Raw genomic sequence first — 57,671 nt, 5'->3', positions numbered from 1 at the left:
AGTATCAATAGCAAAATAATTAGGATCATTTAAATCGACGTAAGTACTGCGATAAATTTGTTTTTGCTCCGCATAATTGATTAATTTCGTGCCATGGTAGCTATGACGAATAGCTCCATAGCGGCTGAGCTTTAAAATATTGCCATTCTTACTGTCAATAATGAGTCCACGAATAGCCTCATCAAAATTAAATTTAAATTTTTTGACTTCTTCCGGGTATTGTTTTTCTTCAATTAATTGGTCAACAACCAGCTTATAAACCAATGATTCAAAATTCTTTGAATCATAGCGAATAAGAGTATGGTCCATATCTAAACCAATAAGTTTGATTTTTTTCATATTTAGTATGCGATTAACAAAAACTTTTTGATTCATAGTGCTTCCTTATTCATTAGCTTGATGGCAGCGTTCTCTAAGCTATACTACAAACTAGATAAGAACTTAGGTAAGATTTTAACTTCCACACTTCGTTGAAACTAACGTTAAAACCTATTGTTGCAAAGGTATCCTCATGCTGCTCATTCAAGGCTTTCGAAACTCCTGCTATTTTTTACGATCTAGCTTAAAGTTTCTTAAAAAAAATCCTGATTTAATTATTTTACCAGTACTAAGCATCATTGCTCTAGTTATTCTCCTGTTCTCATTGATAAAAATGTTGATTTATCTGCAAGTCAATCAAAGTATGTTCATTATTGGCTTGGTGCTTATCTATTTTCTATTAGCTTTTGTTGCCGTTTTATTTAATGCAGCCTTTGTTGCTTGCGTTATTCAACGTCTTCAAGGAGGCAGACTCACACTTTTTCAAGCCATGCTTATTTCGCTTAAAAAAGCGGGAGCGTTGCTTAAATGGACAATGATATCTGCGACTTTGTCCGTATTATTTAGCAGTTTCGAACATTTAAGTGATGCGCTTGCCAAACTGATTGCCACACTATTTGGTTTTTCCTGGACTGTTAACACCCATTTTGTTTTGCCTATTATGGTAAATGAGAATCTTAATGCGATTAAAGCTTTTCAAAAATCCATCCGAAGAGTCGGAAAGGGATGGCGTAATATTGTTTCAATAAATTTGCTAGTCTTTTTAGTACTGGTTGCGTTGGGTGGATTAGCTTATTTGTTTGCTTCTTTCTTTTTACATTCCCAGTACACTCTTAACCTCACAATTAATCTTCCACTCTGCTTGCTTCTACTTATTTGTTGGTTAGTAAGTATTAAAACATTTAATGCGATCTATAATTCTGCACTTTATTTGCATTTAAACGAGAAAAAACAAGATTATTTTGATGATGAAATTTTAAATCGAGTCATCATCAAAAAATGAGGAGTAGTCAAAATGAGGGGGGCTTTAAGCGAATCCCCGTGGCCGTCAGGCTATGGGCCTAGGCCCTGAGGTATCGTCACTTTTTTTGAACAAAAATAGGTGTTGCTCCAATCACTAGCTCGATCCGTTCGGGCTGAGTCCTTCGAGAGCCTCAGGATGCTCGGGTGCGCGTAGCGCTGTCTCGAAGCCTTTAGTGCAAAGCCCCCCTTCGAGTGCCTCAGGACAGGCCATCGAGACGTCGCTGGCGCTCCTCCTCAGGCTGAACGGTTTCAGAATACAATGGATTTGGCTCGAAATATTATCCAAAAAAAGTGAAGATCTCCCAGGCCTAGGCCCAACCTAGATCATGCAATCTTACCCCGGATTTTATGTTGGATTGATATTGCTAAAGACAGCTAATTCTGTTTCCTCATCACTGTCATTAAGTGCTTGTAAAACACCATCCAAAGAATCAATTAAACCGACGGTCGTGGTCTTTGCCTCAAATAACCAAAAAAAGAAATCTTGTACCACCCACGTAAAAAAACCTTGTGCTTTATTAAGAAAATCATAAAGTGATTTGCTATCATTTTTTGTATTATAAAAAGTTTTCATAACATTATTAATTCCATCTAGCGTTTTTTGATTCTCGAAGGCTTCAATTAAAACTGCTAACCCTTGATGTTTCTTTTTGACTTTAAAATTCATACCAAAAAAATGATGATCGCGTTTATCCTTATCTAAGACCTTAGCTTTATAGTTTTTTAGAGCTAGAAATTCAGGACTATTTAAAAAGGCTATTGTTGCTGCTGTTGGTTGTTCATCATCCAAAGTTATATAAGCTAAGTCATTCAATTTATTTTTAAAATTAGTTTTTATCTCTTCGAGTTGTCGTTTTTTTTCCGACAGTTCAAGTTCATTGATTTCTGAAGGTAGTTCAAGGGAGGCTTGAGGTAGCAAAGTGACTGCTTGTTTATGTAATTCTTCTAGATGTTGGCTGAGAAATTTCAACCGTGATTTTGTATGATCACTGTTAGCCTTTAGAAAATTTGCCGCCAAAAGAATTGCGTGCGCATAATTTTGTAAGCTTTCTTTAGTTTGATCTACGGCAAATTCTTGGGCCTTTTCTCTTAAATAAGATTCATTTTCTTCCCATTGTCTTTTATGGTGGAGCTTTGGAATTGTTTGTCCGCATTGCAGTCTAACATCCCTACTGTGATTAATAATATCTTGTATAGCAAACAGCATAAAAATCTCTAGAAATTAAATGCTGCATAATAACGAATAGATTTATTTTTGTCGAAAGATTAGTAGAAATTTGAAGCAAAAAAATCCCGGCAAACTCACCGGGATTCAGCTTGAGGAGACATCTTAGTCACGACCTGAAAAAGCACTCAAGAGATTGAGTAGGCTGACAAAGAGGTTATAGATGGAAACGAATAATGAAACGGTCGCAGAAATGTAATTCGTTTCCCCTCCATGAATAATTTCACTGGTTTGGAACAGAATAAGTCCAGAAGAAATAAGCACAAACGCGGCAGAAATTGCAAGTTGTAAAGCTGGCATATGGAAGAAAATACCTCCAATCATAGCAAGCAGAGCTACCATCACCCCAACAAAGAGGAATCCACCTAAGTAGCTGAAATCTTTACGAGTTGTTAGTGCATAACCGGAAAGACCAAAGAAAATTACTCCAGTGCCACCTAGAGCCGCACCAATAAGTTGAGGGCCGTTGGAGAAATTGGAAACGTAAAGATTTAGAACTGGGCCAAGCGAGTAGCCTAAAAAGCCAGTAAAAGCGAAAACACTCAAAAGACCTAAGGGGCTGTTTCTTAGTGCTTGTGTTAGAAACATTAACCCGTAGATACCGCCAATCATAAGGAATGGATTCAGAGGTCTAACGGCGTAGGCATAAGAAAGATACGCCATGAACGTACTGAATAAAAAGGTCATGCTGAGAAGTAAATAAGTATTTCGCAACACTTTATTAGTGGCAAGTACGGATTCACTTCGTTGATTTAAAATGGTGACGTCATTTCTGTTCATGCAGTAACTCCAGATTATATATGTTTCATTGTAGCATAGTTGGGGTGATTTGTTGGTTTTTCAAGTTTATAACCATACTTTATTACCTAGCAAGGATATTTTTTCACCCAGGGTATATAATTGTTTCTATAAATGTTGAAAGATTGCAAGCGAATCACTGATAATTATGTGATTTTAACTGCTTAGATGGATTAGTGATGCCCAAAGTTGCTGTAGTACAAATGATTTCTTCTGCTTCCGTCAAAAATAATCTGCAGCAAGTCGAGGAATTTTTTATTAAAGCGAAAGAAAAACAAGCCGATTTATTGGTTTTACCAGAAAATTTCGCCTTTATGGGTATGAAGGAAAACGATAAATTAGATCTTGCAGAAAAATACGGAGAAGGGGAAATTCAAGATCGAGTGAGGCAGCTTGCTAAACGATATGATTTATGGGTAATTGCTGGTACTTTACCCATTAAAAGTCTAAATAAAAAAGTAAGGTCAAGTTGTTTGGTTTTTGATAATAATGGATTATGTGCTGCTCGCTATGACAAAATTCATCTCTTTGATGTGCGAGTTTCTGCGCAAGAGGCGCATCAAGAATCGTCGACTGTTGACCGAGGTGATGAGCTGGTTGTCGTTGATACACCGATTGGGCAAGTTGGATTAAGTGTTTGCTATGATCTGCGTTTTCCTGAATTGTATCGACAATTAGTACAAAGAGGAGCTGAATTACTTAGTATCCCCTCTGCTTTTACTGCAGTCACTGGCGTTGCGCATTGGGAGGTTTTATTAAGAGCGCGGGCTATTGAAAATCTGTCCTATGTCATCGCTCCCAATCAAGGTGGACAGCATGAAAATGGGCGACAAACTTACGGGCACAGTATGGTTATCGAGCCTTGGGGTAAAGTGGTTGCTCAACAAGAAACTGGGGAAGGGATTATAATCGCTGATATTGATTTACAGCGCCTACAACAACTTCGACAGCAGTTTCCTAGTAATGAGCATCATGTGCTCTTAAACCGATGACGTTTATTTAAGGTAATAGTTATGACCCAGGCACTAGCATTAGCAAAAGATTTATTATTAAAACCTGCCTCATTAGATGAATCAACTTTAGAAAAATTGCTTCATTCCATGATGAGTCATCATGTGGATGATGCGGATCTATATTTTCAAATCTCTAGCTATGAATCATGGTATTTAGAGGATTCTGAAGTCAAAAGTGGTAGTTTTTCAATTGATCGCGGGGTTGGAATTCGCGCAGTCAGTGGCGATAAGACTGGCTATGCTTATTGCGATGACATTTTATTACCCACAATGCAACGTGCTGCAGAAGCAGCGAAATCCATTGCTTTTGCTGGGGTGAAGCCGACACAATCCATTCAAATCGCGAGCGCACCCATTGTTCGTTATGCTGGTTTAAATCCTATAGAAGGGATGACTAAGCTTGAAAAAATTGCTCTGCTTGAAGCAATCGATCGCGAGGCTCGGCGTCTTGATCACCGTGTCATTCAAGTTAACGCCTCATTGAGTGGCAGTTATGAGGTAGTTATGGTGGCGGGTATGCATGGCAAGATGATCGCTGACATACGACCACTGGTCAGTATTAATGTAAGTGTCATGGTCGAGGATAAGGGGCGTCGTGAATCTGGGCGTTCAGGTGGCGGTGGTCGAGTGGCTTATTCTTATTTCACCGATGAAGAAAGGGCGCTTGACTATGCACGTGAAGCCGTGCGGGAAGCCTTAATTAATTTAGAGGCGCAAGACGCTCCTGCAGGAACGATGCCAGTCGTTTTAGGACCTGGTTGGCCTGGGGTATTGCTTCACGAAGCAGTCGGACATGGTTTGGAAGGCGATTTTAATCGTAAAGGCTTATCTGCTTTTTCTGGCCGCTTAGGCCAGCAAGTCGCTGCAAAAGGGGTAACCGTAGTCGATGACGGAACGCTTAAGGATAGACGAGGATCTCTGACTATCGATGATGAGGGTACACCGTCTCAGTACACCACACTAATTGATGATGGGGTATTGGTCAACTACATGCAAGACAAGCTCAATGCAAAGTTGATGAATATGAAGCCTACCGGCAATTGTCGACGCGAATCCTATGCTCATTTACCCATGCCACGTATGACCAATACTTATATGCTCGCCGGCAATCATTCTCCTGAGGAAATTATTCGTTCAGTGAAACGCGGATTATATGCCGCCAATTTTGGTGGCGGCCAAGTGGATATCACCTCCGGGCAATTTGTGTTTTCTGCCAGCGAAGCCTATCTCATTGAAGATGGTAAAATCACTAGACCGGTGAAAGGGGCTACTTTGATTGGCAATGGTCCTGAAGTGATGAAAAAGATCTCGATGATTGGTAATGATCTATCACTCGATAGAGGAATCGGGGTGTGTGGGAAGGATGGTCAGTCTGTTCCCGTTGGTGTTGGCCAGCCGACTTTAAAGATTGATGCGTTGACGATTGGTGGTACGCGTTAATAAATTTTGGTGCGTGCTCATTACCTAAGATAGTTGGGCCAAGGCCCAACGCTTTCCACCTAACCGCGCCAACTATACCTTCTCGTCATTGCTTTACTTCGATCCCAATGATGACATGAGAGGGTCAATCCTTCTTCGCAAGCTGAAGCAGCAAGTTTTTAATCTCATGAATACGCTCTTCATGCGTAGTACTATCTAAAGTAAAACGTAAACGCGTAGGGCCCTCCATTTGATAGCGTTTCGCATGCAACTGAATAAGATTAATCAATACGCCCGGATCAATTTCAGGTTTCTCGCCGAACTCAATTTTTCCAGCCTGTTGGGCAGCATTAATTTTATTAATGCCTAACCTTCCAGCGAGTAATTTAAGTTCAGTGACTAAAAGCAAATGTTTAGCGGATTGTGGTAGTAGGCCAAATCGGTCAATCATCTCAATCTGTAATTCACGTAACTGTTCATTGTCTTTTGCATTGGCGATGCGTTTATACATAATAAGCCGTGTATGAACATCAGCAATATAATCCTCAGGAAGAATAGCGCTTAAACGTAAATCGATTTCAGGACCTTGTTGCAGCGGCGTTGCTAACTCAGGCGTTTTCCCCGCTTTTAGATCATTGACTGCTTTATCGAGCATTTCCATGAAAAGATTAAAACCGATTGCTTGCATATTGCCACTTTGATCTTCACCTAATAATTCACCTGCACCACGTATTTCTAAATCGTGCGTTGCTAAGGTAAAGCCTGCACCTAAATCTTCTAAGGAAACAATAGCTTCCAAGCGTTTAACGGCATCAGCGGTAAGTAGTTTTTCATTGGGTGTAAGCAGATAGGCATAAGCTTGGTGGTGGGAGCGGCCCACTCGGCCTCGTAATTGATGGAGCTGTGCTAACCCAAATTTATCAGCTCGATCAATGATAATAGTATTGGCTGTCGGGATATCGATGCCGGTTTCAATGATGGTTGTGCAGACTAAGACATTAAATCGATGATGATAAAAATCGGACATAATCCGTTCTAATTCGCGTTCACGCATTTGCCCATGTGCGCTGCGGACTTTCGCTTCAGGAACTAAAGTTTGCAACTCTTGGCAGATTCGCTCGATAGTTTGAACATTATTATGAAGGAAAAAAACTTGCCCCCCGCGTAAAATTTCCCGCAAGATTGCTTCTCGCAAAATAGGGTCATTTTTTTCTTGCCAGAAGGTTTTCACCGCCAGTCGTTTTGCCGGTGGGGTAGCGATGAGGGAGATGTCCCGAATACCTGCCATTGCCATGTTCAGCGTACGTGGAATAGGGGTGGCTGTCATGGATAAAATATCAACATGAATTCGCAAAGCTTTGATGTGTTCTTTTTGTTTGACACCAAAACGATGCTCTTCATCGATAATCAGTAACCCAAGATTTTTAAAGCGAATGTCTTTGGAAAACAGTTTATGCGTACCTATGACGATATCAATACGTCCGTCTTTTAAAGATTCAATAACTTTTTCTGACTCTTTAGCACTACGAAATCGTGACAATAACTCGATATTAATTGGAAATTGCGCAAAGCGATCGCGAAAGGTTTCAAAATGTTGACCGGCTAAAAGAGTGGTTGGAACTAAAACACAGACTTGTTTGTCATTTTGCACGGCCAAAAAGGCAGCGCGCATAGCAACCTCAGTTTTACCGAAGCCCACATCACCGCAAATGAGTCGATCCATAGGTTTAGAGGACTGCAGATCCCTAATGATTTGTTCAACCGCTCGAATTTGGTCCGGAGTTTCGGTAAAAGGAAAGCCACCCGCGAAACGCTGATAATCACTGGGATGAAATTCATAAACAAACCCAGGCTCCGCTTCACGTTTTGCATATATTTCTAATAACTCAATGGCCACATCATGAATTTTTTCAGCGGCTTTTCTCTTTTCTTTTTGCCAGGTGTCAGTACCCAACTTGTGCAGCGGTGCATGCTCGCTATCCATGCCAGTGTAACGACTAATAAAATGCAGTGAAGTAACCGGAACATAAATTTTATCTTCGCCAGCGTAAGCTAAAATCAGAAATTCGTTGGCAGTATTGTTACTTTCAAGGGTTTTGAGTCCCTGATAACGGCCTACACCAAATTGTAAATGCACAACCGGAGCGCCGATTCTTAGTTCGGCGAGATCACGAATAATCAAATCAGGGTCGACAGTCTTTTGACTGCTTCTGCGTTGCGGCGTTGCTTGCTCACCAAACAATTGAGCTTCGACAATAATCGCAATATTTTGTGCGATAAGTTCTGCACCATAAATCAGGGGAGCCGTAATGATGCTGACTGGTGCATCATCGTTAAGAAAATCATACCAACTGTCTTGAATTTTAGGCGCTATTTTACTCTGCTTGAGTAAATCCAATAAAACTTCACGTCGACCTGCACTTTCAACGACTAGCAGAAAACGTTTTCCTTTTTCATCAAGATAATTACAAAGCTTTGTTAAGGGCTGATTATTTTGGCGCTCAAGAGGAAGGGCGGGCGCTTGATTAATATTAAAATTAAATAAACTCCCTTTCTTTTCCATCGGTTGATGATAGCAGCGTAATTGCTGGTATTGTTTAGCATAAGTTAGTAATTCTGTAGGCGTTAAAAAGCAAGAATTTGTTGGCAGTATAGGCCGTGAAATATCATAATTACGCTGCTCAAAACGCGTCGATAATTCTTGCCAAAATTGCTCTGCTTGTTCAGGAATTTCCTCAATCAAACAAACCGCAGCATCCTTAGGTAAATAATCAAAAAAGGTCGCTGTGGTTTCAAAAAAGAGGGGCAGATAATATTCAATCCCTGAGGGAATTTGGCCATCACTCACTGCCTCATAAATTGGACACTGACTTGGATTGCCAGAAAACTGTTCTCTGAAGGCGCGGCGAAATTGAGTTATACTTTGTTCGTTTAAAGGAAATTCACGCGCAGGTAATACTTGAATTTCAGAAATTTTGCTGACCGTTCGTTGGGTCTCTGTATCGAATTGGCGCAAGCTTTCAATCTCGTCATCAAATAATTCAATACGAAAAGGCATTGAACTTCCCATGGGATAAACATCCATAATCGCACCGCGAATCGCAAACTCTCCATGCTCCAGCACTTTATTGACACTGTAATAACCTGCTTGAGTCAATTGATGGCGGAAATGGTCCAAATTCAAGGTTTGGCCTTCTTTTAATACTAAGGCATGATGATGTAAAAATTGAGGAGGGCAAAGCCTGTGCATGAGCGTGCTGACCGAGCTAATTACAATCGCACTGGAGCTCTGTTGCAGCCTGCTTAGCGTTGAGAGGCGTTCGGAGATGATATCTTGATGAGGTGAAAATTGATCATAGGGGAGCGTTTCCCAATCAGGGAAAAAAAGCAATTCTTGAGCGTTTTCTTTACTAAGAAAGAAGCGCAGTTCCTCTAAAAGCTGCCCGGCTGCTAAATTATCCGGCGTAATTAATAACTTAATGCCGTTTCGTTGCTGACAAAATTCGGCAATGGCCAACGAAAGGCTACAACCATAAAGTTGCCCCCAAGTTTGTCTATGATCAATAGAAGGGGGGGTGAGTATCGATGTTGTCATAGAATAATTATCGCCGTACATTAAGGCGCAAAAGTATACTATAAAAGATGCCTGCTCTGAACAGGCGTTGTTAGATAGTTGAGTGATCTTTGTAAATTTTGATGGAATATTCCCCCTAATCCGCAAAAAACCTCATCCAATTATCCAGATTCCTTTCTCGGGCGAGGGGTAAGCGAATTCACCCTCGCCCGCCCGAGAAAGAAGTTTGACCATGGGTATGATTTTTTTTGCAGGGGAAGTTTGGGGAGATGGCGTTGCTCCCTGTCTAGGCTAAAGATTTCCAATAACTGGCATTAAATAAACTATAAGATAACTCGTTGCAAAACCCGCCAATAATCCAAATAAATGACCTTCCCAAGAAACACCTTTCTTCGAAGGAAAAATACCTAAGAAAATACCTGCGAAATAATACAAACTGATGATACCAAGAATAATTGCTGTGAGTGTTCTTTGTTGCAGAATATCACTAACCAATAGTGCCCAGTAACCCGTAATGAGGGCACTGGCGCCAATATGGATACCTGGTTTTGCCAACAGCCATATTAGAGTCCCGCTGAGGATAGTGATCATCACTGTCACCCATATAAAATAACTGAGACCATGGACTAAAATAAAATTACTTAAAACGACTAAAGGTATCGAATTAAAAAAAAGATGGTTAAAATTTGCATGGAGCAAGGGCGCAAAAATGATTCCTGGCAGGCCGAGAATATGTCGGGGGATGATACCTAAATAAAACAGTCGCTTGCCCAACAAAAGATTCAAAATATAAACACACCAAGGAATGAGCACAATAATGCCCAAGGTATGCAAGTTGGTGTCGGTTTGACTTATGATTTGATTAACACTAGTCGTTAATTCGTCGATCAACATTTTATAACAACCTTTCTAGTCATTTCTCGATGAGAAAAAGTATTTTCTGACTCAGGCAAAGTCTTCGCTTTCTCGATAACTTGGCAAATAAGTTGGCCTCTAGCCAAGCGCAAATGAATTGCCTCGCCTAAATCTACTTGTTGACTATCAAACAGTACTGCGTCTTTATAAGTTGCGAGGGCATAGCCTCTGCTCAGTGTAGCTAAGGGGCTCACCGCGTGCAAGGTGGCAAGTTGAGTGGTAAATTGTTGCTTTGATTGATTCAATTTGGCCCACATGATTTGGATTAACTGTTGCTCGAAACCTTGTGTTTTTGCTTTTGATTGTTGGAGTAAACTCATGGGGTTTCTTGCGTTAAGACGCCCTAATAACAAATCCAGCTTTCTTTGTTTTTGATAGACTAAACTGTGGATGCTGTGATTAAGCTGTCGCTCCAAATAATCAATTGTTTGCCAATGTTTAGCAATTAATTGGGTGGGCGATAAAAATTTAGCGATTCGGTGATCTAGCAAAAGTTGCTTGTGTTGAACCGTCTGCGAGATGGCTCTAACCATTCTCTTTTCAAGAGAAAGTATTGTAGCGAGCAAATCATTCAGGTTGGGTGTTACGGCCTCGGCTGCAGCGGTGGGTGTTGCCGCTCTTAAGTCAGCAACAAAATCAGCGATAGTAAAATCAGTTTCATGTCCCACTCCAGAGACGATGGGAATTGTACTGCTGCTAATGGTTAGTGCGAGTTGTTCGTCATTAAAAGCCCATAAATCCTCAATACTACCGCCTCCTCGGGCGAGAATAAGTACCTCTGCTAAGCCATCTTGATTTGCTTTTTGAATCGCTTTAATGAGCTGTTGAGGGGCATCTTTGCCCTGTACTTCGCTAGCATAAACTCGAATGGTGGCAAGGGGGAAACGTCGTTTCAAGGTCGTTAAGACATCTCTTAGCGCTGCTCCCGAAGGGGAGGTAACTACTGCGATTACTGCAGGGAAATGTGGAAGGCTTCTTTTTCTGGCGGAATCGAATAAACCTTGCGCTTGCAATTTTAATTTTAGCTGCTCAAATTGGCGGTAAAGTTCCCCTAAACCGGCTTCGCTCATGGAGTGAACAATCAATTGATAATCACCCCTGGCTTCGTACAAACTTAATTTACCAATAGCGATGACTTGTTGGCCATCTTTAAACCCATTGCTTGCCGAATTATGATGATTTCGAAAATAAACACACCGTACCTGGGCTGAAGGATCTTTTAATGTAAAATAAAAATGACCAGAATTTGGCTTGGATAAATTGGATAATTCACCGATGACAGCAATTTGACCGATTTCAATCTCTAACCACGAACGTATTTGGCGGTTGAGTTGAGTGACAGTGAGTGGGGTTGGGTCTTGCATAATCTAAGTCGCTAAGATGGGATAGGAAATAAGGATGTACTATAATTTAGATAGAACTTTTTTGGAATTGTTATGACTAAAGGATTGCAAGTGACTCAACAAAATGAATTACCAACGCCACCGATGGAAGATCCGCCACTTCCTGAGCCCGCTGAGCCAGGTCCAGATAACACCCCTGAACCTGGCCCAGATAATACGCCTGAGCCAGAGCCGGTAAAAACACCCGAACCTTCTAATGATTAAGGTATCGCAAAATGCCATTCCATGGCCTTGGATAATTCTTCCAACATAATTTCGCCGCGGATACTATTCCCTTTGGCATTGACTCGTGGACTTAATACAACAATTCCTGCTTTACGAGGAACGACTGCGATGGTGTATCCCGAAACTCCACTTTTAGCAGGCATGCCCGTTTTGACCATATGTGTACCGGTTTCATCATACAAACCACAGGTGGCCATGATGGCAAGGGTGATTTTGCAGGTTTCCAGTGAAATAATTTGCTCACTACTGACAGGATCTTTACCGGAATTAGCGAGAAGTGTCGGTAGATAAAGCATTTGTTCTAGCATGGCTTCATAAGAACATAGGGCAAAATAGAGATCGAGAGTCTCATTCACTGGAGCGCCTAAATTTTTCCGGCTCTTCAGGATATAAGCAAGAGAGCGATTGCGATCGCCAGTTCTTTTTTCCGACGCTAAGACTAAGGGATTAATGCTGAGACGTTGATTAAACAATTTTTGTACCCAGTGCTCTAACCAAGCGAACTGTTCCTCACCAACACCTGGAATATGTGAACAAAGTGTAATTGCGCCTGCATTTAACATCGGGTTAGATGGTTTAGGACCAAATTGCTCAAGACGTGTTATCGAGGCAAAATCATCGCCAGAAGGTTCAACTTTAACCCACTCAAAAAGTTGCTCTGCACCATATTCTTCTAAAAGACCAATGAGAGGAATTAATTTTCCAGTACTTTGCAGCGTGATCGGAAGTAGAGGCATATTGCTATAAGAAACCATTTCCCCATCGAGAGGATTAATCGCTACCGCCGTTAAGTCTTTATTGACATTAGCTAATTCAGGAATGTAATTAGCCGTGTCGCCTGCTTTACACTCTTCTGCTTTTTTTACCAAATGTTTAAGAAGATCAATCGATACTTTGTTTTGTGCCATAAGCTCTCAGCAATGAAAAAAGGGGGAGGCATTATGCTAAATTTAGCACAGTAAGACAAATAAATGAGAAAATTAATTTTTTTAGCTCACTAAAACAGTATTCATTAACCTATTCATCAGCTCAAAATGACGATACAACTTTTTTCGGTCCTAATGATAAAAGAGACGAAGACTTGGGAATGAACTTATTGATAAATCAGATCTAAAGAGGTTGGTTTTAAATTTATTCATCCTATGTGAAAATGCGGCAAATATTTTTTTAAGGTAAAAAGGAATGAAAGGGAAAAAAGAGGTTAAACCAACTTTAGCTGAGACTTTAAATTTTACTTCAGAGCCAGGTCGACATAGTAAGTTGTCACCTGTTGTAGGCTCTAGAATCCCTGAGATCGAGCTCATCCACCTACATAGAGAAATATTTGCAGACTATCAAAAAATAATTTTGCCCAAGCAAAAACTGAATGTTTTTCCTCTGAGCCATAGGCAAGAAGCCGATAGAATTTCCAAAGAGATTTTCGCTCAATATATCGAAAAGTACGCTATCCATGGTTTGACTATTGAGAATGCCGTACGCTGGAGTAAAGTCGGAGCTAATAAGACTAGGATTCATGACCTAGAAAACCAATACAACACCTGGAATCTAGAAGTACTTGCCTCTCCTCCGGGCGACAGAGCTCATATTTTAGATGGAATGTATAGACCTGCTTACCTTGTTGCTCTATGGGTATTAATGTCTGTAGAGGAAACCAATAATGGACAGCGGGAAGCCGACGATCGATACTCGCCGGTGGATAAAGTGTTAGCCGTAACGCGTACATTAATATTAACGGATGAAGTCTATAAACGAACTTTTGCAATCCCTCTCGATAAGGAAGTTGACTATGACAACAATTTCATCTTATTTGGAAAACAAATACCCCAGGGAAGGCTTGCTAATTTTTATCGCCAATTAGAGTCCGAATACGGTTCTCTTGCAAAAGCTTTGGTTTCAGAAGAATCGTTAGCATTTTTAGGATATGACCCCTCGATGGAAATGAAGAAGGTTTCCCCAAAAGCGACGGACAAAGGACAAGCTAATGTAGACCATAATTGTGTTAAAATTCGTTATCCTGAGCTGCCTACAACTCCGCGATCACATGGAACTTCTGGAGGTCCAGGTTTTTTTGCAGGTCGAACAGCCGCGCCATTGATTATAGAATTAACGGGATCAAAGCCAACACTTGGTTCTTCAACGGAAGAGGTTGATTAGTAGCAAGCTTAATGTTTTTATCCCCTCTCCCCGAGGGGCGAGGGGATTTTTTAGAAACTCCCTCGCCTTTAAGAGAGAGGGTTTTTAGACAATTACGCTTGCCATAAGCGGATCTTTAGTCATCCTCCAGCTTCACTGGTCAAGCCGGAAGATGACCAGAGGCTTTGGCCCAAGCTAAGTACTTTTGTACACTCCAATAGCCAACAAAAACCAGCCTAAAATAAAACATACTCCACCAAAGGGGGTAAGCATTCCTAAAATTTGTATTTTCAGCAAACTCAATAAATATAAGCTTCCTGAAAAAAGTAAAATGCCAAAGCAAAACAGCCAGCCTGAAATTTGTAGTATTCGTTTATCCCATTTCAATATCAGCACCCCCAGGAATAATAAAGCCAAGCTATGAATAAATTGATAAAAAACAGCCGTTTGAAAAACGCTCATTTGGGATTCACTAAACTGTGCTTTTAAACCATGTGCAGCAAAGGCACCCATCATTGTGGCAATCATCGCGGACAGAGCAGCAATTGCAATAAAACGACGAGAGATTATTGTTTTATGAGCCATGAGTTAATACCTTGAAAAAAAGGAACACCAATATTAACTTACCAAGCGCTTTTTCCAAATGAGAATTAAGCCGCTTTAAAAGGGTTTAACCGAGCTACATCATAGATAGTAATTGGTGAGTCAATTCCTTTCACTTTGACGCGCAGATGGCCACTGATTTCAATATCCTTGGCCACTTCCTGGTAGGTCGATTCAGAAATTAAGGTCTGACCTCCAAGACTAAGCCCTTGGATACGAGATGATAAATTGACAGCAGACCCTATGGCACTGTATTGCATCCGTTTTTTCGAACCAATGTTACCAACGACAGCAAGTCCAGTATTAATGCCTATTCCCATTTCTAAATGAGGCAAATTAAGTTTTTGATTCGCCCGATTTAGTTTTTTCAATTCTTTTTGCATTTCTAAAGCACAAGTTATCGCCCGAAGTGAGTCATTGCCTAAAGAATGCGGTGCGCCAAAAATAACCATAATGGCATCGCCAATAAATGCATCCACTGTGCCTTGATATTTTTCTATCACTCGAACCATTTTGGTAAAATAGCCATTCAACAGGGAAATGAGCTTTTCTCCTGAAAGTGCTTCAGACAGGGGAGTAAAGTTCCTTAAATCGCTAAACATAATCGTTATTTTATTTTCCTGCCCACCCAATTTCTGACGTTCAGGCGACTCGAGGATCGTTTTAACCACCTCATCCGACATATAAAAGCTAAATATTTTATGGATAAATCGATTGCGTAATTCGAGTTGTTTTCTTATTTTTCTTAATAAAAAATTCGCATTACGTAGGCTTATTTCATCAATAGCGATATTAGCTAAATTCAATAAAAGGTTAAGTTGCTTTGCATCGAGTTCTTTGGGAGAAGTGTCTGCCAGACAAAAAGTACCGACGTTATAACCTTGTGGATTAGTCAGCGGAACACCGGCATAAAATCGAATATAAGGATCTTGTCGAACATAGGGGTTATTAGCAAACTGTTCATTAAGATGGGTGTCATTAATAATAAGTGGCTCAGTTCGTTTGATAGTTTCATTACAAAAAGTAAGATGTCGCGGAAGTTGTTTTTGTTGCAAACCATGCTGCGACTTAAACCACTGTCTTGTTTCATCAAGGAATGAAATAAAACAAATGGGGATCTGGAAGAAATCTACAGCTAGATGTACCAGTCTATCGTAGTTTTCTTCGGGAGCCGTATCCAAAATCTTGAGTGCTGCCAGAGCTTCAAGCCTTTCTTGTTCCAACCGTTGATGCGATTTATTTTTTTTGGAGTGCGTTGACATAGTTCACCCTTTCAATTTTTTGCAAAGATTTTCTTAAGTATAGATTTGGAATCCAACTTCCGATAAGGCAATTGATTTCCCAGTATGGCCCATAATTAAAGGTAGTAGTGAGAAGGAAGATAAATGAACGAAATTACAGTCAGAGTCACTTCATTATTTGTATTAGCTGTTCTGGGGTATATCCTTAAAATTCTGCTAAATCTTTTTTTAGCCCGTCATCTGCCAGCTAGCGTTTATGGTGATTATAGTGTCGCTATAAGAGTATTAACTATTTTAGTGACTCTAGCCTTATTTGGAACAAATATAGGGGCGAATCGTTTTTTTGCAAAATATTTACATCTAAATGAAAAGACAACAGCAACAAGTTATCTTGCGTGGAATATTAAATTACTTACTGTTACTTTTTTAATTGTTTTTATATTGGCGATTACTTCTTTCGGCGTAATGCTTACTCTTCACCATTTAAAAATTCAAGATCTCAACCAATATTATTTGGTGGCCTACGTTTTATGGCTAGTGCCATTTTCTGCAATAGCCACACTGATGGCGAGTTTTGTACTCACTAGTAATCGCATACTACTTTCATCGTTTTATAAATCCCCCCTTATATACCTAGTTGAATTAACTTTATTTTCTCTAGTCGTTTGGTACATTGATCCGGGATTAAATAATCTCAGTATCGTCTTTGTACTATTTCTCTCATTCGTTCTCATAATAATGATATCAACCTTGTCAATTAATGAAGAAATCTTAATTTTATTTCGGCAAGGGTTTAAAAATTTAGTTGGTACTTCTCTATCACAAAGAGAATGGCTTAAAACTTCGTCTTCATTAATTGCGAATAATATTGTTTTTACGGTGTCGTGCACTCTCGATCTATTTGCAGTTAAGCTATTTTCAATCAGTGAAACTCATGCAGGTTATTATGCAGCAGCACTGAGTATTGCTTCGATATTATGGCTAATACCTACAAATGCTTATCAAGGATTAAAATATCGGCTTGCTGTATTATTGACTCGCGAAGATGGTCGTGAAGAGTTGCAGTATAGGCTTAACAAAATAAATGCGCTCGTTATTAGCTTAGTGCTTGTCTTAATATTCTTAATTGCTTTTTTTGCAAAATCTCTCCTTTATTATTTCGGCCCTGACTATGTTAAAGCTGAACAAGAATTGATTATTTTATCAATTGCCAGCGGAATAGCTTGCATAGGGCATGTGGCTCCAGTTTTATTGGTATTTGCTGGCTATGAAAATAAGGTTTTAAAATGGAGTATCATCGAACTACTGTTAATGCTTATGGTCGTTCCGCCCGCCACTTATTATTTTGATATTTATGGGACAGCAATGAGTACTGCCTTCATCATGCTTATTAAGCCTATCGCTACTGTATTCATAGCACGAAAAAAATTAGGCCTGCGCTCGTTATCCATATTATAGCGCAGGTTAACTCATGAATTCCCGAAGTTTTGCGCCGATGTCTTTTTCTCGCATTAAACTCTCACCAATCAAAAAAGTATTGATGTTGTTTTTTTGCATGAGTTTTATCTCGTCCCGACTATTAATACCGCTTTCTGTAATTAAAATTTTATCCGCGGGTAAATGCTTGACTAGTTCAAGACTGGTATGAATATTAGTGATGAAACTGTGTAAGCTGCGATTATTTACGCCCATTAGAGGAGTAGGGAGCTGCAAGGCACGCTCAAATTCATCGAGGGTGTGACTTTCTACTAAGACTGCCATTTTAAGTTCTTGGGCGAGTTTGCAATAGTCGTGTAGCTGTTTATCATCCAACATGGCTACAATTAATAAAACACAATCCGCACCCAAAGCTCGACTTTCATAGATTTGATAAGGGTCGATTATAAAATCTTTACGCAGAACAGGCAAAGAAGAATGATTTTTGGCTAAAGCTAAATAACTAGGTGAGCCTTGGAAAAAATCTACATCAGTCAGCACAGAAAGGCAACTTGCGCCATTTTCTTCATAAATATTTGCAATGGCTGCCACATCAAAATCAGCACGAATTAAGCCTTTACTGGGGGAGGCTTTTTTTATTTCAGCGATAATTGCCGGTGATTTTAGCTGCAATCCGCCAACAAAATCACGTACTGGCAAAGCATCAGTGTCTATTAGACTTTGTAAGGGTTTTTCTTGTTTTGCCAATTCTACTTCTTGCCGTTTATGCGCAGCAATGCGATTCAAAATACTATTCATGTTTGCTCGTTAACCTTTGAGTTAATTCTTTTAATTGCCTAAATCGTCTTGCCGCTTCACCGCTATCAATGGCCGATCTCGCTTTTTCTACAGCCTCGCTGTAACTTGGGGCTAAGTTCGCACAATAAAGTGCTGCTGCTGTATTTAATAAAACAATGTCGCGAGCAGGGCCAAGCTTAGCACTTAACACTTCTTCCGCAAGAGCAAGACTTTGAGTAGGCGAATCGACGGTAATGGCATTTAAATTAGCATGACAACAGCCATAATCTTTCGGATCAATAATCCAATGCTTAAATTGCCCTTGATGATATTCAACAACGTCAGTGATTGCCGCAATGCTAATCTCGTCCATGCCATCGCGAGAGCTTACTACAAGAGCACGTTCTCTTCCTAAATTAGCAAGAACTTGGGCAATGGGTTCTAGCCAAGCTTTTGCAAAAACACCGACTAATTGTTTTTTTACCCGAGCTGGATTGACTAGAGGGCCTAGAATATTCAGCAGAGTGCGTATTCCCAATTGCTGCCTGGTATTTCTTGCGTGTTGCATGGCTTGATGAAAATGAGGGGCGAATAAAAAACACATGTCATATTGCTGCATGCATTGAGTGAGTTGTTCATCCGTTAAATGAAGCTCGAAACCTGCTTGCAATAATAAATCGGCACTACCACTGCGACTCGATACTGAACGGCTCCCATGTTTGGCTACACGAGCTCCGGCTGCAGCCGCAACGAAACTACTGATGGTTGAAATATTAAAGGTATTTTTGCCGTCACCCCCTGTGCCGACGATATCAATGAGGTCATCCCCTAAATCAATGCAATGAGCAAAGCTCATCATGACCTTGGCAGCAGCAGTTAATTCCTCAACAGTTTCACCTTTTACTCGCATGAGGGTGAGGAAGGCGGCGAGTTGTGCGTCACTTAATTCCCCACTCATACAAGCCTGCATGAATTCCTGCATTTGCGAAGAGGTTAAATGCTTGCCAGCAATCAATTGTTCAAATAGTTTAGATATCTTCATTCTTTAAAAATTGGCTTAAAAGCTCAATACCATGTTCAGTTAAAATTGATTCAGGATGGAATTGTAGCCCATAAAGAGGGTATTGACGATGAGAGATAGCCATAATTGTGTCATCAGCCCAGGCATCAACAGCAAAACAAGTGGGGAGTGTGTTGATATCCACTGCTAGGGAATGATAGCGAGTTGCTTTAAACGGATTAGGAAGATGACGAAATAACCCTTGTTTATGATGGTGAATAGGGGAGGTTTTTCCATGAATGATCTCTGGTGCTTCGATAATTTTTGCTCCAAAACAATGAGCGATGCACTGATGTCCTAAACAAACGCCTAAAATAGGAATACGTTGATGGAAATGCTGAATTAAGTCCAAAGAAATACCAGCATCCTCTGGCCCTTTGGGCCCAGGTGAAATGACGAGGTATAAAGGATTTAAACGTTCAATTTCTTCGATTGAAACTCGATCATGCTCAAAAACATGGACTTCCTGCTTTAGGCATTGAAAATATTGCACCAGGTTATAGGTAAACGAATCATAGTTGTCGATAAGAATTAGCATAAGCTGTTAAGCTCCGAGGCATAAATGAATTTGTTGGGCCAAGGCCCAATTTTAAACTTCAAGGGAGAGTTATAGAGAAAACTCTTCGCCCAAATAAACGGCTCGAACTTGCTGATTAGCCAGAATCGCTTCGGGTGTTCCTTCACAAAGGATTTTGCCCTGACTCACAATATAGGCTCGCTCACAAATATCTAGGGTTTCTCGCACATTATGGTCGGTGATTAACACGCCGATATTTTTATCACAGAGATGCGAAATGATACGTTTAATATCAAGAACGGAAATGGGGTCAACCCCGGCAAAAGGTTCGTCAAGCAGAATAAAAGTAGGTTCAATGGCTAAAGCACGGGCAATCTCTACACGTCGGCGCTCGCCGCCCGATAAACTCATTCCTAAGCTATTACGCAGATGAGAGATATGAAATTCATTTAACAAATGCTCTAACTTTTCTTTCCGCGCTTTATTATCTAAATCTTCACGTAGTTGCAGAATAGATAAAATATTATCGCCAACCGATAATTTCCGAAACACAGAAGCTTCTTGGGGTAAATAACCAATACCCATACGAGCGCGCTGATGCATAGGGGCTTTAGTGAGATCATGGTGATCAAGTGAAATTTGGCCTTCATCACAGGATTGCAAACCGACAATCATATAAAAACAAGTCGTTTTACCTGCTCCATTGGGGCCAAGTAAGCCCACGCATTCGCCGCTGCGGATGGTTATACTTACATCATTAACCACCGTGCGGGTTTTAAAAGATTTCTTTAGATGACGTGCTGACAGCTCACTCATAATCACTTCCCAGGATGGATAATAATAGTCGTACGTGTTTTTCCATCACTTTTTGATACAACATGTTGCTTAAGGGTATCATAACTAATCTTAGATGCCGAGAAGGAATTATCACCTTGTACCACACGAGCATTGCCAATTAGTTCGATAAGATGGCTTTCGGGATGGTAACGAATTTCGTCCGCATAGGCATGAAGAGGTGGTTTATCGAGCTCGGTTAGTGTCCAAAAATGCGCCTGTTCTTTCCCTTCACCTTTAGCAATTGCAAGGACTAATTTGTTTTGTGAGCTTCCTTCAGTGACTGCATTTGCTGCGCGTAAATGCGAAGAGCCTTGATCAAGTTGTACATTACCAGTGTATTCACCACGATGAGTCTGTTGATTCAAATCAGCTGAATCCGCTAATAATTCAAGCGTTTTTTGACGGTCATCAGGCAAGGCTAAGCTCGTATTAGAGGCTAAAAGCAGCATAACCCCCGTAATCAGATTGAATAGAATAGATTTAAGCATCTTTTTGAGGCTCAAAGGTAGCGCGAGCTTGATTTAACAATTGAACACGCTTATCGGCAAGATAAACTTTTATGCCCTCGGAATGCACGGTTCTACCTGGTTGTTCAAAACTAACAGCCACTTGTGAGGTAGCTAATTTATCTTTGGGGAGATAAGTTAGTTCTTCCGTTTTCAAAGTACTTTCTTGATTGTGTTGGCCTTTATTTTGATGAACGACTACGTCATTGGTAAAAATGATACGCTCGCCGCCGTTAATTGCTTTTCCCTGTTTCGAGCTAATTTCCCAAGCAGGTTGATTGCCTTGTGCTTCAGTCAGAGCGAGACGGGGAGAGCTAAAAAAATGCATGTTATTATTCGGTATATGTTGCACTTCAGGCGAGAATAAATAGTTAACCAATTTACCCATTTCGTCAAAGCGTTTAACGGTTAGATTGCTAATAATCATATCGGCTGAATTGGAAAGCGTTTGATCATCAAGCCGGTTAACTGAAGAAGTAGAGCTGACGTAATACCAGCCTGAACATGCCAAGGCTATAAGTACGCAACATAACCAAGCTGCTTGTTTTACAGCATTCATGATAGAAAATACCTTTCAAGGGCTAGGTCTTGCAGTTGCTGCGCTTTCAAAATAAGGTCACAAAGTTCACGAACAGCACCGCGTCCACCTGATTGCTCAGTTTTCCAGGCAGCAAATTCTTTAACTTGTTCCACCGCATTGGCTACAGCTACACCAAAGCCAACTTGTCGAATAATTTCCAGATCAGGCAAGTCATCGCCTATGTAAGCAAAATCTTCATTGCTTAAGTCTAAACGACTTTTAAGCTGGTTAAATGCGTCAAGTTTGTTCACTTGACCTTTAAAATAATGTTGAATACCCAATTGTTTCATACGGTGATCGATGACCGCGTTTTGTGAAGTGGTGATCACCGCAACTTGAACGCCAGCGGCCATTAATAACTTTAAGCCCATTCCGTCCTGAACATGAAAGGTTTTTAATTCATTACCAAAGTTGTCAATATAAAGAAGACCATCGGTTAAGACGCCATCCACATCACAGATCAAGCATTTAACGTTTTTTGCTTTTTCTAATAATTCGTTCATCATTTTCTCTTTGTTAAAAAACACCTGCGCGCAGCAGATCATGTAAATGGACAACGGCGATTGGTCTATTTTCTTCGTCAATAACAACTAAGGAAGTGATGCTGTATTTTTGCATAATCGTCAAAGCTTCTGCCGCCAATAACCCTTTTTTAATCGCCTTGCAGTTTTTGCTCATCACAGAGCTAATCGGTGTTATGTTGATATCAACATTCTGATTTAAGGTTCGTCTTACATCGCCATCTGTATAGACACCTGCGAGATATCCATGAGAATCAACAACGCAAGTCATACCTAGTTTTTTTGCTGTAACTTCAATCAAGGCTTCTCTAATAGTGGCGTTTTCTTTAATCACGGGCAAATCATCGCCATGATGCAGTAATTCGTCAATACGCAGTAAAAGGCGTCTGCCAAGCACACCGCCAGGGTGGGATAACGCAAAGTCTTCAGCACTAAAACCTCTTACTTGTAATAAAGCGATCGCCAAAGCATCGCCCATAACCAATGATACCGTAGTGCTAGTCGTTGGAGCTAGACCCAGAGGACAAGCTTCCTGGCGAATAGAAATATCGATATTCACGTCAGCGGCTTTTGCTAAAGTAGATTCACTATTACCTGTTAAGGTGATTAGGGGCACTTCTAGGCGCTTTAAGAGCGGGAGTAGTGTGACGATTTCATTAGTAAAGCCGGAATTAGAAATGGCCAGCACGGTATCTTGTCGAGTAATCATTCCTAAATCACCATGACTTGCTTCACCTGGATGCATAAAAAACGCGGGCGTACCAGTGCTCGAAAAGGTTGCAGCGATTTTGTTCCCAATGTGACCTGATTTACCCATTCCGGTGACGACTACCCGACCTTTACATTCGAGTAAAAGTTTGCAAGCGGTTTCAAAATTTTCATCGATACGTTGCGTTAGCTCGAATACTGCTTGTGCTTCAGTTTCAATGACCGCAAGGCCTAATTTGCAAAAATTCATATGCTACCTATTTTTCAGATAGTTTGAAATTCTAACATAGTATTTTTTTCCTTTATAGGGACAATTTTTTTTTGTAGGCGAAAACATATATTCAGGTATAATAAAATTTAAATAGTGCTCCGGAATAAAAATAAATGCAGGAAAATTTGGTGCATATCACCAACCTTACATTTTCAAGAAATGGACGTCATATTTTTGACGGTGTCAATATGGACATGAAACGTGGGAAAATTACAGCGATCATGGGGCCCAGCGGAAGTGGTAAAACGACACTGCTAAAGTTAATTGGCGGCCAATTGGAACCTGAAGTTGGTGAAATTTTTGTTAATGGAGCTAATATCCACCAATTATCGCGGAAAGAGCTGTATGTGGCTCGGCGAAAAATGGGCTTGTTGTTTCAAAGCTCTGCCTTATTCACCCATTTATCGGTTTTTGACAATGTTGCATTTCCACTGAGAGAGCATACTGAGCTAAACGAAGCGATGCTGCGTGATATTGTCTTGATGAAATTAGAAGCCGTAGGTCTACGAGGAGCTGCTCTATTAATGCCGGAGGAATTATCTGGTGGCATGGCAAGACGCGTTGCTTTAGCAAGAACTATTGCTCTTGATCCAGAATTAATGATGTACGATGAGCCTTTTACGGGCCAAGATCCGATTTCTATGGGCGTTCTTGTTCGATTGATTAAGCGCCTAAATCAATTATTAGAAACAACCACCATTATTGTTTCACATGATGTTGAAGAAACTTGTTCTATCGCTGATTACATTTATCTAATCGGTGGAGGGCGGTTGATTGGCGAGGGTACTCCTGCTGAATTAAAAGAATCGACACATCCTGAGGTAAAACAATTTATGCATGGCGAAGCTGATGGAGCTGTGCCTTTCCATTACCCAGCCCGCCCTTATACAGAGGAGCTGCTAAATGCTTGATATGCTTGCCCGTATGGGACAACGTGGTGTGCATTCTTTACAATCCATGGGAAGTTCAGGTGTTTTTTTACTGGGTGTATTTTATAGAAATCCTGATTTACCGCGTCTTTGGCCTGCTTTGCGTGCGCAGTTATATTTTGTCGGTGTTTTGTCTTGTTTAATTATCGTTGTGTCAGCCATGTTTATTGGCATGGTTATTGGATTACAAGGCTATAATACCTTGCAAAAATTTGGGGCGACGAGCCAATTAGGACAACTTCTAGCGCTAAGTATTGCTAGAGAATTAGGACCGGTTATCTCAGCTCTTCTCTTTGCAGGGCGTGCTGGTTCCGCTTTGACGGCTGAAATTGGTTTAATGAAGGCGACTGAGCAATTGGCAAGCATGGATATGATGGGAGTTGATCCTTTGGGAAGAGTGATTTACCCACGATTTCTTGCTGGCCTTATTGCTTTGCCGGTATTGGCATTAATATTTTCCGCTGTTGCTGTATACGGCGGGTATTTTGTGGGTGTGCAATGGCTAGGAGTTGATGCCGGCAGTTTTTGGTCAAACATGCAGGCTGCTGTCAATTTTCGAGTAGATGTTTTGAGCGGTATTACCAAAAGTATTGTTTTTGCTTTTGTAGTGGCGTGGATAGCAGTATTTCAAGGCTTTAATTGTATTGCTACAGCTGAAGGGATCAGTCAAGCGACAACGCGAACAGTGGTTTATTCTTCACTAGCAGTCCTTGGGCTTGATTTTATTTTGACAGCAGTGATGATTGGAGGTTGGTAGATGAATCATAGGCAACGAAGTATCGATATAAGCGTAGGTCTATTTATGCTGCTAGGCTTGCTTGCCTTATTTATTATGGTTATGAAGGTGAGTGGGATTTCTAATTTAGTTACTCCCAAAGGCTATCATATCACTGCAGAATTCACCGATATTGGTGGTCTTCGAGTAAGAGCACCGGTTACTGTTGCTGGAGTAAAAATTGGTGAAGTGACTCGTATTGAATTACAATCGGGTGAGCTGAATGCTAAAGTGACCATGCTATTACGAAATGATAAACCAATTCCCTACGAAGATTCTTCAGCACGTATTCTAACTGAGGGTTTAATTGGGTCTAACTATATCAGCATCGTCCCTGGATTTGATGATGAGGAAACTAAGGAACATCCCTACTTGCGTGAAGGCGATGCAATCCCTAAAACACAAGAAGCAATTATTCTTGAGAATTTGATTGGTCAGCTTTTATTTAATATTAAGAAATAGGTGAATTATGAAAGGAATAAAAATAATTTTGTTGTCCGCGGCATTGTCATTAACTCAATTCGTATGGGCAGCTTCATCGCCCATGTCTATGCTAGAAATGACTTCAAATCAAATTCTTACAACATTAAAGCAAAATAAAGCAAATTTAAAAAATAATACTCAGGTTATTTACCAAGCTGTTGAGCGGTATTTACTGCCGAATGTTGATGTGAGTGGGATGTCGCGCTCGGTACTTGGGCGTAAAGCCTGGGGTGAAGCCTCTTCAGCTGAGAAGCAACAATTCTCTAGAGCATTTACGCAATTAGTTATTCGCACTTATTCGACTCCCCTGGCTGAATACACCGATGAAACGGTCAAGTTCCTGCCAATCAGAGGCTCACTGGAAAGCCGTTTTATCCGAATTAATAGCATTATTGTTCGTTCTAAAGGCAAAAACATTCCTTTAAGCTATAGCCTGATTTCTAAGAATGGACAGTGGAAAATTTATGACTTAAGTGTTGAGGGCGTTAGCTTATTACAAAGTTTCCGCTCGCAGTTTGCAGAAGCATTGCAAAATTCAAGCATGCAAGATTTGATAAAACAAATGCAGCAACACTCTAAGAAGGCAGCATAACGTGCAATCCTTTAAACCATCAACAGAGATGATTTTTGCGACAGTCCAATCGGACTGTCAGCGCATGCTAAAATTTTTTCATAATAATAAAGAAGCAGTATTACATCTTGATTTAAGTGAAGTACTTCATTGTGATAGTGCAGGTCTTGCATTATTGATTGAAGCAAAACGGCTCTCTGCTGAGCAAAATAAAACTTGTGAAATTGATGGAATGCCTAAAGCGATTCAAGCTTTAGCAGAATTTTGTGGCGTGGATGCGATGTTAGGATTGTGTAGATAAGGCAGTACTTATGATTAGTAACGAAGAATTAGAGCGGCGGCTTGTTGAAACAGGAGAGGTCGATTACGTTAAAGTAGGTGGTGATGGTTATCACTATCAATTAACTGTAGTTTCGAGTGCTTTCCAAGGTAAATCAAAAGTCGCAAGACAACAATGGGTTTATGCAAAATTGAAAGATTATATTACAAGCGGAAGTCTCCATGCCTTAAGTATGCAAACTTTGACGAAAGAAGAGTGGGAGAAAAATCATGGATAAGTTGATAATCAACGGTGGCAAACAATTAAACGGAGAAGTCATTATTTCAGGAGCAAAAAACGCAGCATTGCCCATTATGGCAGCTACGATTCTTGCTAGCGATAATGTGACTATCGCAAATGTCCCGCATCTTAAAGACGTCACTACTATGATGGAGCTTCTTGGGCAATTAGGTGCGCAATTGACGGTCGATGAAAAAATGAATGTGCAGGTTGACGCCTCTCATATTAATGAATTTGTCGCTCCCTATGAACTTGTTAAAACCATGCGTGCATCTATTGTAGTGCTTGGTCCTTTACTTGCTCGCTTCGGTCAAGCGGATGTTTCTTTACCAGGGGGCTGTGCAATTGGTACGCGCCCGGTTGATTTGCATCTTAAAGCCCTAAAAACGATGGGTGCTGACATCACTGTAAAAAACGGTTTTATCAAAGCACGTTGTAAAAAAGGTCGTTTACAGGGCAAACCATTAGTTTTCGATACAGTGACTGTAACAGGAACTGAAAATGTGCTGATGGCGGCAGTTCTTGCCGAAGGGAAAACCATTATCAAAAATGCCGCTCGGGAGCCCGAGGTAGTCGATTTAGCGAATTTCCTAATTCAAATGGGTGCAAAAATTACTGGCGCAGGCACACCAACTATTGAAGTGATCGGCGTTGAATCCTTGAGTGGTGGAAGTTATACAGTGATGCCAGATCGCATTGAAGCAGGAACTTATCTTGCTGCTGGTGCATTAACTCGTGGTAAGGTGACTGTGCGACGTGTAAAACCGGATAATTTATTATCAATGCTTTGTAAATTTGAAGAAGCAGGTGCGGAGTTAGCTATAGGTGAAGATTGGGTCACTTTAAATATGCATGGAATGCGTCCCCAGGCGGTGAATATATCGACTGCACCTTATCCTGCATTTCCCACCGATATGCAAGCGCAATTTATGGCTTTAAACGCGATTGCAGAAGGAACTTCCTCTGTGATTGAGAATATCTTTGAAAATCGTTTTATGCACGTACAAGAATTACAACGTATGGGCGCTCAAATTCACTTAAACGGTAACACTGCAATAATTACTGGTGTAGAGAAATTAACTGGTGCACCGGTTATGGCTACGGATTTACGAGCTTCTGCGAGTTTGATTTTGGCCGGTCTTGCTGCCGAAGGAGAAACTGTGGTTGAGCGTGTATATCACGTAGACCGAGGGTATGAGCGTATCGAAGAAAAATTCTCTATACTAGGTGCGGATATCAAACGAGCTTCAGCAAGGTGATTTTACGTGAAGAACTAGAAGCTTATTTACATGAGCTCTTGGCCTGTGCAACGATTGATGATTATGCACCCAATGGGGTGCAAATTGAAGGTACAGGCCAAATTCAACGAATTTGTACCGCTGTTACAGCTTCATTAGAGGCTATTAATCAAGCAATCTCCTTACAAGCGGATGCACTATTAGTTCACCATGGCTATTTTTGGCGTGGAGAAACTCCTCTTATCAAAGGTACAAAACGTGAGCGTATTGCCAAACTAATCAACCATGATTTGAATTTGTTTGCCTATCATCTGCCACTTGATTGTCATACTGAATTGGGCAATAACGCCTGTCTTGCCAAATTATTTAATTTAGAATCAATTAATCAGCATCAAGTGGGTAAAACAGCTAACTTACTATGGTCTGGTAGCTTTGCCAAACCAATATCTGCGGAAGATTTTGCAACACTGATAAAAGAAAAGTTGCAGCGATCTCCGCTACATGTTTCTGGTACAGAAAAACCAATACATCGCTTGGCATGGTGCAGTGGTGCAGCTCAGGATTTTATTGAGCAAGCTGACGCGCTTGGAGTGGATGCTTATCTCAGTGGCGAAATTTCAGAGCGAACTTATTACCAAGCAAAAGAACTGGGTATTCATTATTTTGCTTGCGGTCATCATGCGACCGAACGCTATGGTATCCAAGCATTGGGCAACCACCTAGCCAACAAATATAGTCTTGAACATTATTTTATTGACAGTTCTAATCCAGTTTAATGAGTATTTCTATGGTTGATGTTAAAGAACTTCCCTTTGCTTATGGTAAACCTCAAATTAAGGGGTCTCTAAAATCTACACCCGAGGATTTTAAAGTTGATGAGGTATTGGGTTTTGAGTTGACGGGTGAGGGAGAACATCTTTTTCTCCGCATTGAAAAAAGAGGCTTAAACACGGAAGAATTGGTCAAGAGTTTAGCGCGCACTTTAGGTAAATCGGAAAAAGCTATTTCTTACGCCGGATTAAAAGATAGGCAAGCGCTCACTACACAATGGCTCTGTGTCCATTGTCCTGGGCAGGATTTACCTGAATCCAATCTGCTTCAAGGTCAGGGATGGCGAGTCTTAGAAAGTAAACGTCATCTTAAAAAACTAAAAACAGGGACGCTTGCTGCGAATGATTTTAGCTTGGTTTTGCGGGATCTAACCGAAAGCTCTGAAGTCGAAGCACGTTTAGCTCAAATTAAATCGTTTGGTGTCCCCAATTATTTTGGCCCACAGCGTTTTGGTTATGAAGGTCAGAATCTTATTAAAGCCAAGGATCTACTTTTAGCTAATCTAAAACCAAAAAATCGTTTTTTACGCGGGATTTATTATTCAGCTGCCAGGGCTTTTTTATTCAATCAAATTTTATCAAAGCGGGTTAGCCTTGGAAATTGGAATAAGGCCATATCTGGTGATGTCCTGCAACTTGCCGGTTCAAATAGTATTTTTACAGTCGAAATACTTGATGATGCAATTCCTGCAAGAGTCAGTCAATTTGATATCTCTCCCGCAGCTCCTTTATGGGGTAGAGGAGAAGACCGCACCAGTAAAGAGGCTTTCGGCATACAAGACGAAGCTTTAGCTGATTATAAGGCTTGGTGTGAAGCGCTTGAAAAGCAGGGATTAGAACGTGCATATCGTTCTTTAATTTTACAGGTTGAAAATTTAAATTGGCATTGGGAAGGAGAGGCATTGCATCTAAGTTTCAGATTAACCTCCGGCAGCTATGCCACCAGTGTGGTACGTGAATTAATGAATAGTCATTAAAATCGTAAAAACTATGCTATTGAAAATGAAGTGTAGGTCAGGCCCCGAGCCTGAGGACCCAACCTGCGATGCCATCATGCAACCACAGCTTAGGGGGTAGACGATATCCTACAGTTATCACTCAACAGACTTTCTGGTTCTTCTTCTATCTCCACTATTTTCTGTTGCAATCCCAGCTTTTTTAACTCCTCAATTGTTTCTTGCGCCTCAGCTGCTATAACAACTTTTCTAGTGACACCTTCATATTTCACAATAAGTTGATTTCCCTCGATAGCAACAATGATCGGAACTGATTTCAAGTTCCTGTGTACTTGTTCTGTCAGTTGATTTACATGTCCAAATTCAATAGGAATGCCATCGCTAATAGAGACACCATCAGTTAAAGAGATCCCGGTTAATTGCGGATAATCTGACGTACCTTGATAAAGATTAGTAATTACTGAATAAGTTTTACCAAGTAATTGCACACCGAGATCCAAGGGCATACCCACAGTAAAGCCCACACCATTTCCAATTAAGTTCAGGGATTTGCCCATAATAATACCCAGTGAGATACCGCAACAAGTTTCAATCAGTTGTCCGGCGAGAGTAGGCGTTATGAGAATAGCAACAAGTGTGGCTGAGGGTCCAAATAGTAATACTAAACCACTACCGAGTGTCATAGCAACGGCTGTATGAGTTGAGAGAAGAGAAGCTGATTTTCCAACCCAGTTGCCGAAAACCCAACCCAAGGTATAGCCAGCAACCTCACAGGGTTTCGCGACTAAAGGCATCATAATAGAAGTAATGGGGTAATTTTCGACGTATTTCTTATCTAATAATCCGCATTCCGTAGAAACGAAATGAGAGAAATCGCGCCATTCTAAAGCCGTGATTTGTTTTTTCAAACAAGCGTTTAGCGACTCCAAACAATGGTCTGATTTTAGAAAGTTATCGGTAGTCAATAAACAACAAGCCTGAGTTTCTGGATCCATAACATTAAGAGCCGTGAGGGGCATTGCTTCATCAATTAACTGACTCAAGGTGGAAGCGCTGTACGGCAGAGTATAGTTGCGATGAATTTGTGATTTGGTATAAAAACATAAGGTAACGAGTACTTGTAGGGCTGTTAAATATTTTTGTTGATTAAAACCATTTTTAGAAAGGGTAAGATCTTTCGCCAATGCGATCAACATTTTTTCTATACGATAAATTTGTTGATCACGTAATTCAACGTCTGTAGCACCAAAAAAACGGCTAATCGCATAAGGCTGCGAAGCTTTACTCAGGGTTATTTTTTCTCTTTCCTCATAGTCCCGGCGTAAACTAAGAAGTTTAAAAATAAATTCTTCGGAGAGTACGAATTTCATAATGTCCTCACTTCCAGTGTTAAAATATCGTCCTAATTTTTTATATTACGAGTTTATTGATCAAATGCAATATTGATTGATTAAATTTTCGCTCGTATTCGATGCGCTGGTGTATTCTCTGCATACTAAGGCGAATCCTGGGCTTTGACTGCGGGGTGCATGGATCTTGTTTCCTAATTCACTCAGCGTTAGAAATTCCTAATAAGTTAATTAACCTATTGAAAAATGATGATATAGTTATGGTTTAATGATGTGGCGGATTAAACGAGAGTATGGCTTCGATAAAACAATTTTTCTTATTGCTTAGATTGGCTCATTGGCCTAAAGCTGCTTTTGTCCTCCTTGGCGTCTTTTATTCTCGTTCACTTGCATTTTTACCTGACGCTTTATTCGCTGCTCTATCATTCTGCTTGATCGCCAGTGCCGTTTATATTTATAACGATTTACAAGACCGAGAAGAGGATAGGCTACACCCCCATAAATGCCAAAGACCTCTTGCTTCAGGAGAAGTATCTCTCGATTTTGCTCTGATTATGTTGGTGATATTATTGCTAGGTGGGTTAGGACTAGCCTGGTCAATTTCTACTAAACTTGCCGCACTTTTAGGCCTTTATTTGCTTATCAATTTAGCCTACAACCACCTGCTAAAAAATTTGCCGGTTATTGATGTGCTTTGTATTGCCAGCGGTTTTATGCTGCGTGTTTTGGCAGGGACTATCGGTATAGGATTACCAATTTCTTGGTGGTTAACGGTATCAGCTACCTTAGTCAGTCTATTCATTGCCCTTTGTAAGCGTCGCTTAGAAAAACAACTGGGGTTAAAGTATTCAACTAGAGCTGTACTTGAAAAATATTCTTTTCGTTCTCTTGATGTGATGATCATTAGCACCGCGTTAGCTTGTTTTATTACTTATCTTTTATATGCCATTTATGCCCACGAAGAATCATTTTATTTCCTCTTAACATTGCCTTTTGCTGCAATCGGCTTATGGCGATTTGCCTGGTTAACTATTCGTGGCGGAGATAATGATGATCCTGTATCGTTGTTTATTAGCGATAACTTATCTCGTTTTAATCTACTGTGTTTTTTTATTTTGACCTGTGTTGCCTTGTTTAAATGAATAACAAAAAATGGTTAATCGTCGCATTAGTATCTTTGTTTTTCATCTATTTAATCGTTTTTCAGCTTATTGCAATCTGGCCTTTTACTCTTGATGATAGCTACATCAGTTTACGCTATGCCAAAAATTGGACAGTAGGGCATGGATTGGTATGGAATATTGGTGAACCGCCAGTCGAAGGCTACTCAAACTTCAGCTTTGTTGTTTTAGCTAGTCTTGCTATTCATTTGGGCTTTGATCCGCTCATTATGCTTAAAGCAATGGGTGCCCTAGGCCTTATTTTAAGCACAATTGCAGTCTATTATCTGACTCGATTCTGGTTTTCGATTTGTTTGTCCTTTATACCCTGTTTTTGGTTACTGCTTTATAGAGGCGAAATAATTTGGTCGGTTACTGGTTTAGAGACCACTATTTACCAAGCTTTAGTAAGTTTTTCTTTAGTATTTTTGTTAAGAGGGATGGGATATCGTTTTTACGCACAAACAAGAAAACGGCCTAGTTTGCTTTTTTTTATGCTCGCTGGTTTTTTACTAGCACTCGCTGGCTTAACCAGACCCGAAGCACCTGCTTTGATGCTTCTTTTTGCTGGCTTAGCGTTTATTGATAGCCCGCGAGTTGGGAAGAAAGCGTATTATAAGGATTTAGTCCTTGGTTGTTTGGTTTGCCTAGTTATTTTTGTCCCATATTTTCTCTGGCGCTGGACTTATTATGGACAATTATTTCCAAATCCAGTTTACTGCAAAGGATTCATGAGTTTTTTTGCTGTAATGGATAAACACTATTTACGTTTAGCGCTACCTTTTATCCTTTTGGCTTTGGTGGCAATTGTTAAGGCAAAAGATAGGCGTCATTATTTTTTTTGGTTGCCTAACCTACTTTACCTTATATTATTAATCGATGCTGATCCTGTTTCTGCCTTTGAGAACCGCTTATTTCTCCCGGTGTTTATCTTGCTTTTACCGCTTGCTTTTTTAGGTCTAAGTCAGATCTGGACTTATATTTTCCCCCAAAAAGATAGTGTTTATGAAATAAGTCTTTTGATAAGCGTGGTTTTGATCGCTTTTTTCTTTATTCCCACCTACAACCTAGCGAATTATCGATCATTTACAATAAATCCGCAGGCGGGAATTCGACTGCGACAGCAAGTGGTTGAGTGGTTAAATGAGAATATCCCACCGCATAGCCAAGTGGTCTTAGCAGATAGTGGTTTGATTCCTTACTCAAGCTCTTTAGCTTTTATTGATTCCTATTGTTTGAATAATAAAACAATGACAAGGCTTCCGCTCAAGGATATGTATGAGCGTTTGTGCAATGAGATTTTGATGACAAAACCAAAAGTGCTTATCCTAACTTCCTATATAGGCAAAGACGGGGAAGTCATTTATACGCCTACTGATTTGTGTTTGCATCGTCAATTAAAGCATGACAAAAGCTACCAATTTCGCACAGCTTTTGAGCTTGATACGAAACTTCATCTTTATCGTTATGAAATTTATACCCTATTAAATTAAAGCTGTAGTAGTATATACCTTTGGACAGACCCTAATGGCTGGTATATAGGTTCAATTACCATTATGCGGAATATTAATTTTCTTAAGTTCAACAAAAAGATAGCAGTTATAGCTTTTGATATGCTAGCGATTCCTATTGCATGGTATTGTGCTTATTGGTTACGTTTTAACATGCAAACTTTACCAACTGGCCTCACAACCATTTATTCCTTATTAGTCTTTGGAATCTTAGCGCTGGTGCAAATATTTTGTTATTGCTATTTTAAAGTTTATCGTGGGCTTTGGCGTTACTCGTCTTTAAATGATGTTGCCCGTATCATTAAAGCGACAATTTGTGCCACCGTACTGACTATCCCTGCTCTGTATTTGACAACACTATTGCAACATATTCCTCGTTCAGTTCCTCCTTTGTATGCGATGATTTTAATTGTTTTACTCTGTAGTGCCCGATTAATGCGCCGCTCTCTTTGGGAATACAGTGACAAAAAAGATGACGCGAGTGTGGTGAAGAGAGTTTTAATTATTGGCGCAGGCCGAGCAGGTGAGAGTTTGGTGCGAGATCTTAAACGAACTCAATCTTACCTACCTGTGGGCTTAGTGGATGATAATTTAAATAAGCGAGGCTTAGAAGTACATGGTATAAGAGTTTTAGGCCAAATAAGGGATTTGACAGAACTGGTCATCCAATACCGTATTGATTTAATTTTCATCGCTATTCCTTCCGCGCGTTCGGCGCTTATGCGGCGTATTGTTGATCATTGCGAAACCTCGAATGTTCCTTTTCGGACACTTCCAAGCCTCACTGCCCTAGCTGCAGGCCGAGTTGAAGTCAATGCGTTACGCGACGTGAATATCGAAGACTTACTTGGACGCGACCAAGTCCAATTACAATGGGATAAGATTGCTGCAACTATTAAAGACAAGCGCGTGTTGGTTACTGGGGGTGGCGGCTCCATAGGTTCGGAGCTTTGTCGTCAAATTATGTCCTTGCGACCCAGTAAGCTGCTAATTATTGAAAACTCCGAATTTAATTTGTATAAAATCGAAGCGGAATTACGGCAAAAATTTTCTCAGATACCTCTAGAGTTGGGATTGATTTCGGTCACCGATAAAGTTGCTGTCGATTTTCTTTTCCATCAATTTAAGCCCCAAATTGTATTCCATGCGGCAGCGTATAAGCATGTACCTATGCTTGAAGAGCAAGTGCGAGTGGCTGTACAGAATAATGTGTTAGGTACTCAAATCATTGCAGAGGCGAGTGTGGCTGAAGGGGTCGAAAAATTTATTTTAATTTCGTCGGACAAAGCAGTTAATCCTACTAATGTTATGGGAACGACCAAGCGCGTCGCAGAAATTTATTGTCAAAATCTCAATAGCCTTACTGAAACACAGTTCATTACTGTGCGTTTTGGAAATGTACTTGGCTCAGCAGGCTCAGTCGTCCCCTTATTCAAAAAACAATTACAGTCTGGTGGGCCGCTTACAGTCACTCATCCGGATATGCAACGTTATTTCATGACCATACCGGAAGCATGCCAGTTAATTTTACAGGCAATGGTTAATGGGCAAGGCGGAGAAATCTTTGTCTTGGATATGGGAGAGCCTATTAAAATCAGGTATCTCGCTGAACAAATGATACGATTAGCTGGCAAAGAACCTGGTAGGGATATTGCAATAGAATATATTGGATTAAGGCCTGGGGAAAAATTATACGAGGAACTTTTTCATATTTCTGAAGAGTTAGCGCCGACCGAACATGAAAAATTGTTTAAAGCAAAGTTTCGTCAAATTGAGTGGAATGAATTAATTCAAGCGATGCGCTTGCTAAATGTCGCATGCAGTTTGCATCATGATAAAGAGCAGCTTTATGTGTTACTCAAAAATTTGGTGCCAGAGTTTAGCACGCAGCCAGCGGAAATGGTTTAACGTAAGTCGGGCTTTGCCGCGACTATAGATACAAGCATAAAAAGTGGATTTATTTGTTCATGCTCGAACTTGTCGGGCCAAGGTCCGACCTACTCATAAGAAAGTCGAAACCCAATAAGGGACTGAATGAATGACAATAAGGATATTAAAGGGAGTTAAAAGTACAAAGCTTGCTCTCTGTTGTGTAATTTACAGTTTACTTGTGAGTTGTGAAGAGCACAAACCCGCTGCCTCGCTTCCAATACTTACAGTCCCAGTCATTGAAGTAAAGACATCAACAATACCTATTACTAAGCAATATATTGGTATCACTCAATCCATTTCTAGTGTGGATATTAGAGCGCGTGTAGAAGGCTTCCTCGTTAAAAAAAATTTTACTGAGGGTAAGTTCGTTAAAAAAAACCAGTTAATCTATGTCATTGATCCTGCCCCTTTTCAAGCAAAACTCGATTCGGCAAGAGGTGAGCTTGCAAGAAGTATTGCTTCACAAGAGTATCAGCAAGTACAGTACTTGCGCTTGAAACAGTTGGTCGCACAAGGAAACGTGTCTAAATCGCAATACGATGAGGTCATAGCACGTTATCATGAAGCAATGGCGCAGGTTGATGTAAATAAAGCTCAACTTGAGACAGCTAAAATCAATTTAGGTTATTGCTATATGTATTCACCGGATGACGGCATTATCAGCCACAGGTATGTCGATGTGGGTAATCTCGTGGGTGGTGCAGAGCAAACGCTATTGGCTAACGTGGTTAAATTAGACCCCATTTATATTGAATTCAGCCCGAGTATCAGTGATTTTGATGAAATAATAAAATATCGCGTGCACATGCCATTTCATGCTGAAGCGACATTACCCCATGGCAAGAGTGTAATGTTGAAAGGCCTCGTGGATTTTGTGAATAACGCTGCCGATACTCCCACATCCACAATATTAATGCGAGCTACTTTAGCTAATCCGGAAAAGTTAATTCGACCTGGCATTTACATGAATGTCAAAGTTATTCTGACTAAGAATGGGGAAGCCGTTCTGTTGCCAGGGGAAGCTATTCTTGAAACGCAAGGGAAGCGCTCAGTTTACACCGTCAATAAGGAAAACAAGGTAGTGAATAAAGCGATTAGCATCTCAGGGCAATATGGAAACCAATATATCGTTAAATCAGGTTTACAAGCGGGCGATCTCGTTATTACCCGTGGGATGCAAAAAATAAAACCAGGCCAAGAAGTAAAAATAGCTAAATCAGCTAACTAGGGGCGTTATATGCTCAAATTTTTTATCCATCGTCCCATTTTTGCCATGGTCATAGCGATTATTATGGTATTCGTGGGCGGAATTGGTTTGCTCATTTTACCGGTCGGTCAATTTCCTTCAATCGTACCTCCACAAGTGCAAGTAAGTTCACAATACATCGGCGCTAGTTCGGATATAGTAGCTAAAACAGTTACAACCCCTCTTGAGCGAAATATCAATGGAGTAGAGGGCATGATTTACATGTCTTCAGCAAGTACTAACGCCGGTAATTCCATTATTACAATTACATTTAATGTTGGTTACGATGTCGATATTGGCGCTGTGGATGTTTTAACCCGGACCAATTTAGCAAACCCGCTGCTTCCACCCGATGTGATCCAAGCAGGTATCAATATCCAAAAAGTATCGACTGCGATGGTGTTAGTGGTAAATTTGCTCTCGTCAAATCCAAACCATGATGAAGCGTTCTTGAGCAATTATGCCGATATTAATATCTCGCCCGCACTTAGCCGTATTCCAGGTGTTGGTAACGTGAATAATTTTGGTTTATTACAATACTCTATTCGCATCTGGCTAGATCCGAATAAAATGGCCTCTGTGAGTGTATCGCCACAAGAAGTGGTCACTGCAGTCAAAGAGCAAAATCAACAGGCTGCGGTGGGAGTGATAGGCCAGCCCCCCGTCCCTGAATCGACTACCTTTCAATATCAACTTAATACCTTGGGGCAGCTAACTGAGGCTGAGCAATTCGCAGATATTATTGTCAAAACACAGGAAAATGGACAGATTGTTCGGATTCGTGATTTAGGTCGAGTGGAGATGGGTGCGCAAACCTATTCGACTACTTCAGAGTTTAATGGGGGACCAACAGCGAGCTTAGGGGTTTATCAGTTACCTGGGGCTAATGCTATGCAATTGGCTAAGAGTGTCCGTCAAACAATGGAAAAAATGAAGGAGAATTTCCCGGATGGTATGAGTTATACCATCGCCTATGATACAACCAATTTCGTAAGAGCTTCACTAGAAGATGTTGTTGTAACCCTTTTTGAAGCGATCGCTTTAGTTTTTATTGTCGTTTTTGTTTTTTTACAGAATTGGCGAACCACCTTAATTCCCTGTATTGCTATTCCTGTCTCATTGATAGGTACTTTTGCTTTATTCAGTGTTTTTGGTTTTTCAATTAATACCCTAAGCTTGCTGGGTTTGGTTTTGGCGATTGGTCTAGTGGTCGACGATGCCATTGTTGTGGTGGAAAACGTTGAGAAAAAACTTGAACACAATATTACCGATGTGAAAGAAGCAACCTTGGAAGCAACCAAGGAAGTTCAAGGACCGATTATAGCGACCACCTTGATTTTATTGGCCGTGTTTGTTCCCGTTGCCTTTATACCTGGTATGACTGGAAGATTATATAATCAGTTTGCCTTAGCCATTGCCTTCTCAGTAGCTCTTTCTGGCATCAACTCACTAACCTTAAGTCCCGCACTTTGCGGTATCTTATTAAAGCCTAAAAAAGAAAGTAAATTTATATTATTTCGTTGGTTTGAAAAGGGGTATGAAAAATTATTAGGCGGCTATAAAGTGGGGGTGATCTATTGTCTGCGTTTTCACAAGCTTGTCATGGTCATTTTTCTCCTTTTAGCCGCGGCAACAGTTTACGTGTTCTACTATTTACCCACTGGTTTTTTACCAGAAGAGGATCAAGGTTATTTCATTGTGGTAGTCAAAGAACCCAACGCTTCATCGCTCTATCGTACTCAACAGACAGTGAGAAAAGTACTCCAAATTTTAAAAAATACCGCAGGGGTAGCTGATGTTATTAGTATTGATGGCTACAATATTATCGACGCGATAAATCAACCCGACACGGGTGTTTTGTTTGTGGTGTTAAAGCCCTGGGATGAGAGGAATACGCCTGAACTGAATGTCCAGGGTATTATGAAAACTGTCCAAAAACAGTTTTCCCAAATAGATGAGGCAATTATCGGTGCTCTAAATGCCCCGGCTATTCAAGGCTTAGGTACTGTCAGTGGTTTCCAATTGGAGATAGAAGATATTGCTAACCTGGGCATGGATACTTTAGCCGATGCAACAAATAAATTTGTGGCCGAGGCTAATAAAGCACCGGAGCTCCATGGTGTATTTTCCGATCTAAGCATTGAGGTACCTCAGTTTTATTTGGATATCGATAGAACCAAAGCAAAGGCGCTCAATGTCTCGATTGGCAATGTTTTAACAACACTACAAACTTATTTAGGCTCATTATATGTCAATAACTTTACCAAATATGGCCAAACCTACCGAGTTATGATTCAAGCCGAGGGAGCTAATCGTTATCAACTGGATGATATTAATAAACTCTATGTTAAAAGCAATACAGGCCAGATGGTGCCTCTTGGTGCTTTGGTAAAGATTGAATCCATTATGGGTCCTTATAATATTCCGAGATATAATCTGTATACAGCAGCGAATATTACCGGTGCGCCAGCGCCAGGATATAGTTCAGGGCAAGCATTGGCTGCTATCGAAAAAATTGCAAAAAGAACGTTGCCCAAAGGAATCAGCTATGAGTGGACAGGAATTACTTATCAACAATTATTGGCGGGTAATCTTGCTTCGGTGATTTTTGTGCTCTGCCTAGTGTTTGTATTTCTCTTTTTGGCTGCACTTTATGAAAGCTGGTCGATGCCTTTTATGATTTTACTTGCGGTACCTTTGGCTTTACTCGGGGCTGGATTAGCCTTGACTTTGCGTTCTTTGTCCTTAGATATTTACGCTCAAATTGGTTTAGTGTTGTTGATTGGCCTGGCAGCAAAAAACGCCATTCTCATTGTTGAATTTGCTAAAGATAGGAGAGAAATGGGAGTTCCTATTATAGATGCCGCTCTGGAAGCCGCTTGTCTTCGATTGCGACCTATTCTTATGACTGCATTTGCTTTTATTTTGGGAGTACTTCCCTTAGCTATAGCTACCGGTGCTGGAGCCGCCAGTCGGCATTCGATTGGAACAACGGTAATGGGCGGAATGATGGTTGCTACCTTTCTGAGTTTATTTTTGGTTCCCGTATTTTATGTGATGATTGAAACAGCAAGAGAGAAAAGAATGAATAAAAATAAACCGATAGACGATCTAAAAAAGGAAGATCTATGACGATTAGTTACGATGATTTTGCACAAGTTGATTTACGTTCAGGTACTGTTGTTAAGGTTGAACCTTTTCCAAAGGCCAAAAAGCCAGCTTATAAAGTCTGGGTTGATTTTGGGCCTGAAATTGGTATCTTGCAGACTTCTGCCCAAGTTACCGCCCATTATACGCAAGAATCTTTGTTAGGTCGTACCGTGGTCGGTTGTGTCAATTTAGGGGAAAAAAATATTGCCGGATTCAAATCACAATTTCTTTTGGTCGGTTTTTCTGATGCAACGGGAGCAATTTGCCTAATTGGCACGGAGTTTAAAGTACCGAATGGCCAAAAGTTACATTAGCTTCTCAATTTTTCTAATCTATCAGTATTCACCTTAAGGAATTTCAAATGAAAATCATTGTTATTGGTGCTTCTGGAACAATAGGACGGGCAGTTGTTAAAGAATTACAAACACGTCATGAGGTTATAAACGCTGGTTTTAGCTCTGGCGATGTGAATGTTGATATTAGAGATAAAAATTCGATAGAGGAGATGTTTAAAAAGGTTGAGCGGGTTGATGCTGTCATACTAACAACAGGAAAAGTGCATTTCGGTGATTTTATGCAGATGCATGATCAAGAATATGTCATTGGCTTGCAGGATAAACTCATGGGGCAAGTTAATACCGTGTTAATTGGTAGGAATTATCTCAATGAAGGAGGTTCTTTCACTTTAACAAGTGGCATTTTGTGTGATGATCCCATTCGTTATGGTAGTTCGGCCTCTATGGTTAATGGGGCTTTAAATTCTTTCGTTGTTGCTGCAGCTATTGAAATGCCAAAGAAACAACGTATTAATTGCATTTGCCCTACAGTAGTCACGGAAGCGATGGATAATTATGGTGATTATTTTCGTGGTTTTGTTTCTGTTGATGCAGAACGAGTAGCTCTTGCTTATAGTAAAAGTGTTGAGGGATTACAGACAGGAATGGTTTATCGGGTTTTATAAAACCGGCTCTCAGGGACAAGTCGTGGTATCTAAGATGTAGGTTGGGGCTTGGCCCTGAGGTATCGACACTTTTTTTTGATAATATTCGAGCCAAATCCAGTGTTTTACCGTTCAGCCTGAGGAGGAGCGCCAGCGACGTCTCGAAGGCCTGTCCTGAGGCCGAAACTCATCCCAAACGGATAGAGCTACTGATTGGAGCAACACCTATTTTTGTTCAAAAAAAAGTGACGATACCTCAGGTCTTGGCCTCATAGTCGTCAGGCTAAGCCTTAATTAGCTAATAATTCAATCTGGTAGCTAACAATTAACCGTTTGGACTCTGAGAGTTTCAATTTTTTCCTCTCCCAACCCCTAAGCGATCCCTACAAAATTTGAACAGGAAGAGGGAATAGAACGGAGGTCCGAAAAAAATTAGAGGGAGAAACTCTCTCACATCGATAATCAGGCAACAAGCCTCCGTATTACCCTTGTGGTGTATTACGATCAGGAAATATATCTTTAAATCGAAGTTGCTTATTAATTTCCATCGCCACATTTCGACGTTTAGAAAATCCACCGAACTTATAGATTAAAATAGGGACAGTGAAGCTGATGAACCCCATCACGAAAGCTATTTTATAAGTCGGATCTTTATTTAATAATAAAAATATTAAGCACAAAGACATCAGAATAATCGCAGCAATTCCAGTATAAGGGGAGCCTGGAGTTTTATAACTTAGATCATCTGTTGTATAACCAGCTTGATATAAGCGTTTGCGGAAATTAATTTGTGCCCAGCAAAGAGAAATCCAAGCAATTGCGCCAGTAAAACCAGAAACAAGAAGTAAAGCAATATAGAGCATGGATTGCCCAAAGAAATAGCCGGCAGCGAGTAATATCCAAATTGAGATGAGTGTCACGATTCCTGCATTTTGTGGAACGGCATTACGATTAAGCTTGCCTAATTTATGCGGAGCCATACCATTGCGAGCGAGGGCATTTAACGATCTGACAATACCATAAACGCCAGAATTTGAGCAGGATAGTGTAGCAGTCAATGTGACAAAACTTGTTGCTACCCCTGCCCAGTGTAGCCCATAAAAATTAAGTGCGTCTGAAAAAACTGAATTAGCAAGACCCGCTTTTTGCCACGGGAAAATTAATACCAAACAAAAAACAGGAATAATATAGATAAACAGAATTCTAAAGGTTACGGTGCGGATTGCTCGAGGAATCATTCGCCCGGGGTTGATTGATTCTCCTGCAGCAAGACCAATAATTTCTGAACCTTGATAATTAACAAGCAGAAGAACCATGGCTGTAAGTAAGGCCATACCGCCATTAGGGAATAATCCACCTTGATCAAAGATGAAGCGTCCACCAACAATACCAGCGGGTTGAGCGCCATGAATAAAGCCAAAAAATATAAGTAATGAGAGTACAACAAATCCCATTAAAGCGACTATTTTTATAATGGCTAACCAGAATTCAATCTCACCAAAGGTACCTACTTTGGCAATATTGATGTAAGTAATGAGCAACCCAAAGCACACGGCCCAAACATAGCCGTTAACGCCTGTAAAATGCTGCATAATGATACCGCCTGCTATACATTCGGCAGGAATATAGGCGACCCAGCTTATCCAATAAGACCAGCCCACTCCGCAAGCGACAACTGGAGAAATAAAATCAGCAGTATAAGTTATAAAAGAGCCTGAAATAGGAATTGCTACGGCTAATTCGCCCATGCATAGCATGGTCAAATAAATAATTAAACCGCCAAGCATATAGGCAATAAAAACGGAAGGGCCGACGTCATTCACAACCGCCCCAGTTCCTAGAAAATAGCCTGAGCCAATAATTCCACCTAATGCAATCAACTGCACATGACGATCTTTTAAACCGCGTCTGAAGCCACCGTCGTTGATTGGCGCATTACTCTTTTTTTGCTGATTAATCACTAACTGTTTAATCCCCCAAAAATAAAACAAAAATCGGCCCACGAAATTGTACAATAATTTTGTATTTTGTCCATATTTTTTTATGGAATAGGGCAATAAAAAAGAGATTTTTATAAGAAAAAAGGGTAGAAGGCAAGATTTATTTTAAGAGATATTCTATTTAGTTTCGATTTACTAGGAGAAACGCCTGCTTGATGATCATCATGCTTGAAAAATCGGTTAACTATTAAGTATAAATTTTTAATTTTTGTTACAATTTATTTTTTAATTGACCAAAATTAATTGCTTATGGAAATAATTAGCACTGATCGAGTTCGCTTAAGAACTTGGCAATCTTCCGATCAAATACCTTTCGCTCAGATGAATGCCGACCCGCAGGTGATGGAGCATTTTCCAGGCATTTTGACTGAAAATGAAACTGAAGCATTGATATTGCGGATTAATGAGCATATCCGCTGTCATCAATTTGGACTTTGGGCGGCAGAACTTAAAGAAACAAAAGAATTTATAGGCTTTATTGGTTTAAGCATTCCTTCTTTTTCTACTCATTTTACACCTTGTGTTGAAATAGGTTGGCGATTAGCACGGCAATATTGGGGAAAAGGCCTCGCCACAGAAGGAGCTAAGGCGGTATTGGATTATGGTTTTACGCAAATCAATTTGGATGAAATTGTCTCATTTACTGCGACAATTAATTATCGCTCCCGACGAGTTATGGAAAAGATAGGATTAATCCGTCAGGAAAAAGACGATTTTGATAACCCCAAATTAGCTTTGGATCACCCTTTATCAAAACATGTCTTATATCGTTTATCACAAATGCAATGGCGCGCTAGGCTAAAAAAGAGTCCTTAAGCCTCTTTAATAGCTTGCTGAATGATTTCTTCCGCTTGGATATTTTTAAACTGAACATGATGATGCAAGCCAATTGCAACTAGGTTTGGTGCTAATTTTTTCATAGCTGCGAGCGCATTATCCTTTCCTTCTGCTGAAGAAGTAGGATTTTGTAAAATATCTATATTAGCAATAAAAGCGGCCACGGTTCCTTTTCTTACGGAGGTGTTATTGATTATGGTGTAGTCAGCACCATCTGCAACGATATTTTCAGGGAAAATAGCTTTATTCGTCATCTTTTGTCTTTCTATGATTAAGAGGTCTGCGATGATAACGTTAAAATACTACGATTCTCAATGTTGATATTATTCATTTTTATTGTTTTTTTTTAAAATATCATGATAATTTCTGCTGGCTTCTGCTAATTTAGGGATCATAATGTTTGAGCGGAATATCCTAAGTATCTATGGTGAACAAGGAAAAAAATGGTTAGCAGAGCTTCCTAGTATTAGACAAGAGCTAGCTGACTTGTGGCAATTAAGCGAGCTTAAGCCCGTGGCTAATCTTTCTTATAATTATGTACTTGAGGGATTTCAAAAAGATAGACCTATTATTTTAAAATTGAGTTTAGACACAGTAGTGTTAAGCAATGAAGCGAAAACATTAAGAGCGTTTAACTCACCGTTTGTGGTCGATGTTTTAGCAGAAAAGACAGGTGCATTACTTCTGCAACGAGCGGTACCCGGATATTCTTTAAAAAGTTATTGGCCGAATCAAGAGAAAGAAGCCGTTGAGATTACTTGCAAACTAATAAGTCAATTAGCTCAAGCGCCTTTACCTGAAAAGAAAACATTTCCTTCGATTAGTCAGTGGCTTTCAATCTTAGATAAAGAGTGGGATATTCCCGAGTCTTATCTTCAAAAGAGCAAAGAATTTAGAGATTATCTGCTTAAAACGAGTAGCGAACTGCGCTTACTTCATGCCGATCTGCATCATGATAACATACTGAAAAATGGCAAAAATTGGCTAGTGATAGACCCCAAGGGTGTCCTGGGAGAGCTCTGCTATGAGGTGGCTGCTTTTATTCGAAATCCCATTCCTGATTTGCTTGAATCGGAAACAGTATGGCGTATTATAGACGACCGAATTACCCGTTTTGCCTCTTGTCTTAAATTAGATCCAAAGCGAATTCGCCAATGGTGTTTTGTACATGCAGTTCTGGCTTGGTGCTGGAGTATAGAAGATGGTTTAGATACGAGTTATTTCCAAAAGATAACAGATATTTTTGCTGAATTGTGTTTTAAAGGGCGAGGTTAGGGCAACTAACCTCAGTATTCAATAAACAGGGATAGGATAGATCGATGAAAATTTCAGATGTTAAAACTGCGCTTAATCAATATGTAGCTAATGTCAGTTATCTTCGTTCCAAGTGGAAAGAAAGTCACATTAAAGTGTTAGAAATTTTTTATAATAAAATCAATGGGAATGTTGAAGAAGTTGTTGAGGATAGAGAGTTAACAGATGAAGAATACATAGAATTAGCTATCATTATACGTGGCAAAAATTCTTGGACCGAACATCCAAGTAGTATCACTTTAGGGGCACTCGCTAATAAATTAGGTGGTAAAAAAGCAGTAAACCATTTTAAATCAGAAAAGCTAAGTGCAATTTATTTAAGGCTTTTGGAGGAATACACTGTTGAAGAAAAAAAGGAAGAGCCAGAAGAAAAGGAATCATTGTTGACAGGTAAAGATGAGGAACATGGTTATCTGTTAGCTCAACTCCTAGATGCCTTGACCCCCATTGTTCCTTCAGATGAGCCCCAAGCTTTTTTAGCTGAAATATGCGCTCAAGCCAATAAAGAGGTACTGGATAATAAACTACAGTTTATCAGTAAATTAGTTGATGCCAAAGTTTTCGATAAATCAGCTTATTTGTTAGTTCTTAAAAGCAACAATGCACAGCTAATCACCGATCTTTTAATCTTGCTAAGTAACCATGGCTTATGTAAAGAAATTAACTTGGAAAAATTGGAGAGTCTAGATAACCAAGATGCTGCTGTTGTAAGTCCACCAGAAGTAAAAAAGCTGGTTTTACTAAGGAAAATTTTAGCATTTTTTGGTCCTATTCCTTTACTCATGATGCAGACAAATCTAACAGCTCTTTTCAAAAATGATGAGCTTTGGTCTGATCTGCTAGGAATTGTTGAAGGATTGCATTCAGCCGAGCACTTAAAATCCTCGTTTGTGACAGAGCTTTTCGCACATCCTGAGTCAATACGAAGAAGTAAAGAAATTAGCCGCGTGATAGCTCATTTCCGGCAAGCTGATTGGGAGCTTGAGCATTGTTGGAATGACCTTTTAAAAACCGGGGACATTTTCAATGTGGAATTGGCGGCCAGTAAACTATGTCAATTAACCCTTGACTCCTTTCAGGAGAGGCTCGTATTAGATTGTTTATTTGCGGTTCCTCACTATGGTGTAAATATTGCTGAGGGTGTTTATATATTGATCAGCTCATCTCATTTTGATGAAAAAGATTTGCGTGCGGTGCTTGAAGTGCCAGAGCATGCGGAGGCGCTGGCTGAAGGAATAGTCCTAGCCAGAAAATCATCCAATTATAATACCGAGACTAGAAATTTCATTTCTCAAGCTCCGGCTTTTGCTTTAGGCCTAGCCTCTGTTTATAAATTATTGGATTTAACCCAACTCAATACCTCTGAAAGTAGAGGATTAGTACTTTCTCGGAGTTCAGAGGCATCAGTTGCTGCCTTAATCTTACAACGGATGAGCGAGAACAATCTCTTTAATAAAGAGTATTCTGAAAGCTATGGAAATTTAAAACGGTTATATGAGAATAAGTTAATCGGACGTCGATTTTCTGGGCTGCAAACCACTTTATTAGAGGCTAAGTTATTTAATCAGTCGAATTTTGATCTTTTATGTGAGAACGCCGAACACTGCAAAGATCTTGCTGAAGCAAGTAGCATATTAGCTAGTAAGGACAAACTTACGCAGAGTAACTTAGAGTTACTCTTTGAAAATGCTGCAGATGCTAAAAACGTCGCCTCAATACTTTGTGGAGAGGAGTTACAATCAAAGCAACCAAAACATGCAAAACTAAGGGATGCATTTTTTCCAGCAGATAGTTCTAAGAGTGATAGTTCCGATGAAGAGTTGGATAAGGAAAGGAGCTCCAAACTCACAAAGAAAAAGCCAAGCGCATGGTTTAACTTTGTCGAATTTATTAGCGGTAATGGTCAATCGTCAGAAGAGGAAGAGGATACTGACGAAGAGGATACTGACGATGAGCAAAAACATAGAGAGGCAATAGTAACAAATCCCTAACCTCTGGATTTCGAGCTATTTAACTAAAGAACCCGTGATCCCTCACGGGTTTTTCCGTGTCTAGTGGTTAATCGAACTCATATCCCGATAACGTGCGCCTGATGCAAATCCTTTGGGCGCTAAGTTATTGATTGTTTGAAGTTCTTCGGGCGACAGGTTAATTTCAGTTGCCGCTATATTTTCTTTAAGGCGTCGGCGTAATTTTGTTCCCGGAATAGGTACAATATTTTCTCCTTGTGCGAGCAGCCATGCTAAAGCAAGTTGAGCGGGTGTAATGCCTTTTTTTAGCGCTAAACGTTCAAGCTCATCGACAATTGCCAGATTTTTATAGAAATTTGCATTTTGGAAACGCGGCAAATAGAGTCGATAATCATCCTCGGCAAAATCCTCAGGTTGCTTGAATCGCCCCGTTAGAAACCCTCGACCAAGAGGGCTATAAGCGACAAAGCCGATATTCAACTCCTTGACTGTTTCTAAAATCTTGTCTTCCGGATCTCGACTCCAGAGTGAGTATTCTGTTTGCAGAGCGCTCATGGGGTGAATTTTATGGGCGCGACGAATTGTTTCTGGTTTCGCTTCGCAGATTCCTAGATAACGAACCTTCCCCATTGTGACGAGTTCAGCCATTGCGCCTATGGTTTCTTCAATAGGAACATTGGGGTCGACGCGCTGTTGATAATACAAATCAATTTCTGTAACTCCTAAACGTTCTAATGAGGCATTACAAGATTGGTATACATATTCTGGGCGGCCATTGATTCCAACAAATTGGCCATCAACGGCACGCTCATTGCCAAATTTTGTAGCGATTATTAATTTGTCACGATAATCTTTAATCGCTTTTCCGATTAATTGTTCATTAGCGAAAGGCCCATATATATCGGCTGTGTCAAGAAAATTTAAACCATTTTCAATCGCAAGTTGGATGGTTGCCATGGATTCTTTTTCACTACCTCCTTTATAAAACTCTGACATTCCCATACAGCCCAAACCTAAACGAGAAACAACAAGTCCTTGATTCCCTAATCTAACTTGTTTCATTGCACACTCCATTGGCATCTTAAAATGACTGTACACAAATATCTTGAGTATAGGTCGACTTTGATAATTTTTATTATATTGTGATGAACTTATAATAAGTATGGGTTTGATAACCCGAAGATGTTAGAGTGGAATTTATACAGATTAGGGGGATTTTTAGGCTAAACCAAGCGAGAAACAAGGAAGAGTGCATGACGCAGTTAAAGGATAAAACAGTTTGGATTACGGGTGCTTCTTCAGGTATTGGTGAAGCCTTATCTTATGAAATGGCTCGAGCAGGGGCAAAAGTTATCCTGTCTGCAAGGCATGAAAAAGAACTTCAGCGTGTTCGAGGAAATTGTGTTCATCCTGAAAGACATGTGGTAATTCCCCTCGATCTTGAAAAATATCATGAGCTTGAGGATAAGGCTAACGTAGTCTTGAAACAGCATGGGCCTATTGATGTCTTAATTAATAATGGGGGTATTTCCCAACGATATTTAGCTGCCGACGCTTTGCTGAAGGTAGACGAAAAAATTATGCATATTAATTTTTTAGGAACAATTGCATTGACTCGTCCTGTTCTCAAAGGAATGTTAGAGCGCAATAGTGGTCATGTCGTGATTGTCTCGAGCATATTAGGATTCTATGGTATACAAACTCGCTCTGCCTATAGTGCTAGTAAGCATGCGTTAAGAGGCTATTTTGAATCGCTACGCAACGAGTTGGCGAAAACCGAGATTAAAATCACAATGGTTTATCCTGGCTATGTAAAAACAGAAATTTCAACACATGCATTACTGGGCGATGGATCTTCCTATGGAAAAATTGATCGATTTCATCTTAATGCTATTCCTCCTGAAATATGTGCAGAAAAAATTCGGAAGGCAATTGAACATGATAAAGCGGAAGTTATTGTAGCGGGAATGAAAGAGCGATTTGGTTTGTTAGTAATGCGTTTCTTGCCAGCAGTTTTTCGTTTTCTAGCACCTAGGCTTAAGGTGTAATAAAGCAATTTGGCGGAGAGAGAGGGATTCGAACCCTCGATACGTTTCCGTATACACACTTTCCAGGCGTGCGCCTTCAACCGCTCGGCCATCTCTCCTATGGCGCGAAAGAATATACTTATACCACCAGGAAATCAACCCAGTTCTAGCGTGCAAATTACAAATCTACGCATATAATTAGATTATCAACGATTAGTATATTTAGGAATGTCTTTATGATTAAGTCTTTACTTTCGGTTTTTTTAACCATGGTATCTTCTCAACTTCTGGCATTTCCCTGTTATTTTACTTTAGCTAAGGATAGTTGCTGGACAAATTACGATGTAAAAGTGACTGTTATCGATGCCACAACCAATCAGACCTTAACTACAGTGGAAGCTCCTAAAGGAACCTCTTGGGCAAGACAAACTTTTGAGTGTCAGCCTGCCCAGAAATTAATGTATCAAGCTAGTTTTCAACCTATTTTTTGGCAGTCTGATAAAGGAAAAGTTTATATGGCACTGCGCTATTGGTTCCTACCCGGCTCGATAGGCGCAGATCAAATCGCTTGGGAAATTCCTGTTTGTTATCCTGCCGATTTTGCAGCAGTGCCTTTTCCACCTGATGCTGCCGGCAATTGCCACTGTGACTTTAAAGGGATTCCGCCAATTCAAAAGCCACAACAACCTAAACCATAGAAAGCTTAACCTACCAACAAAGGTTAGTGCTTTGGTTGCAGTTTCGTATTGCCTCAAACTGGCAGAAGTTTGAGGCTTTGTGTATGATGCAAGGCACTAAAAGAAGAATAAATAAAGAGGATAAGAGTTGACTAACTTGAGGCATCAAATTGGACAAATGCTGATCATGGGCTTTGCAGGTGCTGCGATTGATGATCAGAGTCCTGTGGCTAATTGGTTAAGTAGGGATGGTATTGGCGGTGTTTTACTATTCGATTACGATTTAGTTAATCAACGCCAAGGAAAAAATTTAGTTGATCAGGCACAAATCAAACAATTAACCCATCAAATTCGTGCCTATGCAAAACAGACTCCAGCTCCGTTTATCGCTATTGATTATGAAGGTGGCGCTGTTGATAGGTTACGTCATATTCCTGGATGTATAACAACAAAAAAACCTATTGAACTCACCATGCTGTCAGAGACTGCTTTACAAGCAGAAATAGAGAAAATGGCTGAAACTGTAAAATCACTGGGTTTTAATTTGAATTTTGCACCGCTTGTTGATCTTAATTTATCTCAAGAACAAGGAATAATTGGCAGGCTTGGTCGTAGTTTTTCATCTGAACCAGCCCAGGTAGAACGGCTTGCAAAAAAGTTTGTTGAAATTTTTTCTGAGCACGGTATCACTTGCTGTTATAAGCATTTTCCTGGTCACGGAAGTGCTATTGGCGATACGCATGAAGGTTTTGTTGATGTGACGGAAACCTTTCAACCCAACGAGCTCGAACCTTATTCTCAATTGCTAAATCAACATAAGTACCCGATGATGATAATGACGGCTCATGTGATCAATCGTAAACTGGATACAGGCGGATTACCGGCTACTTTGTCGAAGTCCATTCTTACAGGGATATTACGAGAGAAATTAGGATTTGATGGGGTAATTATCAGTGATGATTTGCAGATGCAAGCAATCTCTAATCATTATTCGCTTGATGAGGCTTTACGCTTGACCATTAATGCAGGTGCCGACATGGTTATCTTGGCTAACCAGTTGGGTGAGATTACAGCGCCTGAAGTGATTGATAGAATCGAAGAGTTAGTCCACAATAACGCCATCGAGCGTATTCGCATTGAGCAAGCCTATCAAAGAATATTGAAGTTAAAACAAGCTCATTTGGCCTTGGCTTAGAGAGGTCCATTGCTTAGACCACAGAGGTCCAAAACTGGGGTCAAGCCTTAGGGATTTGCTCAGGGAACCCTCAAGGCAGTGTTACTCATTAATATAGGTCTTGACTCAGGAGCACACTATGTTAAAATATGCTCTCAATGATTAAAAATTGAACTAATGGTGATTATGAAAAAACCTAGCTGGCTACACAAAACTACTCCATCTTCTCAAGTAGCGCACTTCTCTTCTCTTTTGTGTTGTTGTTGCTAGTCATTGCTTTGTTTTTATCCCTAAATCCCTAATCAATTTTTAAAGGTATTACTATGTGCGCTCAACACACCCATCACAAAAAACGTTGGTTTAGTATTCCGGTTTTATATGCTGTAATGATTTTTCTTGGCGTCATTAGCGGTTACTCGGATATTGCTCTATTAAAAATCTTTGGTTTATTTATTTCAGACGTTTTTATCAAAATTTTTAAATGTATCAGTCTGCCAATTATTGCTTTATCCATTATTGTTACTTTATCTAATTACCGGGCTGACGGTGTAATGCGCACCGTATGGCGGCGTGCGATGAGTTACACTTTAGGCACCACCCTAGTGGCGGCAGCAGTAAGTTGCTTATTGTATCTTCTCATTCATCCGGGAATGATCGGGATGGTTAAACCGGGTGTTATTGAACCACCAACAAATCAGTTGGGTTATTTTCAACATATTGCCAATCTCATTCCTTCTACCATTTTTGAACCTTTTATAGAGCATCAAGTCATGGGAGTTTTGCTCATTGGGATTGTTATTGGTATTGCTATCCGTTTTATCCCAGAACCTGAAGCAAGAAAAACGATTACTCAGTTTTTTCGAGGTGCGCATGGTTTATTTATGGTGATAACTAATTGGGTTATTACTGTCATTCCAATTGGTCTCTACGGTTTTATTACTTCGACTGTGGTGCAGTTGCGTGAGGGCTCCGCCATTAAAGGGATAGGGGAGTATTTATTGATCATTGTCCTTGCTAATCTTATCCAAGGTCTAGTTATTCTGCCTTTATGGCTTAAATCGCAGGGAATAAAACCTTTTGCCGCCTTCAAAGGGATGCTTCCTGCATTGTCGGTTGCTTTCTTCTCTAAATCTTCCGTAGGTACTTTGCCTGTGACGATGGAAACAGCAGAGAAAAATCTAAAGGTAAAACCAGAGATCAGTCGTTTTGTTTTGCCGCTTTGCACAAGCTTAAACATGAATGGCTGTGCCGCGTTTATCTTCACTACAGTTATTTATCTCATGCAAAATCATGGTATTGAAATCTCCTTACCCATGATGGGATTATGGATCGTTATAGCTACCATCGCAGCCATTGGTAATGCAGGCGTGCCTATGGGATGTTTCTTTCTCAGTGCAAGCTTGTTAGCAAGTATGAATGTGCCTATTACTTTAATGGGAATCATTTTACCTTTCTATAGCTTAATCGATATGCTTGAAACCGCTTTAAATGTTTGGTCTGATTCCTGTGTGGCGAAAGTTGTAGACGAAAAAACCTATCAAAACAATGCCGAATTGGCGCCTCAGGTACATGGACAATTGCAGGTTGAAGGCTAAGCTAATAACAAAAATCGGGATGCAAGGCTGACCTGATAAAAAAAAATCTATCTGCTCTATAATTAATCTATAAAGATTGGTTTTGGAGCTAATTATGAGAGCGGGTGGAAGAGTTTTATCTGGAAAAGGAAAAGGTTTTTTTGCCGAATCTGGCGTTGGTTTGCCTAAATCTATAGCACGTCAATTACCCCCAGCAGCGAAAGACTCGCCGGTTTTTACAACAACACCTATTTTAGAGAGAGAATATTCGACCTTCGGTTATAAACCAACTTCTTTTCTAGGTCGTAAAACTTTGACTACTCGTTTAATAGTTCCGGAGCTGTCTCAATCAGGAAAAAGAGGAATTGTTCTAAAGGCTCATGAAGAAGATTTCAAAATAACTTTAGTGAAACCAAATAAACCACAAAAAGAAGCAATTGTTCTCCATAATGCTCAACTACATCGCAAAAAGCCAATGGATTCTGATTCATTCATGGTTATTCCTAAAGAGGAAAACCCTCAGATAATCAGTACGACTAATCAAGTATTACACTCAGCTTTACGTGATAACAGAAAATTGTCTGCCTCTCAGTCGAATGATAGAGAAGACGTTGTAAAACAGACTGATCAGGTGCTTGGCGGAGTAACCGTTGATAGTTTAGGTCCTTACTTTGGTGGTAATCCTACTGTGATTTTGAATCGTAATCTTAAAGAAGCAATTTACCCTGATGCCACTTTGTTAGATCTATCAGGAATAGATGCGTTTAGAGAGGCAAGCGAAGAAACAGAGAAACATGGTCCCAGATTATCATCACACCGGCAATCTCTTCTTGTTTTTGATAAGAGCAGTGGGCTGTATAGAACAGAGTTATTAGAATCCAGAGCTTTTGTAAATTCTTCCATTCATCGAGGGATGCAAAAGGGACCGGATGGACAATATCATCCAGTGACTTGCTACACACCGGGATCCTCTTTACTAAGCCACTCTAAATCAAGGGTTGCTTTGCGCCACGATGGCTCGACACTACAAACACTTTCAATTGCCACTAATGCTTCCGCAGATGTATTAACTCACTGGATTCTCAATGCAGCAAATGAAGTGTTTGGAAAAGATGCCCATAGTTTATCAGGGTTGAAGAGAATTTATTCCGATAAGGGAGTGGTGGAGTCGTTGATTGTTCACCAAGGTTTGGGACAGAAATTAACTCATTTTGGCTTACTGTTCACCGGTACTCCTTTTGATATGACAACGATGACTATTCATCGTGATAAAGAGGGCAATGCTTTACATATCATGTCTCATAAACGCACAAAACCATGGCCAGCCAATGAATCAGTGATTGAAATTACCGGTCCAGATGGAAAGAGGCAATGTGTGATTTATGACAGCATTATTCCTAAAGTGGGTTTTTGGCGAGATTTTACAGTGACCAAATTAGCAGCCCCAATCTTGAATGAAAGTGTTGTCATGGGAGCTATAGAGGAAGGGCAGCTCAAAGATATTACGGATAAAGAACTATTAGAAGATATGGTCGCTCAAAATGAAAAGGGACGTTTTACCCTCGGTGAATTGTTAAAAGAAGATGTGCCGATTAGCATGAAAATGGCGGCAGCTGGATTGACTAAGTCTGATCCTCGCTCACGCGTAACCCTGGTTTCGCCCACAGGGGAGTTCGATAAAGAAAAACTCATTAGACAACATATGGCACAAGAGCCACGCACCGTCGAATATTATTTCTGTGGGCGTGCCGCTCGCATTTTGGCTGAAAACTTAGAAGCAGCTATTCAAGATAATTACTCGCTTTGGGAAGAAAACGCCAGCATAAGAAATTTATGGTCAATTGTTACCTCGGCTGTCCCCACTTATGGAAATATTACAGAATATGCCACGGAATACAGTACGGTCATCAAGGAAATCATGAAAGACCCTGCGGAAGTTCAAAGAATGGATGAATGTCTAAAGTGGGCTAGAGAAGCCAGTGACTTGGCAATCACTGAGGATCGGACCTTGGCTCATTAGAATAAGCTATTAATTTTATTGGAAATAATGTATTTTATTAATACATTGTTTTCAATTTTTGTAAAATCATATATACTTCGCTGCGCAATTTGATTTATAAAGGAATACCTTATGCGAACTCGCCGTGATTTAAATGGAAAAGGTCCTCTTCTCCGTACCTTAACTAGTCGTACGTCATCAGTTAACGCTAGTTCTAGCTCCCGCTCACTAGCTTACTCTTTGCCTGATCTTCGACCTAGCTATACCTCTTCGCCACCATCAAACAGACCCTATCTCCTGGCCGGAACCTCTCTTGAAAAGATACGTAATTCCCCGTCCTCATCTAGCTCTAGATCTTTATTTGCACCAACACGTAGTTATTCATCTAGACCTACTAATTCAGAGGCACCAACTGAATCATCTCCAGCAGATACTTCAGCAGAAAATGCCCCTACTTGTAAAATTGTTTATGATGGAAGTTGCCCAGTTTGTACTCTCGCGGTAAAAAAATTAGGCCGCTCTGATGTAGAATTAGTTAATGCTCGGGAGAATGTTGAACTTACCAAAAAACTTAATGAGCAGGGTTTTGATTTGGATAAAGGCATGGTTGTTTTTGGGCCAGAAGGAAAAATTCATTTCGGCGCCGACGCAGTTAAAGAAATAGGTAAGCAAAAAGGTGGAATGTACTCCTTTTTCTTAAATTCTTCACTGATGGAAAAGGTCTATCCTTTACTGAGGGCAATTCGAAATAGTCTGATCCCCGAAACTATCGCTGAGCAACAAGCTCGCGAAAAACTAAAGCAACAAGCTAGTAATGGAGAGTCTGCTAAAGGCGAGAAAGAAGAAGAACTAGATTCTATTAGCCGATCAAATAAAATTTAAATTCTATTTCGCTTCTCCATGGTTCCCCCCGAAAGCAAGCGGGGGGCGGTAAGCTATCGTAGGTTGGATCAACTGCTCGGCTATTCGCCCAAAAGTAGCCCTTCACAAATGAAATAATAAATTTGGCTAAGCTTTTCTAAATCAGCTAAAGAAACGCACTCATTGACCTGATGAATCGTTGCATTCACAGGGCCTAGCTCAACCACTTCCACACCATAAGGCGCAATGAATCGACCATCTGAAGTACCTCCACTCGTGGACAGTTCAGGCGTTTGTCCAGTACTCATTCTAATGACCTTAATACAGCTTTCTAATAATCGACCCTGTGCGGTTAAAAATGGTTCGCCATTAAGTCGCCATTCTATACTTGGGGACAGGCCATGACGTTTAAAACAATCTATGACAGCTGCTTTTAATCCTTCAGCAGTTTGCTCAGTTGAAAAGCGAAAATTAAATTGCATGACCAAAGTGCCAGGAATGATATTCCCGGCTTGTCCACCTGCTTGGATATGAGTGACTTGCAGGGAAGTGGGCGGGAAATGTTGATTACCGTGGTCCCACTGTGTTGCTATCAACTCTGTTAAGGCTGGGCTGATTTTATGGATAGGATTTTCGGCTAAATGAGGGTAGGCAACATGACCTTGTTGACCCTCTAAGCTTATTTTTCCAGTTAGCGAACCGCGACGGCCAATTTTTATTACATCCCCTAGGTATTTACTGCTTGATGGCTCTCCTACAATACAGAAATCAGGGTGAATGCCTTGTTTATCTAATTCGGCCATTACATAGGGAGTGCCTAAATCAAAATCGTCTCCCTCTTCACCACTGGTAATAAGAAAACCCAGACTTCCTGTAAAATCAGGATGTTTTTGCGTAAAATCTGCGGCCATTTTCAGCATCGCAGCAAGACTGCCCTTCATATCAGCAGAACCGCGTCCGTAAAGCATGCCATCTTTTTCTACCAAGGAAAAAGGAGGGGTTTCCCATCTATTTTTATCACCTATCGGTACAACGTCAGTGTGTCCTGCAAAAATGAGAAGCGGTGCTTGATGCCCAAAACGAGCAAAAAAATTGGCAACTGGGGGGTTATCAAAACGTTGACAGTCGAATCCATGCTGCTCAAAAAAATCAATCATGAAATCCTGACACCCACGATCATGGGGGGTGACTGATTCGAAACTGATAAGTTTTGCCAGCAGGGAAGAGAGGTCTGTCATTCTTTCACGTCTCGCAATAATTCATTAATGCTAACTTTAGCTCGTGTTTGTGCATCAACTTGTTTGACAATAACAGCACAATATAAACTGTGAGTTCCATCTTCACTCGGCATACTTCCCGAAACCACAACTGAACCCGCAGGAATACGACCGTAGCTTACTTTGCCTGTTAAGCGATTATAAATTTTGGTACTTTGACCAAGATAAACACCCATCGATAAAACGGAGTCACGCTCGACAATTACTCCCTCAACCACTTCTGAGCGGGCGCCAATAAAACAATTATCTTCAATAATTGTAGGATTTGCTTGTAAAGGCTCAAGAACACCGCCTATTCCGGCACCTCCCGATAAGTGAACATTCTTACCGATCTGAGCACAGGAACCAACAGTTGCCCAGGTGTCCACTAATACACCTTCATCAATATAGGCACCGATATTGACATAAGAAGGCATTAATACTGTATTTTTAGCGATGTATGCTCCACGGCGAACCATGGCATGGGGAACAACACGGATACCAGTTTTACTGAACTCAGTCGCACTATAACCTGAAAATTTAAGAGGTACTTTGTCATAAAATTGGCAGAAATTGGCATCGATAATTTGATTCGGGTACAGTCTAAAAGAAAGTAGGACCGCCTTTTTAAGCCATTGGTGCACAATCCATTCATCATTCACTTTTTCAGCAACTCGATAAGTACCTTGATCAAGCCCAGAAAGGACCTCATCGACTGCTGTAATCAGTTCTTTAGGCGCTGTTTCGGGAGATAATTGCTGACGTTGCTCAAAGCCATTTTCAATAATTGTTTGTAATGAGTTCATATTTTACAAGAAATAGTTTGAATTCCACTTAGTATACTCGTCGCTGTCCCTTAGTCAAAAAATTACAACTGCGCTAAAACTTGCAGGAAATAAGATAGTGAGTATACTTCTTCCACTAATTTATTAGTGGGTTGAGTAATGCGTTTGCTAATCACTGGAGCTGCTGGTTTTATTGGTTTTCATTTAACAAAATTACGTTTAGAACGCGGTGATTTCGTCATAGGGATTGATAATCTTAATGATTACTATGATGTTCGTTTGAAGTTGGCTCGCCTTGAACAATTACAAGCCTATCCAAATTTCCAATTTTATCAGCAAGATATAAGTGATTTGCAGAAAATTGATGAAATATTCGCGAAGCATCAACCTCAACGGGTTGTGAATTTAGCTGCTCAAGCAGGCGTACGCTATTCTCTCTCTAATCCTAATTCCTATGTTCAATC

At 40.3% G+C, this 57,671-nt stretch carries 55 protein-coding genes and 1 tRNA gene (2 of these 56 cut by a window edge); 32 read left to right on the top strand and 24 right to left on the bottom strand.

Annotated elements, in window-relative coordinates; genetic code table 11:
* A protein-coding gene (locus Ldro_RS09820; RefSeq protein WP_058496245.1) for an HAD-IG family 5'-nucleotidase crosses the window boundary here: on the bottom strand, positions 1-375 show its start. Its footprint begins 1,008 nt before the window's first position; only the first 375 of its 1,383 coding nucleotides appear in the window; it begins with the start codon at positions 373-375; the stop codon falls past the left edge of the window.
* Positions 376-511: 136 nt separating this feature from the next.
* Here Ldro_RS09820 and Ldro_RS09815 point away from each other — a divergent pair, with 136 nt between their 5' ends.
* Positions 512-1,321, top strand: a complete 810-nt coding sequence (locus tag Ldro_RS09815; protein ID WP_058496244.1) for a DUF6159 family protein — start codon at positions 512-514, stop codon at positions 1,319-1,321.
* A gap of 366 nt (positions 1,322-1,687) precedes the next feature.
* Here the strand turns inward: Ldro_RS09815 and Ldro_RS09810 are convergent, their stop codons facing one another.
* A complete protein-coding gene (locus tag Ldro_RS09810; RefSeq protein WP_058496243.1) occupies positions 1,688-2,548 on the bottom strand; it encodes a hypothetical protein in 861 nt (286 codons plus the stop codon).
* Positions 2,549-2,671: 123 nt separating this feature from the next.
* The gene (locus Ldro_RS09805) at positions 2,672-3,346 is read right to left on the bottom strand and encodes a Bax inhibitor-1/YccA family protein (protein WP_058496242.1); all 675 of its coding nucleotides are present in this window, start codon (positions 3,344-3,346) and stop codon (positions 2,672-2,674) included.
* 197 nt (positions 3,347-3,543) lie between these two features.
* On the opposite strand from Ldro_RS09805, the gene Ldro_RS09800 reads away from it, so the two are divergent.
* Together Ldro_RS09800 and tldD are read left to right on the top strand one after the other, a co-directional pair.
* Positions 3,544-4,356, top strand: a complete 813-nt coding sequence (locus Ldro_RS09800) for a carbon-nitrogen hydrolase family protein (protein ID WP_058496241.1) — start codon at positions 3,544-3,546, stop codon at positions 4,354-4,356.
* A gap of 21 nt (positions 4,357-4,377) precedes the next feature.
* Positions 4,378-5,817 (top strand): metalloprotease TldD, encoded by a 1,440-nt coding sequence (gene tldD, locus Ldro_RS09795; RefSeq protein ID WP_058496240.1) that lies wholly within the window; start codon positions 4,378-4,380, stop codon positions 5,815-5,817.
* A gap of 124 nt (positions 5,818-5,941) precedes the next feature.
* On the opposite strand, the gene mfd is transcribed toward tldD, so the two are convergent.
* The 3 genes from mfd to xseA all read right to left on the bottom strand — a co-directional run bounded on the left by mfd (position 5,942) and on the right by xseA (position 11,649).
* Complete coding sequence (gene mfd / locus Ldro_RS09790; RefSeq protein WP_058496750.1) at positions 5,942-9,391, bottom strand: transcription-repair coupling factor; 3,450 nt, start codon at positions 9,389-9,391, stop codon at positions 5,942-5,944.
* Positions 9,392-9,661: 270 nt separating this feature from the next.
* Positions 9,662-10,261: a rhomboid family intramembrane serine protease gene (locus Ldro_RS09785; protein ID WP_058496749.1), complete on the bottom strand. Its 600-nt coding sequence runs from the start codon at positions 10,259-10,261 to the stop codon at positions 9,662-9,664.
* Positions 10,258-11,649: an exodeoxyribonuclease VII large subunit gene (gene xseA, locus Ldro_RS09780; protein WP_065235924.1), complete on the bottom strand. Its 1,392-nt coding sequence runs from the start codon at positions 11,647-11,649 to the stop codon at positions 10,258-10,260. Before xseA ends, Ldro_RS09785 begins: the two co-directional genes overlap by 4 nt.
* Before the next feature lie 72 nt (positions 11,650-11,721).
* On the opposite strand from xseA, the gene Ldro_RS16340 reads away from it, so the two are divergent.
* Positions 11,722-11,892, top strand: coding sequence for a hypothetical protein (locus Ldro_RS16340; RefSeq protein WP_157066485.1), 171 nt, complete (start codon positions 11,722-11,724; stop codon positions 11,890-11,892).
* Here Ldro_RS16340 and glsA read toward each other — a convergent pair.
* Positions 11,889-12,821: a glutaminase A gene (glsA, locus tag Ldro_RS09775; RefSeq protein ID WP_058496239.1), complete on the bottom strand. Its 933-nt coding sequence runs from the start codon at positions 12,819-12,821 to the stop codon at positions 11,889-11,891. The two genes, Ldro_RS16340 and glsA, sit on opposite strands and share 4 nt — an antisense overlap.
* Positions 12,822-13,095: 274 nt before the next feature.
* On the opposite strand from glsA, the gene Ldro_RS09770 reads away from it, so the two are divergent.
* Positions 13,096-14,067, top strand: a complete 972-nt coding sequence (locus tag Ldro_RS09770) for a hypothetical protein (RefSeq protein WP_058496238.1) — start codon at positions 13,096-13,098, stop codon at positions 14,065-14,067.
* Positions 14,068-14,241: 174 nt separating this feature from the next.
* On the opposite strand, the gene Ldro_RS09765 is transcribed toward Ldro_RS09770, so the two are convergent.
* Positions 14,242-14,631: a DUF423 domain-containing protein gene (locus Ldro_RS09765; RefSeq protein WP_058496237.1), complete on the bottom strand. Its 390-nt coding sequence runs from the start codon at positions 14,629-14,631 to the stop codon at positions 14,242-14,244.
* Between the two features lie 65 nt (positions 14,632-14,696).
* Positions 14,697-15,911 (bottom strand): adenylate/guanylate cyclase domain-containing protein, encoded by a 1,215-nt coding sequence (locus Ldro_RS09760; RefSeq protein ID WP_058496236.1) that lies wholly within the window; start codon positions 15,909-15,911, stop codon positions 14,697-14,699.
* Between the two features lie 123 nt (positions 15,912-16,034).
* On the opposite strand from Ldro_RS09760, the gene Ldro_RS09755 reads away from it, so the two are divergent.
* Positions 16,035-17,348, top strand: coding sequence for a lipopolysaccharide biosynthesis protein (locus Ldro_RS09755; RefSeq protein WP_058496235.1), 1,314 nt, complete (start codon positions 16,035-16,037; stop codon positions 17,346-17,348).
* A gap of 6 nt (positions 17,349-17,354) precedes the next feature.
* On the opposite strand, the gene trpC is transcribed toward Ldro_RS09755, so the two are convergent.
* The 8 genes from trpC to Ldro_RS09715 form a co-directional block, all read right to left on the bottom strand.
* Complete coding sequence (gene trpC, locus Ldro_RS09750; RefSeq protein ID WP_058496234.1) at positions 17,355-18,125, bottom strand: indole-3-glycerol phosphate synthase TrpC; 771 nt, start codon at positions 18,123-18,125, stop codon at positions 17,355-17,357.
* Complete coding sequence (trpD, locus tag Ldro_RS09745; protein WP_058496233.1) at positions 18,118-19,146, bottom strand: anthranilate phosphoribosyltransferase; 1,029 nt, start codon at positions 19,144-19,146, stop codon at positions 18,118-18,120. The genes trpC and trpD overlap by 8 nt, the downstream gene beginning before the upstream one ends.
* A complete protein-coding gene (locus Ldro_RS09740; protein ID WP_058496232.1) occupies positions 19,133-19,702 on the bottom strand; it encodes an aminodeoxychorismate/anthranilate synthase component II in 570 nt (189 codons plus the stop codon). The genes trpD and Ldro_RS09740 overlap by 14 nt, the downstream gene beginning before the upstream one ends.
* A gap of 69 nt (positions 19,703-19,771) precedes the next feature.
* On the bottom strand, positions 19,772-20,497 hold the full coding sequence (lptB, locus tag Ldro_RS09735; RefSeq protein ID WP_058496231.1) for an LPS export ABC transporter ATP-binding protein: 726 nt from the start codon (positions 20,495-20,497) through the stop codon (positions 19,772-19,774).
* Positions 20,498-20,499: 2 nt separating this feature from the next.
* Entirely contained in the window at positions 20,500-21,006 is a 507-nt protein-coding gene (gene lptA / locus Ldro_RS09730; protein WP_058496230.1) for a lipopolysaccharide transport periplasmic protein LptA, read from the bottom strand.
* A complete protein-coding gene (lptC, locus tag Ldro_RS09725) occupies positions 20,999-21,583 on the bottom strand; it encodes an LPS export ABC transporter periplasmic protein LptC (RefSeq protein WP_058496229.1) in 585 nt (194 codons plus the stop codon). Before lptC ends, lptA begins: the two co-directional genes overlap by 8 nt.
* Complete coding sequence (locus Ldro_RS09720) at positions 21,580-22,107, bottom strand: KdsC family phosphatase (protein WP_058496228.1); 528 nt, start codon at positions 22,105-22,107, stop codon at positions 21,580-21,582. The genes lptC and Ldro_RS09720 overlap by 4 nt, the downstream gene beginning before the upstream one ends.
* Positions 22,108-22,120: 13 nt before the next feature.
* On the bottom strand, positions 22,121-23,083 hold the full coding sequence (locus Ldro_RS09715) for a KpsF/GutQ family sugar-phosphate isomerase (protein ID WP_058496227.1): 963 nt from the start codon (positions 23,081-23,083) through the stop codon (positions 22,121-22,123).
* Between the two features lie 134 nt (positions 23,084-23,217).
* On the opposite strand from Ldro_RS09715, the gene Ldro_RS09710 reads away from it, so the two are divergent.
* The 9 genes from Ldro_RS09710 to truD are packed head-to-tail and all read left to right on the top strand — an operon-like array spanning position 23,218 to position 29,466.
* Positions 23,218-24,015, top strand: a complete 798-nt coding sequence (locus tag Ldro_RS09710) for an ABC transporter ATP-binding protein (RefSeq protein ID WP_058496226.1) — start codon at positions 23,218-23,220, stop codon at positions 24,013-24,015.
* Positions 24,008-24,790 carry a lipid asymmetry maintenance ABC transporter permease subunit MlaE gene (gene mlaE / locus Ldro_RS09705; protein ID WP_058496225.1) on the top strand — a complete coding sequence of 261 codons (783 nt, stop codon included), beginning with the start codon at positions 24,008-24,010 and terminating at the stop codon, positions 24,788-24,790. Before Ldro_RS09710 ends, mlaE begins: the two co-directional genes overlap by 8 nt.
* Positions 24,791-25,270, top strand: coding sequence for an outer membrane lipid asymmetry maintenance protein MlaD (mlaD, locus tag Ldro_RS09700; RefSeq protein WP_058496224.1), 480 nt, complete (start codon positions 24,791-24,793; stop codon positions 25,268-25,270).
* Between the two features lie 7 nt (positions 25,271-25,277).
* Positions 25,278-25,883: an MlaC/ttg2D family ABC transporter substrate-binding protein gene (locus Ldro_RS09695; protein ID WP_058496223.1), complete on the top strand. Its 606-nt coding sequence runs from the start codon at positions 25,278-25,280 to the stop codon at positions 25,881-25,883.
* Between the two features lies 1 nt (position 25,884).
* A complete protein-coding gene (locus tag Ldro_RS09690) occupies positions 25,885-26,163 on the top strand; it encodes an STAS domain-containing protein (RefSeq protein ID WP_238584006.1) in 279 nt (92 codons plus the stop codon).
* 10 nt (positions 26,164-26,173) lie between these two features.
* Positions 26,174-26,419 carry a BolA family protein gene (locus tag Ldro_RS09685; RefSeq protein ID WP_058496222.1) on the top strand — a complete coding sequence of 82 codons (246 nt, stop codon included), beginning with the start codon at positions 26,174-26,176 and terminating at the stop codon, positions 26,417-26,419.
* The gene (gene murA / locus Ldro_RS09680) at positions 26,412-27,680 is read left to right on the top strand and encodes a UDP-N-acetylglucosamine 1-carboxyvinyltransferase (protein WP_058496221.1); all 1,269 of its coding nucleotides are present in this window, start codon (positions 26,412-26,414) and stop codon (positions 27,678-27,680) included. The genes Ldro_RS09685 and murA overlap by 8 nt, the downstream gene beginning before the upstream one ends.
* Positions 27,677-28,435 (top strand): Nif3-like dinuclear metal center hexameric protein, encoded by a 759-nt coding sequence (locus tag Ldro_RS09675; protein WP_058496220.1) that lies wholly within the window; start codon positions 27,677-27,679, stop codon positions 28,433-28,435. Before murA ends, Ldro_RS09675 begins: the two co-directional genes overlap by 4 nt.
* An 11-nt stretch (positions 28,436-28,446) precedes the next feature.
* Positions 28,447-29,466 (top strand): tRNA pseudouridine(13) synthase TruD, encoded by a 1,020-nt coding sequence (truD, locus tag Ldro_RS09670; RefSeq protein ID WP_058496219.1) that lies wholly within the window; start codon positions 28,447-28,449, stop codon positions 29,464-29,466.
* Positions 29,467-29,555: 89 nt separating this feature from the next.
* Here the strand turns inward: truD and Ldro_RS09665 are convergent, their stop codons facing one another.
* Positions 29,556-30,815 carry a hypothetical protein gene (locus Ldro_RS09665; protein WP_058496218.1) on the bottom strand — a complete coding sequence of 420 codons (1,260 nt, stop codon included), beginning with the start codon at positions 30,813-30,815 and terminating at the stop codon, positions 29,556-29,558.
* A gap of 272 nt (positions 30,816-31,087) precedes the next feature.
* Here Ldro_RS09665 and Ldro_RS09660 point away from each other — a divergent pair, with 272 nt between their 5' ends.
* From Ldro_RS09660 to Ldro_RS09630, 7 genes are all read left to right on the top strand, one after another.
* Positions 31,088-31,936 (top strand): decaprenyl-phosphate phosphoribosyltransferase, encoded by an 849-nt coding sequence (locus Ldro_RS09660; protein ID WP_058496217.1) that lies wholly within the window; start codon positions 31,088-31,090, stop codon positions 31,934-31,936.
* Positions 31,933-33,447 (top strand): hypothetical protein, encoded by a 1,515-nt coding sequence (locus Ldro_RS09655; protein ID WP_058496216.1) that lies wholly within the window; start codon positions 31,933-31,935, stop codon positions 33,445-33,447. The genes Ldro_RS09660 and Ldro_RS09655 overlap by 4 nt, the downstream gene beginning before the upstream one ends.
* A gap of 63 nt (positions 33,448-33,510) precedes the next feature.
* Positions 33,511-35,373, top strand: a complete 1,863-nt coding sequence (locus Ldro_RS09650; protein WP_058496215.1) for a polysaccharide biosynthesis protein — start codon at positions 33,511-33,513, stop codon at positions 35,371-35,373.
* 130 nt (positions 35,374-35,503) lie between these two features.
* Entirely contained in the window at positions 35,504-36,625 is a 1,122-nt protein-coding gene (locus tag Ldro_RS09645; RefSeq protein ID WP_058496214.1) for an efflux RND transporter periplasmic adaptor subunit, read from the top strand.
* A 9-nt stretch (positions 36,626-36,634) separates the two neighbouring features.
* Entirely contained in the window at positions 36,635-39,775 is a 3,141-nt protein-coding gene (locus tag Ldro_RS09640; RefSeq protein ID WP_058496213.1) for an efflux RND transporter permease subunit, read from the top strand.
* Entirely contained in the window at positions 39,772-40,107 is a 336-nt protein-coding gene (locus Ldro_RS09635) for a tRNA-binding protein (protein ID WP_058496212.1), read from the top strand. The genes Ldro_RS09640 and Ldro_RS09635 overlap by 4 nt, the downstream gene beginning before the upstream one ends.
* A 47-nt stretch (positions 40,108-40,154) precedes the next feature.
* Positions 40,155-40,754 (top strand): short chain dehydrogenase, encoded by a 600-nt coding sequence (locus Ldro_RS09630; protein ID WP_058496211.1) that lies wholly within the window; start codon positions 40,155-40,157, stop codon positions 40,752-40,754.
* Between the two features lie 461 nt (positions 40,755-41,215).
* On the opposite strand, the gene Ldro_RS09625 is transcribed toward Ldro_RS09630, so the two are convergent.
* Positions 41,216-42,691 (bottom strand): amino acid permease, encoded by a 1,476-nt coding sequence (locus tag Ldro_RS09625; protein ID WP_193786648.1) that lies wholly within the window; start codon positions 42,689-42,691, stop codon positions 41,216-41,218.
* 291 nt (positions 42,692-42,982) lie between these two features.
* On the opposite strand from Ldro_RS09625, the gene Ldro_RS09620 reads away from it, so the two are divergent.
* On the top strand, positions 42,983-43,549 hold the full coding sequence (locus tag Ldro_RS09620) for a GNAT family N-acetyltransferase (protein ID WP_058496210.1): 567 nt from the start codon (positions 42,983-42,985) through the stop codon (positions 43,547-43,549).
* Here the strand turns inward: Ldro_RS09620 and Ldro_RS09615 are convergent.
* A complete protein-coding gene (locus tag Ldro_RS09615; RefSeq protein WP_058496209.1) occupies positions 43,546-43,824 on the bottom strand; it encodes a hypothetical protein in 279 nt (92 codons plus the stop codon). The genes Ldro_RS09620 and Ldro_RS09615 overlap by 4 nt on opposite strands.
* Before the next feature lie 142 nt (positions 43,825-43,966).
* On the opposite strand from Ldro_RS09615, the gene Ldro_RS09610 reads away from it, so the two are divergent.
* Both Ldro_RS09610 and Ldro_RS09605 read left to right on the top strand, forming a co-directional pair.
* Positions 43,967-44,845: an aminoglycoside phosphotransferase family protein gene (locus Ldro_RS09610; protein WP_058496208.1), complete on the top strand. Its 879-nt coding sequence runs from the start codon at positions 43,967-43,969 to the stop codon at positions 44,843-44,845.
* A gap of 44 nt (positions 44,846-44,889) precedes the next feature.
* Entirely contained in the window at positions 44,890-46,875 is a 1,986-nt protein-coding gene (locus Ldro_RS09605; protein ID WP_058496207.1) for a hypothetical protein, read from the top strand.
* A gap of 60 nt (positions 46,876-46,935) precedes the next feature.
* Here the strand turns inward: Ldro_RS09605 and Ldro_RS09600 are convergent, their stop codons facing one another.
* Positions 46,936-47,916 carry an aldo/keto reductase gene (locus Ldro_RS09600; RefSeq protein WP_058496206.1) on the bottom strand — a complete coding sequence of 327 codons (981 nt, stop codon included), beginning with the start codon at positions 47,914-47,916 and terminating at the stop codon, positions 46,936-46,938.
* Positions 47,917-48,107: 191 nt separating this feature from the next.
* Here Ldro_RS09600 and Ldro_RS09595 point away from each other — a divergent pair, with 191 nt between their 5' ends.
* Positions 48,108-48,902 carry an SDR family oxidoreductase gene (locus tag Ldro_RS09595; RefSeq protein ID WP_058496205.1) on the top strand — a complete coding sequence of 265 codons (795 nt, stop codon included), beginning with the start codon at positions 48,108-48,110 and terminating at the stop codon, positions 48,900-48,902.
* A gap of 10 nt (positions 48,903-48,912) precedes the next feature.
* On the opposite strand, the gene Ldro_RS09590 is transcribed toward Ldro_RS09595, so the two are convergent.
* A tRNA-Ser gene (locus Ldro_RS09590) sits at positions 48,913-49,000 on the bottom strand.
* A 117-nt stretch (positions 49,001-49,117) separates the two neighbouring features.
* Here Ldro_RS09590 and Ldro_RS09585 point away from each other — a divergent pair.
* From Ldro_RS09585 to Ldro_RS09565, 5 genes are all read left to right on the top strand, one after another.
* Positions 49,118-49,579 carry a hypothetical protein gene (locus Ldro_RS09585; protein ID WP_058496204.1) on the top strand — a complete coding sequence of 154 codons (462 nt, stop codon included), beginning with the start codon at positions 49,118-49,120 and terminating at the stop codon, positions 49,577-49,579.
* 127 nt (positions 49,580-49,706) lie between these two features.
* Positions 49,707-50,753: a glycoside hydrolase family 3 N-terminal domain-containing protein gene (locus Ldro_RS09580; RefSeq protein ID WP_131764303.1), complete on the top strand. Its 1,047-nt coding sequence runs from the start codon at positions 49,707-49,709 to the stop codon at positions 50,751-50,753.
* 302 nt (positions 50,754-51,055) lie between these two features.
* Positions 51,056-52,327 (top strand): dicarboxylate/amino acid:cation symporter, encoded by a 1,272-nt coding sequence (locus Ldro_RS09575; RefSeq protein WP_058496203.1) that lies wholly within the window; start codon positions 51,056-51,058, stop codon positions 52,325-52,327.
* A 94-nt stretch (positions 52,328-52,421) separates the two neighbouring features.
* Entirely contained in the window at positions 52,422-54,326 is a 1,905-nt protein-coding gene (locus tag Ldro_RS09570) for a hypothetical protein (RefSeq protein ID WP_058496202.1), read from the top strand.
* Between the two features lie 111 nt (positions 54,327-54,437).
* The gene (locus Ldro_RS09565) at positions 54,438-55,187 is read left to right on the top strand and encodes a DCC1-like thiol-disulfide oxidoreductase family protein (RefSeq protein WP_058496201.1); all 750 of its coding nucleotides are present in this window, start codon (positions 54,438-54,440) and stop codon (positions 55,185-55,187) included.
* An 80-nt stretch (positions 55,188-55,267) separates the two neighbouring features.
* Here Ldro_RS09565 and dapE read toward each other — a convergent pair whose 3' ends face one another.
* Together dapE and dapD are read right to left on the bottom strand one after the other, a co-directional pair.
* Positions 55,268-56,404 (bottom strand): succinyl-diaminopimelate desuccinylase, encoded by a 1,137-nt coding sequence (gene dapE, locus Ldro_RS09560; protein ID WP_058496200.1) that lies wholly within the window; start codon positions 56,402-56,404, stop codon positions 55,268-55,270.
* Entirely contained in the window at positions 56,401-57,228 is an 828-nt protein-coding gene (gene dapD, locus Ldro_RS09555) for a 2,3,4,5-tetrahydropyridine-2,6-dicarboxylate N-succinyltransferase (RefSeq protein WP_058496199.1), read from the bottom strand. Before dapD ends, dapE begins: the two co-directional genes overlap by 4 nt.
* A 138-nt stretch (positions 57,229-57,366) precedes the next feature.
* On the opposite strand from dapD, the gene Ldro_RS09550 reads away from it, so the two are divergent.
* Positions 57,367-57,671: the 5' portion of an NAD-dependent epimerase gene (locus Ldro_RS09550; protein WP_058496198.1), read on the top strand. It continues 700 nt past the right edge of the window; the window shows 305 of its 1,005 coding nt (coding positions 1-305); the start codon lies at positions 57,367-57,369; its stop codon lies beyond the right edge, outside the window.

The organism is Legionella drozanskii LLAP-1, from assembly GCF_001467585.1.
Taxonomy (GTDB): Bacteria; Pseudomonadota; Gammaproteobacteria; order Legionellales; family Legionellaceae; genus Tatlockia; species Tatlockia drozanskii.
This window is presented reverse-complemented; position numbering and strand designations above follow the sequence as displayed.

What these genes read in the sequence shown, in the direction of transcription:
- mfd (WP_058496750.1), bottom strand. Translation starts at nt 9,391, where the DNA reads ATGACAACATCGATACTCACCCCCCCTTCTATTGATCATAGACAAACT.
- Ldro_RS09740 (WP_058496232.1), bottom strand. Translation starts at nt 19,702, where the DNA reads ATGCTAATTCTTATCGACAACTATGATTCGTTTACCTATAACCTGGTG.
- Ldro_RS09585 (WP_058496204.1), top strand. Translation starts at nt 49,118, where the DNA reads ATGATTAAGTCTTTACTTTCGGTTTTTTTAACCATGGTATCTTCTCAA.
- trpC (WP_058496234.1), bottom strand. Translation starts at nt 18,125, where the DNA reads ATGAATAGTATTTTGAATCGCATTGCTGCGCATAAACGGCAAGAAGTA.
- mlaE (WP_058496225.1), top strand. Translation starts at nt 24,008, where the DNA reads ATGCTTGATATGCTTGCCCGTATGGGACAACGTGGTGTGCATTCTTTA.
- dapD (WP_058496199.1), bottom strand. Translation starts at nt 57,228, where the DNA reads ATGAACTCATTACAAACAATTATTGAAAATGGCTTTGAGCAACGTCAG.
- Ldro_RS09600 (WP_058496206.1), bottom strand. Translation starts at nt 47,916, where the DNA reads ATGAAACAAGTTAGATTAGGGAATCAAGGACTTGTTGTTTCTCGTTTA.
- Ldro_RS09660 (WP_058496217.1), top strand. Translation starts at nt 31,088, where the DNA reads ATGGCTTCGATAAAACAATTTTTCTTATTGCTTAGATTGGCTCATTGG.
- Ldro_RS09615 (WP_058496209.1), bottom strand. Translation starts at nt 43,824, where the DNA reads ATGACGAATAAAGCTATTTTCCCTGAAAATATCGTTGCAGATGGTGCT.
- Ldro_RS09770 (WP_058496238.1), top strand. Translation starts at nt 13,096, where the DNA reads ATGAAAGGGAAAAAAGAGGTTAAACCAACTTTAGCTGAGACTTTAAAT.
- Ldro_RS09565 (WP_058496201.1), top strand. Translation starts at nt 54,438, where the DNA reads ATGCGAACTCGCCGTGATTTAAATGGAAAAGGTCCTCTTCTCCGTACC.
- Ldro_RS09710 (WP_058496226.1), top strand. Translation starts at nt 23,218, where the DNA reads ATGCAGGAAAATTTGGTGCATATCACCAACCTTACATTTTCAAGAAAT.
- Ldro_RS09695 (WP_058496223.1), top strand. Translation starts at nt 25,278, where the DNA reads ATGAAAGGAATAAAAATAATTTTGTTGTCCGCGGCATTGTCATTAACT.
- Ldro_RS09650 (WP_058496215.1), top strand. Translation starts at nt 33,511, where the DNA reads ATGCGGAATATTAATTTTCTTAAGTTCAACAAAAAGATAGCAGTTATA.
- Ldro_RS09635 (WP_058496212.1), top strand. Translation starts at nt 39,772, where the DNA reads ATGACGATTAGTTACGATGATTTTGCACAAGTTGATTTACGTTCAGGT.
- Ldro_RS09755 (WP_058496235.1), top strand. Translation starts at nt 16,035, where the DNA reads ATGAACGAAATTACAGTCAGAGTCACTTCATTATTTGTATTAGCTGTT.
- lptB (WP_058496231.1), bottom strand. Translation starts at nt 20,497, where the DNA reads ATGAGTGAGCTGTCAGCACGTCATCTAAAGAAATCTTTTAAAACCCGC.
- Ldro_RS09620 (WP_058496210.1), top strand. Translation starts at nt 42,983, where the DNA reads ATGGAAATAATTAGCACTGATCGAGTTCGCTTAAGAACTTGGCAATCT.
- Ldro_RS09715 (WP_058496227.1), bottom strand. Translation starts at nt 23,083, where the DNA reads ATGAATTTTTGCAAATTAGGCCTTGCGGTCATTGAAACTGAAGCACAA.
- Ldro_RS09605 (WP_058496207.1), top strand. Translation starts at nt 44,890, where the DNA reads ATGAAAATTTCAGATGTTAAAACTGCGCTTAATCAATATGTAGCTAAT.
- Ldro_RS09645 (WP_058496214.1), top strand. Translation starts at nt 35,504, where the DNA reads ATGACAATAAGGATATTAAAGGGAGTTAAAAGTACAAAGCTTGCTCTC.
- Ldro_RS09630 (WP_058496211.1), top strand. Translation starts at nt 40,155, where the DNA reads ATGAAAATCATTGTTATTGGTGCTTCTGGAACAATAGGACGGGCAGTT.
- Ldro_RS09610 (WP_058496208.1), top strand. Translation starts at nt 43,967, where the DNA reads ATGTTTGAGCGGAATATCCTAAGTATCTATGGTGAACAAGGAAAAAAA.
- Ldro_RS16340 (WP_157066485.1), top strand. Translation starts at nt 11,722, where the DNA reads ATGACTAAAGGATTGCAAGTGACTCAACAAAATGAATTACCAACGCCA.
- Ldro_RS09640 (WP_058496213.1), top strand. Translation starts at nt 36,635, where the DNA reads ATGCTCAAATTTTTTATCCATCGTCCCATTTTTGCCATGGTCATAGCG.
- lptA (WP_058496230.1), bottom strand. Translation starts at nt 21,006, where the DNA reads ATGCTTAAATCTATTCTATTCAATCTGATTACGGGGGTTATGCTGCTT.
- Ldro_RS09810 (WP_058496243.1), bottom strand. Translation starts at nt 2,548, where the DNA reads ATGCTGTTTGCTATACAAGATATTATTAATCACAGTAGGGATGTTAGA.
- Ldro_RS09800 (WP_058496241.1), top strand. Translation starts at nt 3,544, where the DNA reads ATGCCCAAAGTTGCTGTAGTACAAATGATTTCTTCTGCTTCCGTCAAA.
- mlaD (WP_058496224.1), top strand. Translation starts at nt 24,791, where the DNA reads ATGAATCATAGGCAACGAAGTATCGATATAAGCGTAGGTCTATTTATG.
- Ldro_RS09570 (WP_058496202.1), top strand. Translation starts at nt 52,422, where the DNA reads ATGAGAGCGGGTGGAAGAGTTTTATCTGGAAAAGGAAAAGGTTTTTTT.
- Ldro_RS09685 (WP_058496222.1), top strand. Translation starts at nt 26,174, where the DNA reads ATGATTAGTAACGAAGAATTAGAGCGGCGGCTTGTTGAAACAGGAGAG.
- Ldro_RS09595 (WP_058496205.1), top strand. Translation starts at nt 48,108, where the DNA reads ATGACGCAGTTAAAGGATAAAACAGTTTGGATTACGGGTGCTTCTTCA.
- xseA (WP_065235924.1), bottom strand. Translation starts at nt 11,649, where the DNA reads ATGCAAGACCCAACCCCACTCACTGTCACTCAACTCAACCGCCAAATA.
- Ldro_RS09765 (WP_058496237.1), bottom strand. Translation starts at nt 14,631, where the DNA reads ATGGCTCATAAAACAATAATCTCTCGTCGTTTTATTGCAATTGCTGCT.
- dapE (WP_058496200.1), bottom strand. Translation starts at nt 56,404, where the DNA reads ATGACAGACCTCTCTTCCCTGCTGGCAAAACTTATCAGTTTCGAATCA.
- Ldro_RS09760 (WP_058496236.1), bottom strand. Translation starts at nt 15,911, where the DNA reads ATGTCAACGCACTCCAAAAAAAATAAATCGCATCAACGGTTGGAACAA.
- Ldro_RS09665 (WP_058496218.1), bottom strand. Translation starts at nt 30,815, where the DNA reads ATGAAATTCGTACTCTCCGAAGAATTTATTTTTAAACTTCTTAGTTTA.
- Ldro_RS09815 (WP_058496244.1), top strand. Translation starts at nt 512, where the DNA reads ATGCTGCTCATTCAAGGCTTTCGAAACTCCTGCTATTTTTTACGATCT.
- Ldro_RS09575 (WP_058496203.1), top strand. Translation starts at nt 51,056, where the DNA reads ATGTGCGCTCAACACACCCATCACAAAAAACGTTGGTTTAGTATTCCG.
- Ldro_RS09720 (WP_058496228.1), bottom strand. Translation starts at nt 22,107, where the DNA reads ATGAACGAATTATTAGAAAAAGCAAAAAACGTTAAATGCTTGATCTGT.
- truD (WP_058496219.1), top strand. Translation starts at nt 28,447, where the DNA reads ATGGTTGATGTTAAAGAACTTCCCTTTGCTTATGGTAAACCTCAAATT.
- Ldro_RS09655 (WP_058496216.1), top strand. Translation starts at nt 31,933, where the DNA reads ATGAATAACAAAAAATGGTTAATCGTCGCATTAGTATCTTTGTTTTTC.
- murA (WP_058496221.1), top strand. Translation starts at nt 26,412, where the DNA reads ATGGATAAGTTGATAATCAACGGTGGCAAACAATTAAACGGAGAAGTC.
- glsA (WP_058496239.1), bottom strand. Translation starts at nt 12,821, where the DNA reads ATGGCACAAAACAAAGTATCGATTGATCTTCTTAAACATTTGGTAAAA.
- lptC (WP_058496229.1), bottom strand. Translation starts at nt 21,583, where the DNA reads ATGAATGCTGTAAAACAAGCAGCTTGGTTATGTTGCGTACTTATAGCC.
- tldD (WP_058496240.1), top strand. Translation starts at nt 4,378, where the DNA reads ATGACCCAGGCACTAGCATTAGCAAAAGATTTATTATTAAAACCTGCC.
- Ldro_RS09805 (WP_058496242.1), bottom strand. Translation starts at nt 3,346, where the DNA reads ATGAACAGAAATGACGTCACCATTTTAAATCAACGAAGTGAATCCGTA.
- trpD (WP_058496233.1), bottom strand. Translation starts at nt 19,146, where the DNA reads ATGAAGATATCTAAACTATTTGAACAATTGATTGCTGGCAAGCATTTA.